We start from the raw sequence: 57671 nt of genomic DNA, 5'->3' as shown, positions 1-57671 counted from the left end.
TGCGCCCGCTATCAGGGGCCCGATCAGGCACCCGATGCCCCACAGTTGAGCGACATGCGCATTGGCGCGGACCAGTGAATCATCTCGGTAACGCTCGCCGATCAGGATCAGCGACAGGGTAAACAGCCCGCCAGCACTGGCGCCGAACACTGTCCAGAGCGGCCAGATCAGGGCGGTGTCGATCAGTAACGGCACCAGCAGACTGGACGCCAGCAACAAGGCAGCGCATCCGGTAAACATTGCGCGGCGCGAGATGCGATCAGCGAGCATGCCGATCGGCAGCTGCAGTAACGCGTCACCTATCACCACCACACTGACCATGATCAGGGCGATTTCCGGGGTGAACCCGTGGCGTATGCAGTAGAGCGGCAGCAGCGTGAGGATCAAGGCTTCGAATGCAGCGAACAGCGCCACTGCCCAGGCGATAGCGGGCATGCCGCGACAGAAGCCCGCCAGATCAGTGAAGGTCACGTTGCAGGATTCGGTCGATGGCGCCCCCGTGCGACCCAGCAGCAGGAACGGGGAGCCGACCAGTAGCAGCACACCAATCCAGAAGCCGTAGTCGGCCTGAGTGCCGATAACGCCCAGCAACAGCGGGCCAGCCAGTTGGCTGAAGGCGTAAGTGCTGCCATACAGCGCTACCAGCCGTCCGCGCAGACGCTCGATCACCAGTTGGTTGATCCAGCTTTCACCCAGCACGAAGACGATGGTCAGAATCACCCCTAGCGCCAGGCGCAAGACCAGCCAGACCCCGTAATACGGCAGCAGCGCCAGTGCGCCGACCGAAACGGCGCCGCCCCACAGGCACAGGCGCATCAGCTTGGCGGTACCGAAGCGCGCGGCGAGACGACTGGCCAGCGCCGCACCCACCAGCACACCCACCGCAGGCATCGCCGCCATGATGCCAATGGCAAACGAGCCGTAACCCCAGCCTGCCAGACGCAATGAAACCAGCGGCATGCTGACGCCCATTGCCAGCCCGACGCCCAACACGGACGCCAGCACGGCAAAATAAGTACCCCAACGCATTATCAAGCTCCTGCTGCCCTAACGGCGCAATCAAGACCGGACGCAGAGCGTCCAGAACGGCATGCGACGCGGAGCGTCGCACGATAGTTGAGGTTATCGCTCCTCACGCTCCAGCGTGGGAATGCCGTGCGTGACGCTCCGCGTCACAAATCTGCGCCACGCCGCAAACGCAAGCCAGGACGCGGAGCGTCGCACGATAGTTAAGGTTATCGTTCCTCACGCTCCAGCGTGGGAATGCCGTGCGTGACGCTCCGCGTCACAAATCTGCGCCACGCCGCAAACGCAAGCCAGGACGCGGAGCGTCGCACGATAGTTAAGGTTATCGTTCCTCACGCTCCAGCGTGGGAATGCCTTGCGTGACGCTCCGCGTCACAAATCTGCGCCGCGCCGCAGACGCAAGACCGGACGCGGAGCGTCCAGAACGGCGTACCGACGCTAGAGCGTCGGCACGATAGGTGTCGCGCTCCTGACTTACAGCTTGATCCAGATGGATTTCAGCTCGGTGTATTTGTCGAAGGCATGCAGCGATTTATCACGACCGTTGCCTGACTGCTTGAAGCCACCGAACGGGGCAGTCATATCGCCGCCGTCGTACTGATTGACCCATACGCTGCCTGCGCGCAGTGCCTTGGCGGTCAGGTGTGCTCTGGAGATATTTGCAGTCCACACGGCAGCAGCCAGGCCATAAGGCGTGTCGTTGGCTATCTGTATCGCTTCTTCGTCGCTGTCGAACGTCAGCAGTGAAAGTACCGGGCCGAAGATTTCTTCCTGAGCGATTTTCATCGCGTTGTTCACACCGTCGAAAATGGTCGGCTCAACGTAGGTGCCGCCGGTCTCCTGCAGAATGCGCTTGCCGCCCGCAACCAGTCTGGCACCCTCGGCGTGACCGGCTTCGATGTAAGACAGCACTGTGTTCATCTGCTGGGTGTCGACCAGCGCGCCCACATTGGTCGCAGGGTCCAGCGGATTGCCGGGCTTCCAGGTGGCCAATGCCTCAAGCACCATCGGCAGGAAGCGTTCCTTGATAGAGCGCTCGACCAGCAGCCGAGAACCGGCAGTGCAGACTTCGCCTTGATTGAAGGCAATTGCGCTGGCGGCTGCTTCGGCGGCGGCCTGCAAATCCGGCGCGTCGGCAAAGACGATATTCGGGCTTTTGCCACCGGCTTCCAGCCAGACGCGTTTCATGTTCGACTCGCCTGCGTAAATCATCAGTTGTTTGGCGATTTTGCTCGAACCGGTAAACACCACGGTATCCACGTCCATATGCAGCGCCAGCGCCTTGCCGACGGTATGACCGTAACCCGGCAATACGTTGAGCACGCCCGCAGGAATGCCTGCCTCGATGGCCAGCTGCGCAATACGAATGGCGGTCAGCGGAGACTTCTCCGACGGCTTCAGGATCACGGAATTGCCGGTGGACAGTGCAGGACCAAGCTTCCAGCAAGCCATCATCAACGGGAAGTTCCACGGCACGATGGCGGCGACGACACCCACCGGCTCGCGCGTTACCAGACCCAGTTGGTCATGAGGCGTTGCCGCGACCTCGTCATACAGCTTGTCGATGGCTTCGCCGCTCCAGCTCAGGGCTCTGGCAGCACCGGGGATGTCGACACCGAACGAGTCGCCAATCGGTTTGCCCATGTCCAGAGTCTCAAGCAGGGCCAGCTCTTCGGCATTTTGCTTGAGCAGCCCGGCGAAACGGATCATGGTTTCCTTGCGTTTGGCCGGAGCCAGTCGCGACCAGGCACCCGAGTTGAAGGCGCTGCGCGCACTGTCGACAGCGCGTTGCGCGTCAGCGGTGTCGCAACTGGCGACCTTGGCAAGCATCCGGCCATCGACCGGGCTGATGCAATCAAACGTCTCGCCGGAGGAGGCTGCGGTGTATTCACCTTGAATGAAGGCACGGCCTTCGATCTTCAAATGCTGGGCGCGTTGCTCCCAGTCAGCACGAGTCAGGGTGGTCATTTGCATGTCCTCCTCTTGTTGAATGTGGGTGTGTCATGGTTGATTAAAGACACAATCTGAAATTTTTCAGGAAGGCCGTTACCCTAAACCAGCGGCCCGACAAAACCAATATATTTGACATAAATAGCCGCTACGGTGCTTTTATGTTGATTTTATTAAACAGCTCCGCACGCGCGCCGAGGCACTAACGCACAGCACGCACGTCAAACCCTCAACGCATTCAGGACAAGGGGCCCATCATGAGCATCGAAAGCATCGTCGACTTCAGTGAAGCCAGCACCGCCGCCGAGCACTATCGCTCTGCACCGGAAAAGGTCTTTAAGGGCGATCCGGCACAAACCCTCTACAACCACTACAACAGCCCCTGCGGACAGATGAGCGCGGGGGTCTGGAATGGCGAGCCCGGGCAGTGGCAGGTGAATTATTCGGAACACGAGTATTGCGAGATTGTGCAGGGTGTTTCAGTCCTGCGCGACGAGCAGGGCAACGCGAAAACCCTGCGCGCAGGCGACCGTTTTGTGATTCCAGCCGGCTTCAAGGGCACTTGGGAGGTGCTGGAAACATACCGCAAGATTTATGTGGTGTTTGAAGCCGCTGCGGATAAATAAGTACTGCCCTTGCAGCTATGCCAGGAGCGCAGACACAAAAAAACCCGCCGAGGCGGGTTTTTTTGTAGCCGACAGAATCAATTACTTGATTTTGCCTTCTTTGTAGATCACGTGCTTGCGTACAACCGGATCGAATTTTTTGATTTCGATTTTATCCGGGGTAGTACGTTTGTTCTTGTCGGTGGTGTAGAAATGGCCTGTACCAGCGCTCGACACCAAACGGATCAATTCACGCATGATTCTCTCCCTTAAATTTTGCCGTCGCGACGCAGTTCAGCGAGCACAACTTCAATGCCACGCTTGTCGATGATACGCATGCCTTTAGCAGATACGCGCAGACGAACAAAACGCTTCTCGCCTTCAACCCAGAAGCGGTGATGCTGCAGGTTTGGCAGGAAACGACGACGGGTTTTGTTGTTTGCGTGGGAAATGTTATTCCCAGTCACCGGACCCTTACCGGTAACTTGACATACTCTCGACATGCCTCAGCCCTCTAAAACCACATGCCCAACCCGGCATGGGTTGGCCGCTTAATCTCTCAGTCATTTGGCGCCAGGCGCCGCGTTTCTTTAAGGGTCTTACCGGCTACACCTACAGTGAAGGAACCGGGCCCCTAGAAAAGAGCGCTGCTTTATACCAGAAACCCTTGGACGCAACAACAGGCAAAGCACTTTGACCCGAATGAATCCGCTCTGCGCGGCGGTATGCTCAAGCAATGCGGGGGCACAGGCAAATCGACCGCTCGTCGCACCGTGACGATTGTTCTACGCCAGTAGATGGTCTAGGGTTAGTCCCTCACCAGACTGCGCCGGCAGATGGGGCCCTTTCTGAACAGGAAATAACGCCATGCGCCTAGCTGCACTCCCTTTTTTGCTTGTTCCGTTGCTGCTTCCGATTGCCGCCCAGGCATCGAGCCTTGTGGTTTGTACCGAAGCCAGTCCCGAAGGCTTCGACGTTGTGCAGTACAACTCACTGACCACCACCAACGCATCGGCCGACGTGCTGATGAACCGTCTGGTGGACTTCGATGCCCAGAGAGGCAAGCTGGTACCGAGCCTGGCAGAAAGCTGGACCGTATCCAAAGACGGCCTGACTTACGACTTCAAGCTGCGCTCCGGAGTGAAATTTCATACCACAGACTATTTCAAGCCGAGCCGCGAGCTGAGCGCCGATGACGTGCTGTTCAGCTTCCAGCGCATGCTCGACCCGCAGAACCCGTGGCACAAGATTGCCCAGAGCGGCTTCCCGCATGCGCAATCCATGCAGTTGCCCGCGCTGATCAAGAGCATCGAAGCGCCTGACGCGCACTCCGTCCGCTTTACACTCAATCGGGCGGACTCGACCTTCCTGGCCACGCTGAGCATGGGTTTTGCGTCGATCTACTCGGCCGAATATACCGCGCAACTCCTGAAAGCCGGCACACCGGAAAAACTCAACAGCCAGCCGATCGGCACCGGGCCGTTCGTGTTCAAGCGCTTCCAGAAAGATGCAGTGGTGCGTTATGAGGCGTTCAAGGATTACTTCGCCGGCAAGTCTGATGTCGACACCTTGGTGTATGCCATCACAGCGGACGCCAATGTGCGCCTGCAGAAAGTCCGTCAGAACGAGTGCCAGATAGCGCTTTCGCCAAAGCCTCTGGATATTCAGGCGGCCAGCGAGGATAACTCGCTCAAGGTCGAGAAGACTGAAGCATTCATGACCGCGTTTGTCGCGATCAACAGTCAGCACCCGCCATTCGACAAGCCTGAAGTTCGTCAGGCCATCAACCTAGCGTTCGACAAGGCCAATTACCTGAAGGCCGTGTTCGAAGGCACCGCTGAAAAAGCCAATGGTCCTTACCCGCCCAACACCTGGAGCTACGCCAAAGACCTGCCCGGCTATCAGCACGATGTCGCCAAGGCCAAGACTTTACTGACCAAAGCCGGTCTGAAGGATGGTTTCAAGACCACTATCTGGACCCGGCCTTCCGGCAGCCTGCTTAACCCCAACCCAAGCCTGGGCGCTCAACTGCTGCAGTCTGACTTGAAACAGATCGGTATTGATGCCGAGATCAAGATCATTGAATGGGGCGAATTGATTCGCCGTGCCAAGGCTGGCGAGCATGACCTGCTGTTCATGGGCTGGGCGGGCGACAACGGCGACCCGGATAACTTCCTGACGCCGCAGTTTTCCTGCGCAGCCGTGCAGTCAGGCACCAACTTTGCCCGCTATTGCGACAAGACGCTGGACAAGCTCATCACCGATGGTAAGTCCGTCAGCGATCAGGGCGAACGCAGCAAGCTGTACCATCAGGCGCAGCAGCAGATCCAACAGCAGGCACTGTGGATACCCCTCGCCCACCCGACCGCAGCAGCCTTGGTACGCAAGGACGTCTCGGGTTATCAGGTCAGCCCGTTTGGCAGGCAGGATTTCTACAAGGTGCAGGTCAAGTAAATCGCCACACCTAGGCCTGTCTGCGTAACTGGCGTGCCAATGCCCTGCATTGGCACGCCCCACCTCAAGACCGGACGCAGAGCGTCCAGAACGGCATTACCACGCAGAGCGCGGGAACAATAACCCGAGTCTCGGCCTACCGCTCTGCGTGGGAGCTACATCAACCCGCGCTCTACCATTGACAGCGGCTCGCCGTCGCCCACGATCACGTGGTCCAGCACATGAACATCCACCAGCATCAGTGCTTCCTTGAGGCGCTTGGTCAGGTCAATGTCGGAACGGCTGGGCGTGGTGATACCGGAAGGATGGTTGTGGCAGAGGATCAGGCTGGCGGCGTTGTGAGCCATCGCTCGCTTCACCACCTGGCGCGGATGCACATAGGAGGCGTTGATCGTCCCGCGAAACAGTATCTCGAAGGTCATGACCCGGTGTTTGTTGTCCAGAAACAGGCAGGCGAAAACTTCATGCTGTTCATGTCTGAGCTGAGCCTTCAGGTAGTTGCGCACCTGAGTGGGGTTTTCCAGCGCTGAGTCACGGCGCAAGGACTCGGCCATGTGCCGGCGCGCCATCTCCATGACAGCCTGCAACTGAGCAAATTTGGCAGGCCCCAGCCCGAGCTGGGAGGTAAACGTGGACAGGTCAGCATCCAGTAACGATCTGAGCCCGTCGAATTGATTCAGAAGATGACGGGCAAGGTCTACGGCGCTTTTTCCGGCCACCCCGGTGCGTAAAAAGATAGCCAGCAACTCGGCGTCGGAAAGGCTCCCCGCCCCCAACTCCAACAAGCGTTCCCGCGGGCGTTCGGCCGCGGGCCAACTGCGAATACTCATAGCACCTCCATGTGATTGGGCACCGCTGTTGCGGTGCAGTCGCTGTGCTATCTTAGCCCATCTTTTTTGCGCGACGGCCTGGCCTGGGGAGGCGTCATGGGCGTCGCGTATTCACTCGACCAAAAAGGCAGGTCTATGCAGCGGCTGTATCGAAAACGCATCGTTCTTGGCGTCGGCGGCGGCATCGCGGCCTACAAGAGCGCCGAGCTGGTCCGCCGCCTGCGCGATCAGGGCGCTGAAGTGCGTGTCGTCATGACCAAAGGCGGAGCAGAGTTCATTACGCCGCTGACCATGCAGGCCCTGTCCGGGCACCCTGTGCACCTGGACCTTCTCGACCCGGCCGCAGAGGCCGCGATGGGCCATATCGAACTGGCCAAATGGGCCGACCTGATCCTGATCGCTCCGGCCACCGCCGACCTGATCGCGCGCCTGGCGCAAGGCATCGCCAACGACTTGCTGACCACCATCGTGCTGGCAACCGATGCCACCGTCGCCATCGCACCGGCGATGAATCAGGCAATGTGGCGTGACGCCTCAGTGCAAGCCAATACCCGGCAGCTTGAAGAGCGTGACTTTCGTGTGTTTGGGCCAGCGTCCGGCAGTCAGGCCTGCGGCGATGTCGGCTTCGGTCGCATGCTGGAGGCCGACGATCTGGCCCAGTGCGCAGCGGACTGTTTCCAGCGCCTGGGCCTGACCGGCAAGCATGTGCTGATCACCGCTGGCCCGACTCAGGAAAACATCGATCCGGTGCGCTACATCACCAACCACAGCTCCGGAAAAATGGGCTTTGCCCTGGCCGAAGCGGCTGTGGAAGCCGGTGCGCGCGTCACGCTGATCACCGGGCCAGTCAATCTGCCGACGCCGGATCGCGTCTCGCGCATCGATGTGGTCAGTGCCCGCGACATGCTGGCGGCGTGCGAGGCTGCCATCCCCTGTGACCTGTTCATCGCCTCGGCAGCGGTGGCTGACTACCGTCCGGAAGTTGTCGCCCCGCACAAATTGAAGAAAGATCCTTCAAACGGTGACGGCTTGCTGCTGCAGATGGTCCGCAATCCGGATATTCTGGCGACCATCGCAACCCGCCCGGATCGCCCTTTCAGCGTCGGCTTCGCCGCCGAGACCGAACACCTGCTCGACTATGCTGCCCGCAAGCTCAAGGACAAGAACCTGGACCTGATTGTCGCCAACGATGTCGCCAACCCCAGCATCGGCTTCAACAGTGAAGAGAACGCTTGCAGCGTGATTGACCGGGCGTTGCACGCAACGCTTTTTGCCCAGACCAGCAAGGCCAAGATTGCCCGCCAGCTGATCACTTTTATCGCCGACCGCATGAATCAGGTTTAACTACGAATGCACGCTCTACAAGCCAAGATCCTCGACCCTCGCATTGGCAACGAATTTCCACTCCCGGCCTACGCCACTGTTGGATCGGCAGGCCTGGACCTACGTGCCATGCTCAAGGAGGATACCGTCCTCGAGCCCGGCCAGACACTGCTGATCCCTACCGGCCTGTCGATTTACATCGGCGATCCGGGCCTTGCCGCGTTGATCCTGCCGCGCTCCGGCCTGGGTCACAAACATGGCATCGTGCTGGGTAACCTGGTGGGTCTGATCGACTCCGATTATCAGGGAGAATTGATGGTGTCGTGCTGGAACCGTGGCCAGACTGCATTCAACATCGCGGTGGGCGAGCGTATTGCGCAACTGGTGCTGGTGCCTGTGGTGCAGGCGCACTTCGAGCTGGTTGAAGCATTCGACGAAAGTCAGCGTGGCGCAGGCGGCTTCGGCCACTCCGGCAGCCATTAATCGTCATTCGGCATTCGGCAAATAATCCGGGTTTGGAAAAAGGCTCACGGAGAGGTCGGTGAAAGGCAGTCAGCACAGCGCTCCAAAACATGCTATTGCGGCCGATAACTCTCCCCCTGCAGCGAGCCTGAAAGGGCTTGCTCCAGGCCTTGTGCCTGCGACAATCGGCCTGATAATCGCCGCGGCGCTGGTCTGGGTTGCGCTGATATCCAGCCCCCAGCAGCAGGATCAGCTTGTTCGGGCATGGGGCGGCAGTCAGGCGGCAGCCATTGGTCTGGCGCTGCGGCAGATCAATGCCGACACTCAATCCGCCGCCTCCGGCGCAACACTTGTACAGACGCTTCAGAGCAATGATGCCTCCGCATTGCTGGCAGCACAGGATCGCTTCACTCGCTGGGACGGCCTGGCAGGCGCGCGGCTTTACCCCAAAGGCCTGGCTGACGTCGATACGCAGGGCGCGTTGCCGGTAAGTTTTGCCACGCTGGATATGCTCAACAAGGCTGCACAAGGCGAGGTCGTCGCCCCGGAGGCTCGCAAGGTGGGCGAGCGCTGGTTGATCTACAGTGCTGCGCCGGTACGTGCCGCGCCAACTCAGCCGGTGGTGGGCACATTACTGCTGGCCTTTGACCTGCAGCGCTTGCTCAATGCCTTGCAGGCACTGCCTGCCGAGGCCGGGCAGGTGGTGCTCAGCCAGCAGTTTGGCAACGGACCTGCACAGGTTTTCCTGCAGCGCGGTCAGGCCGACGGCGGCAAACAGCAGGTGTTCGATACCGGCTATTCAGGCTGGAAACTCGAATTCACGCCCGGCCCCGGCCTGAAAACTTCGCCTTCCGTCGTACTTTTGCTGCTGGCGCTGGTTATCGCTGCAGCGGGCGTGCTGCTTGGCTTGCATCGCAGCGAGAGAGCTCTGCAACGGCGTATTTGCGCCGACGCACGACAACTGGATCAGTTGCTCCAAGAACTCTCACGCGGAAAAGCCGTCAAACCCTTCGGTTTGAGCCTCCCGGCCCTGAGTGGTCTGGCCCAGGCCCTTGCTCGTGTCTCGCTTCGCAGTCAACCCCAGGCAGTGCCTACGTTGGTTGCCGGTGAGCAGCGCGATGAAGATATTGTCAAAGGCAGTGCTCCGTCCACAGTGGCTGCATCACGCACCGACTGGACCGATCCACTGTTTCAAGATACCGATATCCTTGATATCGACCTTCTCGATGAAAACCAGGACTTCCTGAGATCGGAGCATCCCCTCGCTATGAACAGCCCAGCATCCGTGGCACCCAACCTTCCCGAGACTATTTTCCGCGCCTACGACATCCGTGGCGTGGTCGGGGACACCCTCAACGCTGAAACGGCTTACTGGATCGGCCGCGCCATAGGCTCCGAAAGCCTGGCGCAGAACGAACCCAACGTCAGCGTCGGTCGCGATGGTCGCCTTTCCGGCCCGGAACTGGTGCAGCAACTGATTCAAGGCCTGCACGACAGCGGCTGCCATGTCAGCGATGTGGGCCTGGTGCCGACGCCTGCACTGTATTACGCCGCCAACGTGCTGGCAGGCAAGACCGGTGTGATGCTGACCGGCAGCCACAACCCCAAGGACTACAACGGTTTCAAGATCGTCATCGCGGGCGACACTCTCGCCAACGAGCAGATCCAGGCGCTGCACGAGCGTATCAAGACCAACAACCTGACTTCGCAGAAAGGCAGCATCACTAAAGTCGACATCCTCGATCGCTACTTCAAGCAGATCAAGGACGACATCGTCATGGCCCGCAAGCTGAAGGTCGTGGTCGACTGCGGCAACGGCGCGGCAGGCGTGATCGCCCCGCAGCTGATCGAAGCGCTGGGTTGTGAAGTGATCTCGCTGTTCGCGGAAGTGGACGGCAACTTCCCCAATCACCACCCGGACCCGGGCAAGCTGGAAAACCTGCAGGATCTGATCGCCAAGGTCAAGGAAACCGGTGCCGATCTGGGCCTGGCATTCGACGGTGACGGCGACCGTGTCGGTGTCGTGACCAACAAGGGTAATGTGGTTTACCCGGATCGCCTGTTGATGCTGTTCGCGCTGGACGTGCTCAAGCGCAACCCGGGTGCCGACATCATTTTCGACGTCAAATGCACACGTCGCCTGACTCCGCTGATCAGCGAACATGGCGGTCGTCCGGTGATGTGGAAAACCGGCCACTCGCTGATCAAGAAAGAAATGAAAAAGAGCGGCGCGCTGCTGGCAGGTGAAATGAGCGGCCACATCTTCTTCAAGGAGCGCTGGTTCGGTTTTGACGACGGCATCTACAGTGCGGCACGTCTGCTGGAGATCCTCAGCCAGGAGTCAGCCAATGCCGAAGACCTGTTCGAAACCTTCCCGAACGATATTTCGACGCCTGAAATCAACATCAAGGTGACGGATGTCACCAAGTTCAGCATCATCAAGGCCCTCGAAACCGACGCGCAGTGGGGCGACGCCAAACTGACCACCATCGACGGTGTCCGCGTGGACTATCCGAAGGGTTGGGGTCTGGTTCGTGCCTCCAATACCACGCCGGTACTGGTGCTGCGTTTCGAGGCCGAAACCGAGGCTGAGTTGCAGCGCATCAAGGACGTGTTCCACGCTGAGCTGAAAAAAGTTGCACCGGATCTCGACCTGCCATTTTGATTGTTTTTCCTTTTGACTGGAGCCCTGAATGACCCTCGAACGTGATGCCGCCTCTAATGTAGCCAAGGTCCTTTCCGAAGCGCTGCCTTACATTCGCCGCTTTGTCGGCAAGACGCTGGTTATCAAGTACGGCGGCAACGCCATGGAGAGCGAAGAGCTGAAAACCGGCTTTGCGCGCGACATCGTGTTGATGAAGGCGGTGGGCATCAACCCGGTGGTGGTTCACGGCGGCGGGCCGCAGATCGGTGATCTGCTCAAGCGCCTGTCCATCGAGAGCCACTTCATCGATGGCATGCGCGTGACCGATGCGCAGACTATGGATGTGGTGGAGATGGTGCTGGGTGGCCAGGTCAACAAGGACATCGTCAACCTGATCAACCGTCACGGCGGCAGCGCGATCGGCCTGACCGGCAAGGACGCTGAGCTGATTCGTGCGAAGAAACTCACCGTCACGCGCCAGACGCCGGAAATGACCAAGCCCGAAATCATCGACATCGGTCAGGTCGGTGAAGTGGTCGGGGTCAACACCGGGCTGCTCAACATGCTGGTCAAAGGGGATTTCATTCCGGTCATCGCGCCTATCGGCGTGGGCCCGGACGGCGAGTCGTACAACATCAACGCCGACCTGGTCGCAGGCAAGGTTGCCGAAGCCCTCAAGGCCGAGAAGCTGATTCTGCTGACCAACATCGCCGGCCTGATGAACAAGCAGGGCGAAGTCCTGACTGGGCTGACCACCGAGCAGGTCGACGGCCTGATCGCCGACGGCACGATCTACGGCGGCATGCTGCCGAAGATCCGTTGCGCGCTGGAAGCGGTTCAGGGTGGGGTCAATAGCTCGCACATCATCGATGGACGAGTGCCCAATGCGGTCCTGCTGGAAATCTTCACCGACAGCGGTGTAGGTACTCAGATCACCAACCGCAAGCGGCACTGATTCAGGCGTAACACCCAAAGGCCCCGTGAGCTGACGCTGACGGGGCCTTTTTGTTGGTTGATGATGATCGCTGATTATCGTTCCCAGGCTGGAGCGTGAGGAACGACAGGTGTCTGACTTCGACCCCTTTCGCGAACAAGTTCGCTCCTACGGCCTTCGGCCAGAATCAAAAACAGGCGTGGGCATGCACTTCTGGACGCTCTGCGTCCGGTCATTGAGTCAGGCGCTGGACGCGTGCACGATCGACGGCGAAATCTGCTTCAGCCTTTACCCGTGCGGCCTGATACCCGGCGATATCGGTTTGCAGCTTCTGCTGCTGATCGCGCAAGTCATTCAACTGATCGACCAGCCCCTGCTGAACAGGACGCCCCGCACGCTCCAGATCGGCTGCCTGGCCTTGCAGATTGCGCTGCTGAGCCGCCAGCCCCTGAATATTGCCCTGAGCAACGCCAATCAGCGCATTCAGCTCGGCCAGTTTACGGGCCTTGACGCGGTCCACCTCATCGACACTGCTGTAAAGGCTTAACAGCTGTGCATCCGCAGCGGCCTGGCGCTTGTCTGCTTCGGACTGACGAATCTGCTCGGCAGTCGGCGCGGGCGGTACGACCTGTATCACCCGGCCACGACCATTGAGCACTTCATAGCCTTTGGCAACGTAGTCGGGCGGCACGCCTTGCGTATCGATCACGGTCACGCCACGGCTGTCGACGTAGCGATAAAGTCGAGCTTCAGGCGCATCAGCCGCTTGAGCGAGCAAGGGCGCAAGCATGCCAAGAGCCAGCCAGAACCCCAAAACGCTCAGTACGCCTGAAACCGAAGCCCGCTCCGTGCCGCTGACTGCCATAGGCTCGTCCTCAGATTCCGTATTGCGTGCGATAGGCTTCGACGGCAGGCAGATGCTGCTTGAGCTGCGGATCGTCGGCCAGGAACTCAAGCACTTGATTCAGCGACACGATACTCACCACCGGAATTCCGAAGTCACGCTCGACTTCCTGAATCGCCGACAGCTCGCCATTGCCGCGCTCCTGGCGATTGAGGGCAATCAGGACACCTGCCGCAGTCGCGCTCTGGTCCTTGATGATCTGCATAACCTCGCGAATCGCCGTGCCCGCAGTAATGACGTCGTCGATAATCAGCACGTTGCCCGCCAGCGGGGAGCCCACCAGGCTGCCACCTTCGCCGTGCGCTTTGGCTTCCTTGCGGTTGAAACACCACGGCAGATCACGGTCATGATGCTCGGCCAGCGCCACGGCAGTTGCCGAGGCGAGCGGAATACCCTTGTAGGCCGGGCCGAACAGAACGTCGAAGGCAATACCGCTTTCAACCACGGCTGCTGCGTAGAAACGCCCCAGTTGTGCCAGTGCGGAACCGGTGTTGAACAGCCCCGCATTGAAGAAGTACGGGCTGGTGCGCCCGGACTTGAGAGTGAACTCACCGAAGCGCAGAACACCGCGATCGATGGCAAAACGAATGAAATCGCGCTGATACGCTTGCATGGAAAAAGCTCCGGATACCACGGATTTAGCTAATTAGGTAGAGCTCGGGTATCATACACGCACGTGATTTTTGGGGCCATTTATGCGGATCATCAGTGTGAACGTAAATGGCATTCAGGCTGCGGTCGAGCGTGGTTTGCTCAGCTGGCTGCAAGCTCAGAATGCCGACGTCATCTGCTTACAGGACACCCGCGCCTCCACCTTTGAACTGGATGACCCAGCCTTTCAGCTGGACGGTTACTTCCTCTATGCCTGCGAAGCCGAGGTTCCCGCTCAGGGTGGTGTGGCGCTTTATTCGCGGTTGCAACCGAAGGCGGTAATCAGCGGTCTCGGTTTCGAGACAGCCGACCGCTACGGGCGCTACCTGCAAGCAGATTTCGACAAGGTCAGCATCGCTACCCTGCTCTTTCCGTCAGGGATGAATGGCGATGAAGACCTGAATCAGAAATTCAAGCTCATGGACGATTTCGGCAAGTACATGGACAAGCAACGCCGCAAGCGTCGCGAATACATCTATTGCGGATCGCTCTATGTCGCGCAGCAGAAGCTCGACATCAAAAACTGGCGTGACAGCCAGCAGTCTCCTGGCTTCCTGGCGCCTGAACGCGCCTGGATGGACGAGATTGTCGGCACCATGGGCTATGTCGATGCCCTGCGTGAAGTCAGCCGCGAAGGTGATCAGTACAGCTGGTGGCCGGATAACGAACAGGCCGAGATGCTGAATCTGGGCTGGCGCTTCGATTATCAGATACTGACCCCAGGCTTGCGCCGCTTCGTACGCAGCGCTCGCTTGCCGCGTCAGCCGCGCTTCTCGCAGCACGCGCCATTGATCGTGGACTACGACTGGACCCTGACTATCTGATCGTCAGGCGAACAGTGCACACGAAAAAGCCGACTTCAAGTCGGCTTTTTGCGTTGCCCGAAGTGATGCTACTTGATCAGGCGCAAAGTGAACGGATAGCGATAATCGACGCCGTCATTGGCTTTTATCCCGGCAATGATCGCAAGCACTGCGGCTCCGATCCCCACCAGCGTCAGTAATGCAAAGCCGATAATCAGCAGCACCAGCAGCATGCTGACGGTGGCCGCAATGGCGACTGTGATCTGAAAGTTCAGCGCCTCCTTGCCTTGCGCGTCGATAAACGGATCGGAGTCTTTCTTCAACTGCCAGATAATCAGTGGGCCCAGTAGATTGCCGAACGGAAACATCAGTCCGGCAAACGCCGACAAGTGACAGAACATCGCCCACTGGCGAGCGCTTTGGGGCGGTTTGCTGAAAGGTTGCAAGCTGTCACTCATTATCGGACCCCTTCTGGATATCAGTCGGCCAACGCGGCGCGCTGCAATTCAAACAGCTCGGTCATGCCTTTCTGCGCCAGGGCGAGCATCGCGTTCAGCTCTTCAGGCTGGAACGGTGCGCCTTCGGCTGTGCCCTGTACTTCAATGAAGCCGCCTGCACTGGTCATGACCACGTTCAGGTCGGTCTCCGCAGCGGAATCTTCCAGGTAATCGAGGTCAAGCACCGGCTCGCCCTGATACATGCCGACCGAAACGGCTGCGATCATCTGCTTGAGCGGGTCACCGCCCTTCAGGCCGCCACGCTTCTTGATCACTTTCAAGGCATCTGCCAGAGCAACCATTGCGCCGGTAATGGACGCGGTGCGAGTGCCGCCGTCCGCTTGAATGACATCGCAATCGACGTACAGGGTCACGTCGCCCAGCTTGGACATGTCCAGCGCAGCGCGCAGCGAACGACCGATCAGGCGCTGGATTTCGAGTGTACGACCACCCTGCTTGCCGCGACTGGCTTCACGCTGGTTACGCTCGCCGGTAGCGCGCGGCAGCATGCCGTACTCGGCAGTCAGCCAACCCTGGCCCTGACCCTTGAGGAAGCGTGGTACGCCGTTTTCGACGCTGACGGTGCAGATCACCTTGGTATCACCAAACTCGACCAGTACAGAACCCTCGGCGTGTTTGGTGTAGTTGCGGGTGATGCGGATCGAGCGGAGCTGATCGGCGGCGCGACCACTTGGACGTTTCATCTGGGATACCTGTACTGAGACGGAAAACTGCTGGGCATTATAGAGGTCACAGCTGCCGCTGGGCATCTCTAAAAGCCGCCAATGCCGATTTGCTACGAACAGAAGGCTCTGGATCAATACTTTCGACGCTCTGGCGTGATCGCAAGGAATGCCTTGTGTCACTTGTAACACTGCCGGATTGGGAGCCTGCGTCGCACTGCGCTACAATCCTGCGCCTCTGCAGCCAGTCGGCTTTCACGACACCCATGAACGCCGATCCTGTGCACTCATGGGTTGAATCACGCTCCTGAATCGATAAGAGGTACTTCCCATGGTGCACAGCATGACTGCCTTTGCCCGCGTAGAGCGAGCCGGTGCCCAAGGCACACTGAGCTGGGAACTGCGCTCGGTCAATCACCGCTATCTGGAGCCGCACCTGCGCCTGCCTGAGTCATTCCGTGATCTGGAAGGTGCGATTCGCGAAGCGCTACGCCAGGGGCTGTCGCGTGGCAAAGTCGAATGCACACTGCGTTTTGTCGAGGAAACCGCCGGCAAACCGCTGCAAGTGGATCTTGAGCGTGCAGGCCAGTTGATCGCTGCAGCCGAATCGGTTGCCGGCCTGATCAAACAGCCTGCCGCGCTGAACCCCCTTGAAGTTCTGGCATGGCCCGGCGTACTGGTGGCCGACGCCAGCGATCCACAGGTGTTGAACACCGAGGCGCTGAAGCTGTTCAATGATGCGCTGACTGAATTGAAGAGCGGGCGCGGACGCGAAGGTGCAGACCTGGCCAGACTGCTTGATGACCGGTTGTCTTCCATCGTCGAGGAGGTTGCCACCCTGCGCACCCTGGTGCCGCAGATGCTGGCAACTCAGCGCCAGAAAGTACTGGATCGCTTTGCCGACATGAAAGCCGAACTGGATCCGCAGCGCCTTGAGCAGGAAATGGTTCTGTTGGCACAGAAAAGCGATGTTGCCGAAGAGCTGGACCGCCTCAGCACACACGTCACCGAAGTGCGTCGCGTACTCAAGGCTGGCGGTCAGGCAGGCCGGCGCCTTGATTTCCTGATGCAAGAGCTTAACCGCGAAGCGAATACACTGGGCTCCAAGGCCTTTGACCCACGCAGCACGCAGGCTGCCGTCAACCTTAAAGTGTTGATCGAGCAAATGCGCGAGCAAGTGCAGAATATTGAGTAAGGCTGAACCTCACATGACCCATATCACTGGCACCCTGTATATCATTTCCGCCCCGTCCGGCGCGGGCAAGACCAGTCTGGTCAAGGCCCTGATGGACGCCCAGCAAGAGCCTCAGCACGGCGCGCAGGCGAAGATTCGCGTCTCGGTCTCGCACACCACCCGGACCATGCGCCCCGGCGAAGTGAACGGCGTGAACTACAACTTCGTCGATCGTGCCGAGTTCGTGCGCATGATCGAGCACGGCGACTTTCTTGAGCAGGCCGAAGTCTTTGGCAATCTGTACGGCACCTCGCAGAGCCACCTGCAGCAGACCCTGGACGAAGGCCACGACCTGATTCTGGAAATCGACTGGCAGGGTGCCCGGCAGGTTCGTGCACAAATGCCGCAGGCCCGGTCGATCTTCATTCTGCCGCCTACCCAGCAGGCATTGCGTCAGCGTCTGACCAATCGTGGCCAGGACAGTGACGAGATCATTGAAGCGCGAATGCGTGAAGCGGTCAGCGAAATGAGCCACTACAACGAGTACGAATACGTTGTGGTCAATGACGATTTTGCCGGGGCACTGGAAGACCTCAAGGCAATATTCCGCGCCAATCGCCTGACTCAGCAGCATCAGCAAGAGCAATACAGCGAGCTTTTTCAGGAGTTGCTGGCTTGATCGAGTCGTTTCCAGACATCAGGCAACAGGTTAAAAGCATGCCGTTGGTGGCTTGCCGCTTGATGCCTGGTGCTGTCCGCTTGTAAACTATCGAGTCCGCTCGCCCATCCGGGCATCGCGCATCCGCATTTGCTACGAGGAATACCCATGGCCCGCGTAACCGTTGAAGACTGCCTAGAACACGTGGATAACCGCTTTGAGCTGGTCATGCTCTCTACCAAGCGTGCCCGTCAACTGGCAACCGGCGGCAAAGAACCAAAGCTGGCCTGGGAAAATGACAAGCCTACCGTTATGGCACTTCGTGAAATCGCGGCTGGCCTGATGGATTACGCTGTAATCGCAGAAGCCGAAATCGTTGAAGATGAACCATTGTTCGCAGCGTTCGAGGACGAGTCCAACGAGGCCGTCTAAGCCTATGCCAGGTCGACGTAGTACGGCGCAGGGTAAAAGCCATTGGCAAGGGGTAGCGCCTTGCCAAGCATAGACGCCCTCGCCGAAAGACTGTCGGCCTACCTCGGCAAGGACCAGGTCAACCTGGTGCGCCGAGCGTATTTCTATGCCGAACAAGCCCACGATGGCCAGCGCCGTCGCAGTGGTGAAGCCTACGTCACGCATCCTCTTGCGGTGGCGAACATTCTTGCCGACATGCACATGGACCATCAGAGCCTGATGGCTGCGATGCTGCATGACGTCATCGAAGACACCGGGATTGCCAAGGAAGCGCTCAGCGCGCAGTTTGGCGAGACTGTCGCGGAACTGGTCGACGGGGTCAGCAAACTGACCCAGATGAACTTCGAGACCAAGGCCGAAGCCCAGGCGGAGAACTTCCAGAAAATGGCCATGGCCATGGCGCGCGACATTCGCGTGATCCTGGTCAAACTCGCCGATCGCCTGCACAACATGCGCACGCTGGAAGTGCTTTCGGGCGAAAAGCGTCGGCGCATCGCCAAGGAAACCCTCGAAATCTATGCACCCATCGCCAATCGACTGGGTATGCACAGTGTGCGCATTGAATTCGAAGACCTCGGTTTCAAGGCGATGTACCCGATGCGCTCCTCGCGAATCAACCAGGCGGTCAAGCGCGCCAGGGGCAATCGCAAGGAACTGGTCAACAAGATCGAAGAGTCCCTTAGTCATTGCCTGGCCGTTGACGGCATCGAAGGCGACGTGAGCGGGCGGCAGAAGCATCTTTATGGCATCTACAAGAAGATGCGCGGCAAGCGTCGCGCCTTCAACGAGATCATGGATGTCTACGCATTCCGCATCATCGTCGACAAGGTCGATACCTGTTATCGCGTGCTGGGCGCTGTACATAATTTGTACAAGCCGCTGCCCGGCCGCTTCAAGGACTACATCGCGATCCCCAAGGCCAACGGCTACCAGTCCCTGCATACGACCTTGTTCGGTATGCATGGCGTGCCGATCGAAATCCAGATTCGCACCCGCGAAATGGAAGAGATGGCCAACAACGGCATCGCTGCACACTGGCTGTACAAATCCAGCGACGACGAGCAGCCAAAAGGCACTCATGCCCGTGCCCGGCAGTGGGTCAAGGGTGTGCTGGAAATGCAGCAGCGTGCGGGCAACTCTCTGGAGTTCATTGAAAGCGTCAAGATCGACCTGTTCCCGGACGAAGTCTACGTTTTCACCCCCAAAGGCCGGATCATGGAGCTGCCCAAAGGCTCCACGGCGGTGGATTTCGCCTATGCGGTACACACCGACGTCGGCAACAGCTGCATTGCCTGCCGGATCAACCGCCGCTTGGCACCGCTTTCCGAACCGCTGCAAAGTGGCTCGACGGTCGAGATTGTCAGTGCGCCCGGCGCACGTCCGAACCCGGCATGGCTGAACTTCGTAGTCACCGGCAAGGCGCGTACGCATATTCGTCACGCGCTCAAACTGCAACGCCGCTCCGAGTCGATCAACCTCGGCGAGCGCCTGCTGAACAAGGTGCTCAACGGCTTTGAATGCAGTCTCGACAAGATCACTCAGGAACGCATTCAGCTGGTGCTCAACGAGTACCGGGTCGAAGTGCTGGAAGACCTGCTCGAAGACATCGGGCTGGGCAATCGCATGGCCTATGTCGTTGCGCGCCGTCTGCTGGGCGAGGGTGAGCAGTTGCCAAGCCCTGAAGGTCCGCTGGCGATTCGCGGTACCGAAGGCCTGGTGCTCAGCTACGCCAAATGCTGCACGCCAATCCCCGGCGACCCTATTGTCGGCCACCTGTCTGCAGGCAAGGGCATGGTTGTGCATCTGGATAACTGTCGCAACATCAGTGAAATCCGTCACAACCCGGAAAAATGCATCCAGTTGTCCTGGGCCAAGGATGTCACCGGCGAATTCAACGTCGAATTGCGTGTCGAACTCGAACATCAGCGCGGCCTGATCGCCCTGCTGGCCAGCAGCGTCAACGCGGCCGACGGCAATATCGAAAAAATCAGTATGGACGAACGCGATGGTCGCATCAGCGTGGTCCAACTGGTGGTCAGCGTGCACGACCGTGTGCATCTGGCTCGTGTGATCAAGAAACTGCGCGCCCTGACCGGTGTCACACGCATCACCCGGATGCGCGCGTAGGCCATCCCATCATCAGGAGTTCTCATGACCAAGACTGTCATCACCAGCGATAAAGCCCCTGCGGCCATCGGCCCATACTCTCAGGCCGTTAAAGCTGGCAATACCGTCTACATGTCCGGACAGATCCCGCTGGACCCGAGCAGCATGGAGCTGGTCGAAGGCATCGAAGCACAGATTACCCAGGTCTTCGAAAACCTGAAGTCTGTTGCCGAAGCGGCGGGCGGTTCCTTCAAGGACATCGTCAAACTGAACATCTTTCTGACCGATCTGGGCCACTTCGCCAAGGTCAACGAGATCATGGGCACCTATTTCACCCAGCCTTATCCGGCTCGCGCAGCCATCGGCGTTGCGGCACTGCCACGCGGCGCCCAAGTTGAAATGGACGCGATTCTCGTCATCGAATAATCCCCCGACGGAGCGTGCCTTGCGCTCCGTTCTCCCTGAAGGAAGGAATCCGTTATGCGCTCCGCGCTCGCCATCTCGCTGCTCGCCGTCATTCTGGGCGGCTGCGCCAGCCACGCCGACCGCAATCCGGACGGCACCTGGATCAACCAGACCGCCATCGACGCCGCCGTCAAACAAGGCAACCTGCGTCAGGCACTGCTCGCCAACGGCCCCAATCTGGAGTGGAAAATCAACTCCAAAGCCAATCAGGCCATCTATTCCAACGGTTTCGAGCTGGGTGAAGGCAAGATTGTCAGCGCCGCTGAAGGCAAGCTGCACATCGACTTCTACGGCAACTTCTTCGAAGACCTGAGCGTGAAAGGTGATGAGCTGGTTCAAGCTGCCAGCGAGTCAGGTCCTGAGCAGCACTTCCAGAAGCCCGAGAACCCGGCACCGGAAGGCGCTCAGCCTGGCACCAGTTTCGAGAAAGCCTTGTATGGTGCCTACATGGGCGGCAAATGGACCATCGTAGAAGGCGACGGCCAAGGCAGCACCGTGCAATTCATGCCTGACGGCAGTGTGCAGGGGCTTCCCGAAAACGATCGCTACGCACTATGCCTGGCGGGCGATTGCGCAGCCATGAGCGGTGAATACGACAGCATGTGGCTGGAGAAAGCCGAAAAAGGCAACCCGTGGATCTTTGCTCGCAAAGGCAAGCAGCTGGAGATATTCCAGGCTATGAACAATGCCGGTGCTGACCAGATGCCCGAGCTGCGTCCAGGCCCACGTCGCTGGTTGCTCGAACAGCAGTAAGCAACTCAAGCCTCGGGAGCGCCCTTCAAGGCGCTCCTGACTGCGACGTTTCTACCCCAACAAAGCCGCATAGCCAGCCCGATAATCCGGGTACATTGGCGTCCATCCCAGTGCGCGCGCCCTGGCATTGCTGCAACGCTTGCTGCCCACGCGCTGCACACTGACCTCCTCCGACCATTCGCTCACCCCCAGATATTCACGTATCCACGCCACCACATCGGCCAGCGCGGCCGGATCGTCGTCAACGCCCAGATAGCAGCTCTCCAGTGCCACACCTCGTTGATCCGCCTGCAGCAGATGCTCCAGCAAGCTGGCAGCATCGTCGGCATGAATGCGATTGGCATAGACCGGCGGATCAATTCTGACACTGTGCCCCTGACGCACACGGTTCGACAGGTCACTGCGTCCGGGTCCGTAGATACCGGTCAGCCTCACCGCCGTGGCTGGCAGTCCGCTGTTCAGCGCGAGCTGCTCGGCTTCCAGCATCACAGTACCGGTGTAGTTGGCCGGTTCGGTGACGGAGTCTTCATCAACCCACTCCCCGTTCTGCTGACCGTACACACCGCTGCTTGAGACAAAGATCAACCGCTTTGGACGCTGCCCGGTCTGCTCAAGCCAACTCAATACATTGCGCAAGCCCTCGACATAGGCCATCCGGTAACCCGCCTCGTCACGTTGCGAGGGAGTTGCGCAATACACCACATAGTCCAGTGCCGCAGCGGGCCACAGGGCAGGCTTGCGGGTATCGAACAAATCGCCCGCCACACCGTGAACACCGGCAGGCAGCTCGGAAACAGTGCGCCGTAGCCCATGCACGGTCCAGCCGTGAGGCAGCAGGCGGGTAGCGAGTCGCGAACCGATGTCGCCACAGCCGGCGATTAGAAGCGAAGGGGCAGTCATTCGGTATCTCCATAACAGGTGGCGTCAGCGCCGTACAAAATGATCATCGACAGGCGAAAATTCGGGCGAATATGTAAAAAAGATACTGTATTACTTTTGTTAACAAGAACGATTTGCAATAATGGCAGCCCATTTGTTCCCTGTGAGCGTCGAGAGCACTGAACGACGCACTGGAACCATCCCCTATTTTTCTCTCAGGTCCGGCCAGCATGACACGCATTCAATCAATCGCTTCGCCTACCCGGATGCCTCGCCTGCCTCGTGCATGGCGCGGTGTCGCAGCCCTCGTCTTGAGCCTGATGTTCGTACCTATGGCCCTTGCAGATCAATCGGCACCGACTGCGGCCCCTGCAACCTCTGCCGCACCTGCGGCGACAGCTCCTGTCGCGCCTGATGCCGCTGCCCCGGTGCAGGCCATGGAGCCTGCAGCCGAAGACAACAGCCTGGGCATGGCCCATGACCTGTCGCCATGGGGCATGTACCAGAACGCCGATGTCGTGGTCAAAGCGGTCATGATCGGTCTGGCCATCGCATCGATCATTACGTGGACCATCTGGATCTCCAAGGGTTTCGAACTGCTGGGTGCCAAACGCCGGTTGCGTGGTGAAATCGTCAACCTGAAAAAAGCCCGCTCCCTGAACGAAGCGAGCTCGACCGCCAGCAAGGAAGGCACTCTCGCCCACCTGCTGGTGCATGACGCTCTTGAAGAGATGCGCCTGTCGGCCAACAGCCGTGAGCGCGAAGGGATCAAGGAACGTGTCAGCTTCCGCCTCGAGCGCCTGGTCGCAGCCTGCGGCCGCAACATGAGCATGGGCACCGGCGTACTGGCGACCATCGGCTCTACCGCACCGTTCGTGGGTTTGTTCGGTACGGTATGGGGCATCATGAACAGCTTCATCGGCATCGCCAAGACCCAAACCACCAACCTCGCTGTCGTGGCACCGGGTATTGCCGAGGCCCTGCTGGCCACGGCACTGGGTCTGGTTGCCGCAATTCCTGCGGTAGTGATCTACAACGTGTTCGCCCGCTCCATCGCCGGTTACAAGGCTCAGGTTTCTGATGCTTCGGCGCACGTTCTGCTGCTGGTCAGCCGCGACCTGGATCATCTGCCAGAACCGACCGAGCGCAATCAACAACAACCGCACATGGTCAAGGTGGGCTAACACGTGGGCCTGCATCTTAACGAAGGCGGCGATGACCTCGCCGAGAACCATGAAATCAACGTGACGCCGTTCATCGACGTCATGCTGGTGCTGCTGATCATCTTCATGGTGGCTGCACCGTTGGCGACCGTGGACATCAAGGTCGACCTGCCGGCATCCACTGCCACGCCACAGCCCAGGCCCGAGAAGCCGATCTTCCTCAGCGTCAAGACCGACAAGAGCCTGTATCTGGGTGAAGAGAAGGTTGCCCGCGAGCAGATCGGTCAGGTGCTGGACGCCCGGACCAAGGGCAAGAAGGACACCACGATCTTCTTCCAGGCCGACAAGGGCGTGGATTACGGCGATCTGATGGAAGTCATGAACACGCTTCGGGGTGCGGGTTACCTCAAGGTTGGTCTGGTGGGTCTTGAGACGGCTGGTAAGAAATGATCAGTACGCGCCAAAAACTGACGCGCTATAGCGGTAGTCTGTTGTTGGTGCTGGCCGTGCACGCTATCGCGATCATCATCGCCGTTCGCTGGCCCGCCTCTCAGGCGATCGAGCTACCGCCAGCGGCCATGATGGTCGAGCTTGCGCCTCTGCCTGAGCCCGCACCGCCGCCACCACCAAAAGTCGTTCAGCCACCTCCGCCGCCAGCCCCTGAAGAACCAGAGCCCATGCCGGAAGTCGCGCAAGCGCCGAAGCCGGAAATCGTGGTGCCCAAAAAGGTTGAAAAGCCCAAGCCAAAACCGCAGCCGCCAAAGCCGCAGAAGAAGCCTGAGCCACCTCAGGAAAAACCTGCTGACGAAAAACCGGTCGACACGCCGCCTACGACTGCCAAACCGGAAAAAGCAGCTGCTCCGAAGCCCGCTCCTGCGCCTGCGCCGCCCAGCAATGCGCTGCCAAGCTGGCAGGGTGACCTGTTAAGTCATCTGGGCAAGTACAAGAAGTATCCCGAGGATGCGCGTCGTCGTGGCATGCAGGGTGTTGCACGCCTGCGCTTCGTTGTCGATGCTGACGGCAACGTGCTGTCTTACTCGATTGCCAACAGTTCAGGCAGCCCGGCGCTGGATCGAGCGACCATGGAAATGATCCGTCGCGCTCAGCCACTGCCCAAGCCGCCCAAGGAAATCCTCAACAACGGCACCATTGAAATCCTCGCACCGTTCGTTTATTCACTGGATAAACGCTGAATTGTACTTTTGTTACTTGTGAGTGCTTCTGATAACGTGCGTCTATCGATCGCACCCGCTATGCTGGGGTCGCAACTTCATGGACGCACGTTATGACTCTTACAGAATTACGCTACATCGTCACGCTTGCCCAGGAGCAGCACTTTGGCCATGCGGCTGAGCGCTGCCACGTCAGCCAGCCAACGCTGTCGGTGGGCGTCAAGAAACTAGAAGACGAACTCGGTGTGCTCATTTTCGAGCGCAGCAAGAGCGCCGTGCGCCTGACACCTGTCGGTGAAGGCATCGTTGCGCAAGCGCAGAAAGTGCTGGAGCAGGCTCAAGGTATTCGTGAGCTGGCCCAGGCAGGCAAGAATCAGCTGACCGCGCCGCTGAAAGTCGGCGCTATTTATACCGTCGGCCCTTACCTGTTCCCTCACCTGATTCCACAACTGCACCGGGTTGCGCCGCAGATGCCGTTGTACATCGAAGAAAACTTCACGCATGTGCTGCGCGACAAGCTGCGCAACGGTGAGCTGGATGCCGTCATCATTGCCTTGCCGTTCAATGAAGCTGACGTGCTGACCCTGCCGCTTTACGACGAGCCGTTCTCCGTCCTGATGCCAGCCGATCACCCCTGGACTCAGAAAGAGACCATCGACGCCTCGGCACTCAACGACAAGAGCCTGTTATTGCTGGGCGAAGGTCACTGCTTCCGTGATCAGGTTCTGGAAGCCTGCCCTACCCTGGGCAAAGGCAATGAAGGCGCCAAGCACACGACAGTCGAGTCCAGCTCGCTGGAAACCATTCGGCACATGGTCGCTTCCGGGCTGGGTATTTCGATCCTGCCGCTTTCGGCCGTTGACAGCCACCATTACGCGCCCGGCGTGATCGAAGTCCGCCCGCTGACGCCGCCTGTGCCTTTCCGCACGGTCGCCATCGCCTGGCGCGCAAGCTTCCCGAGACCCAAAGCCATCGAAATTCTCGCTGACTCTGCTCGCCTGTGCTCGGTGGCACGTCCGAAAACAGTCGCAAGTTAGGCAGAAAAGAAATGAGCGAGCTTTCCAGGGTCTCGGTCACGGCGCTCAAGGGCGTCGGTGAAGCGATGGCAGAAAAGCTGGCCAGGGTCGGGCTGGAAACCCTGCAGGACGTGCTGTTCCATCTGCCGTTGCGTTACCAGGACCGGACCCGCGTCGTACCGATTGGCGCATTGCGCCCTGGCCAGGATGCCGTGATCGAAGGCGTGGTCAGCGGCGCCGATGTGGTAATGGGCAAACGCCGCAGCTTGCTGGTACGGCTTGGCGACGGCACAGGTGTCGTCAGCCTGCGCTTCTACCACTTCAGCAACGCGCAGAAAGAAAGCATGAAGCGTGGCACGCACCTGCGCTGCTTCGGCGAAGCGCGTCCCGGTGCTTCCGGCCTGGAAATCTATCACCCGGAATATCGGGCAATTACCGGTGATGAGCCCGCGCCCGTTGAACAGACCCTCACGCCGATCTATCCCACGACCGAAGGCCTCACCCAGCAGCGCCTGCGTCAGTTGTGTCAGCAAAGTCTGGCGATGCTCGGCCCCAAAAGCCTGCCGGACTGGCTGCCGGATGAGCTGGCCCGCGACTATCAGCTGGCCCCGCTGGATGATGCGATCCGCTATCTGCATCACCCGCCCGCCGATGCCGATGTGGAGGAGCTGGCCCTCGGGCATCACTGGGCGCAACACCGGCTGGCTTTCGAAGAATTGCTTACCCACCAGCTTTCCCAGCAGCGCCTGCGCGAAAGTCTGCGCTCACAGCGCGCACCGGCGTTGCCTGTTGCGAAAAAACTGCCGAAACAATTTCTCGCCAACCTCGGCTTCGCGCCCACGGGTGCCCAGCAGCGGGTCGGCAAGGAAGTTGCCTACGACCTGAGCCAGCCTGAGCCGATGCTGCGGTTGATCCAGGGTGACGTTGGTTCGGGCAAGACCGTGGTCGCCGCGCTGGCTGCCTTGCAGGCGCTGGAAGCAGGTTATCAAGTGGCGCTGATGGCCCCCACCGAGATTCTAGCCGAGCAGCACTACATCAACTTCCAGCGCTGGTTAGAGCCGCTGGGCGTTGGCGTGGCCTGGCTGGCGGGTAAGCTCAAGGGCAAGGCGCGCGCGACGTCCCTGGAGCAGATCGCCAGTGGCACCCCTATGGTAGTGGGCACCCATGCGCTGTTTCAGGACGAAGTGCAGTTCAAGAACCTCGCGCTGGTGATCATCGACGAGCAGCACCGGTTCGGTGTTCAGCAACGTTTGGCGCTGCGTAAAAAGGGCGTCGGCGGCCTGATGTGTCCGCATCAATTGATCATGACCGCCACACCGATTCCACGCACGCTGGCGATGAGCGCCTACGCCGATCTGGACACGTCGATTCTGGACGAACTGCCGCCCGGAAGGACACCGGTCAATACCGTGCTGGTTGCCGACAGCCGCCGCCTGGAAGTCGTGGAGCGTGTGCGCGCAGCTTGCGCAGAAGGTCGCCAGGCCTATTGGGTGTGCACGCTGATCGAAGAATCCGAAGAGCTGACCTGCAAAGCGGCTGAAACCACCTACGAAGAACTGAGCAGTGCCCTGGGTGAGGTTCGCGTCGGGTTGATACACGGGCGCATGAAGCCCGCAGAAAAGGCCGCGATCATGGCCGAATTCAAGCAGGGTGCGCTGCAATTGCTGGTGGCAACTACAGTGATCGAAGTTGGGGTCGACGTGCCGAACTCCAGCCTGATGATCATCGAAAACCCCGAGCGCCTCGGTCTGGCTCAATTGCACCAGTTGCGCGGGCGCGTCGGGCGCGGCAGTGCGGTCAGCCATTGTGTGCTGCTCTACCACCCGCCGCTTTCACAGATCGGACGGCAGCGGCTGGGCATCATGCGCGAAACCAACGACGGCTTTGTCATCGCCGAAAAGGACCTTGAACTGCGTGGTCCCGGTGAAATGCTGGGAACCCGACAAACGGGCCTTCTGCAATTCAAGGTCGCCGACCTTATGCGTGACGCAGACCTGCTACCGGCCGTACGCGACGCGGCTCAGGCCCTGTTGGAGCGTTGGCCCCAACATGTCAGCCCACTGCTCGACAGATGGCTGCGTCATGGCCAGCAGTATGGCCAGGTGTGATGCAGGCTACGCTTTGAACACCACGTGCGACCGAAAACGAATAACGTGGTTATACTTCAAAAAATGTAGGAATTTGGACATAGCTCATGACAGAAGTCGCCCACGTCAATGATCCGCAGCATGCGCCGTCGGTAATCCGGCAGTTGCTTGAAAAATTGGCTATCAGCTACAACGAAGTCATGGACAACAAAAGCTTGCCCCCGTCGCGCAAGGTTCAGGCTGTGCTGGTCGAGGACGCTGTCGGTGCGCTGCTTATCCTGTTCCCGCAGAGCCAGTTGCTCGACCTCAGCCGAATCACCGAGCTGACCGGGCGCCAGTTGACCGCTGTGCCGCATGATCGCTTGCAACGCATGCTCACCAAGCACAACCTGCAAGTGCTGCCGGGGCTCCCGGCACTGACCAGCTCACCGTGCCTTTACGATGATCGCCTGCTGCAAGAGCCGACACTGCTGGTGGGCTCGGGCGAAAAGGGCCTGTTGCTGGAAATCAGCAGTGACGACTTCAAAGGCATGCTGAGCAAGGCCAGCGCCGCGCACTTCGGCCAGTCGGTCGCAGCCATTCGTCCGAACCTGGATCGTCCTGACGACGATCCGGCAGAAATCACCCAGGCCATGCATGTTTTCACGGCGCGTCGCATCCAGCAGCGTCTGGAAGCGACCCTGGAAATACCACCACTGGCCGGAACTGCACAGAAAATCATCAAGCTGCGGGTCGACCCCGATGCGACCATCGATGACATCACCGGCGTAGTCGAAACCGACCCTGCGCTGGCGGCACAGGTCGTGAGCTGGGCGGCATCGCCCTATTACGCGTCGACCGGCAAGATCCGCTCGGTAGAAGATGCAATAGTCCGCGTGCTGGGCTTTGATCTGGTGATCAACCTGGCACTGGGCCTCGCTCTGGGCAAAACCCTGAGTCTGCCCAAGGACCAGCCGCAACAGACCACGCCGTATTGGCAGCAATCCATCTATACAGCTGCGGTCATCGAAGGTCTGACCCGCGCCATTCCCCGCGCCAGTCGCCCGGAAGCTGGCCTGAGCTACCTAGCCGGTTTGCTGCACAACTTCGGCTACCTGCTGCTGGCCCATGTGTTTCCGCCACACTTCACCCTGATTTGCCGCCAGCTGGAAGTTAACCCGCACCTGCACCACAGTTTTATTGAACAGCATTTGCTGGGTATCAGCCGCGAGCAGATCGGGGCCTGGCTGATGCGCTATTGGGACATGCCGGATGAACTCGCCATCGCGCTGCGCTTCCAGCACGCCCCCCACTACAAAGGCGAACATCACGTCTACGCCAACCTGGTTTATCTGGCCGTACGTCTGTTGCGGGTGAACGGCATCGGTGCCGGGCCAGAGCAGGAGATTCCTGACGAGTTGTTCGAACGCTTGGGCCTGTCCCGCGAAAAAGCCAACGAGTCAGTGAAAAAAGTGCTTGAGGCCGAGGTACTTCTGCGCGAACTGGCTTCGCAGTTCAGCAAGTAATGCGCTGATGTAATGTGCGAACAGTGCCTAAGGCTCTGGCTCAGGCACTATTTATCTCCTCAAACCTCAGAAAGGCTCGCCCTCTACCCCTGGCAGGTGCTCATCCAGGCGTAGCCAGGGAAGCCGGTTCTCTATCCAGATGTGTCGTGAGGGCGTTGCCAGCTCCGGTTGGTCAAGTGTCGCAATGGTGACGTCGATCTCGTCCGGGCTGTTGCGCGTGAACAACGCCAGGTGAGCGCCGCACTTGCCGCAGAAATAGCGTACGCAGCTGGGTGAGGAGTCATACGCACAGGGGCTGCCTGTCAGCCACGTGAACGAAGCCAGCGGCACACTTATCCAGGTTACAACCGTTGCACCCGAGGTGCGTCGACAGATGGAGCAATGACAGTGAGCGATGTCCCGCAACGGCGCATCGAACTGGTAACGCAGCCCGCCGCAATGGCAGCCACCCGAGTGTATCTCGCTCATCCATACTTCTCCTTCATGACCATAATCCGTGTGACAATAAAATTTCTACAATAGCTGATTGAAAGGTCGGTGAAAGCTTGGCCAATTAGCATCGCCTCACTTCCGGCAAAAAGACCGGCTAGCCAGGAACGGATTCCAACGTGTTTCAGGCCCAATTAACAACAATAATGGTGATTCCGATGCTTGCTGACTTCTCGTTCCACACCCTCCTTGCGCCTCCACTCCACGTACCGATCTGCTGAGCTGACTCGTTCATTTCACGTTCTGTAGCCGTATTACGTCTGGAGTATTCCCATGCTGACTTTCCTTGGCTTTGCCATGGTTATTGCGTTCATGTACCTGATCATGAGCAAGCGCCTGACTGCGCTGATCGCCCTGATTCTGGTTCCAATCATCTTCGCCCTGTTCGGTGGCTTCGCGGCCCAGATCGGCCCGATGATGCTGGCAGGTATCACCAAGCTGGCGCCAACCGGCGTGATGCTGATGTTCGCCATCCTTTATTTTGCGCTGATGATCGACTCCGGCCTGTTCGACCCGGCCGTGCGCAAGATCCTGAAAATGGTCAAGGGCGACCCGATGCGCATTTCGGTCGGCACCGCCGTGCTGGCGCTGGTGGTGTCCCTCGACGGTGACGGCGCGACCACCTACATGATCTGCGTCGCCGCCATGCTGCCGCTGTACAGCCGCGTCGGCATGAGCCCGCGCATCATGGCCGGCCTGATCATTCTGGCGGGTGGCGTGATGAACATGACCCCGTGGGGTGGCCCAACCGCTCGTGCGGCCAGTGCCCTGCATGTCGATGCATCCGACATTTTCGTACCGATGATCCCGGCAATGCTGGCTGGCGTGGTTGCGATCCTCGCAATTGCCTACTTCTACGGCAAACGCGAACGCGCTCGTCTGGGTGAACTGCACCTTAAGGGTGATGAAGTCGATCACAGCGAAATCAGCGTCTCGCAATTCCCGGATGCACGTCGTCCAAAGCTGATCTGGTTCAACGGCGCGCTGACCTTCGCACTGATGGTTGCCCTGATCATGGGCCTGCTGCCGCTGCCGGTACTGTTCATGATCGCGTTCAGTATCGCGATGATCATCAACTACCCGAACCTGCAGGACCAGAAGGACCGCGTATCAGCCCACGCCGGTAGCGTTCTGGCAGTGGTCGGCCTGATCTTCGCCGCAGGTATCTTCACCGGTATTCTGTCCGGCACCGGCATGGTCGACGCCATGTCGAAAAGCCTGCTGGCAGTGATCCCGGATGCGCTCGGCCCGTACCTCGCCGTCATCACCGCGCTGGTGAGCATGCCGTTCACCTTCTTCATGTCCAACGACGCGTTCTACTACGGCGTACTGCCGGTGCTGTCCGAAGCCGCTGCCCACTACGGCATCAGCCCGGTTGAAATGGCCCGCGCCTCGATCGTCGGTCAGCCGGTCCACTTGCTCAGCCCTCTGGTGCCATCGACCTACCTGCTGGTTGCCCTGGCCGGTATCGAGTTCGGCGACCATCAGCGCTTCACCCTGAAATGGGCGATTCTGGTGTGCCTGTGCATTCTGGTTGCCGCGCTGCTGATGGGGATCTTCCCGTTCTATAGCAGCATGTAAGCTTCTTTAGCTGTCCCAAGACTCGCCGTCGACTTGATCGTTGACGGCGAGTTTTTGCGTTTGGACGGTCAATTGGTTGAAGGCCGGTACTGCAACGCCTCGGCCAGATGGCTACGAGTGATCGCATCCACCTGCTCCAGATCAGCCAGCGTTCGCGCCACTTTCAGCAGGCGATGCGCCGAACGTAATGAGAGAGTCAGGCGCTCGCAGGCCGTCTCCAGCCAGCGTTCATCGACACTGGACAGCGCGCAGTGCTCGCGCAGCCCCGGTAGGTCGAGAAACGCATTGGCACAGCCCTGACGACGTTGCTGCCGTTCTCTGGCCTGCGCAACCACCGCTGCCGCGCTTGCAGTGTTCTCACTGGTGGTCGGGTCAGGGTTGAGGGCGGTGGCTTCGCGGGCGACGGTCAGGTGCAGATCAATCCGGTCCAGCAGCGGGCCGGACAACTTGTTGCGATAGCGCTGCACCTGCTCGGTGGAACAACGGCAGCGCCCGGTCGGCTCACCCAGATATCCACAGGGGCATGGGTTCATCGCCGCCACCAACTGGAAACGCGCCGGAAAGCGCACGCGATCCCGCGCACGGGAAATCACGATATGCCCGGACTCCAGCGGCTCACGCAAAACCTCCAGCACACGGCGATCGAACTCCGGCAGTTCATCAAGAAACAGCACGCCGTGATGTGCCAACGTGATTTCGCCAGGTTGCGGACGACTGCCACCGCCCACCAATGCAGGCCCGGACGCCGAGTGATGCGGCTGCCGAAACGGCCGCTGCGGCCAACTGGTCAGCGGCACCTGGCTGGCAACCGACTGAATCGCCGCCACTTCAAGCGCTTCGTGCTCATCCAGCGGCGGCAACAAACCCGGCAGGCGGCTGGCGAGCAATGTCTTGCCGGTGCCGGGTGGCCCACTGAACAGCAGGTTGTGCGCACCCGCAGCGGCAATCACCAACGCACGCTTCGCGGCGGTTTGGCCCTGCACTTCGCTAAGGTCCGGATACGGCTTGGGCTGATGCAGCAGGCCGCTGGACTGATACGGCGCAATCACCGTGCGACCGTTGAAATGCGCGACCAGCTCCAGCAAGTGACTCACCGCAATCACCCGCAGCCCCGAGGCCAGACAAGCTTCCTCCGCATTCACCGCCGGAATGATCAGCGTCCGCTCCGCCGCACGTGCCGCCAGCGCAGCAGGCAGCACCCCCTGAATCGGCCGAATCGCCCCCGACAGCGCCAGCTCGCCCAGGCATTCGACATCCTGCAACGCAACCAGCGGCACCTGCCCGCTGGCCGCCAGCAAACCCAGCGCAATCGCCAGATCGAACCGCCCGCCATCCTTGGGCAAATCAGCCGGCGCAAGGTTGAGCGTGATACGCCGCGCCGGAAAATCCAGCCCGGAATTGAGAATGGCACTGCGCACCCGGTCCTTGTTCTCCTTGACCGCCCCCTCCGGCAACCCCACCAGCGTCAGGGCCGGCAGGCCGTTGGCCAGATGCGCTTCAACAGTAACCGCCGGGGCTTCCACCCCGACCTGGGCACGACTATGGACGATAGCCAGCGACATGGATCATTCCTTGATATGAGCGATGGGCGGGTATCGTGCTTTATTTGCGGGATGGGGGTGAGGGGGGAATGGATACAGGGTGTGAGTGGGGCAAGAAAGACGGCTCTATATTTTGGATGTGTAGAAATGCCATAAACATTGCTTTAAATGCTGAAACACACCGAGCAGGAGCATTGATATGAGCATCCGCCTTGCCCTTCCCGAGGACTCGTTGCAGATAGCGACGATTCATCTGGAGTCATGGAGAAGTGCCTATGAGGGCATCATTCCCTCTGCCTATATCAATCGGATAACGCTTGAGGCAAGGCTGTCCCACTGGACCAAGGTGATCGCTTCGGGCGAATCTGGCCTGTACGTCAAAGTCGACAGGTTAGATCGGGTCTTGGGCTGGGTGGCCACGGGGATTGACAGGGAACATCCCGAAGACCGCAGCGTCGCAGAAATACAGGCCATCTATATCAGCCCAATGCACACACGCCAGGGTATTGGGCGAGAGCTGCTCGACCATGTGATGCCTCTCTTTCAATCCGCTGGCCGCACCAGAGTTGTCGTCTGGGTGCTGGAGAGCAATGCCCCCGCCATCGATTTCTACCATCAGCGAGGGTTCGCAAAAGAGCCGATCAAAACCAAGACGATCGAACGAGACAATGCCAGGTTGGTCGAGATCAAACTTGAACAGCCCATCACGACACCGTCCTCAACGGTGCCCTGCTCACCTTAGTCAGGCCTGCCCCTCAAGAAGTACTCAGGGTGTGAGTGGGGAATTGCCTCTGACAAGCGATCCCCTCTGATTGGCACAGAAAAAATGACTTTAATGAAGCTCCTTACATCTCCATCACACACAATTGCAGGTGGCCATACTTCATGGTCAATCCTTGGCTAAAACCTTTTATAGCTAACCATACTCAAAACCACGGAGCTCTAATGACCATGGCTGATCAAGCCCCCCCTGACGCATCTCCGCATGCTGCTAGCTCACCGCGCAGTAAGCTTTACGATGGCACTCTAGCCGTCACCATCGCCATTGCTATTATATTTGCTGCTTCCAGCATCGTCCCCCACGCCTTTGAGAAACCTATACCTGCCTGGTGGTTTGGCATTGGCGGGATAGCGTTGTTCTTTATCATCTACGCCCGGTTGCGCTCAACCAAAATGGTGACCGCATTTGAATCCTGGGAAATCCTCGCTCTGGTCGCCAATAGCAAACCGGCTCAATTTTTGATCACTGCGTTCAGCATTGTTCCTATGATTGTCTCCATCGCCAAAACCGCTGGTGTACAACAGCAAATCCCGTTCACGGTTTATTTATACTGGGCCAGCGGTCTGGCACTGTTTATATTCCTGCTACTGTTCAAAGTGACCGCTCCGCTTGTGTACCGATATAAGTCATATCAGGAGGTGCTTGACCAGAGTGGCGGGCTTGAAGTCTTTCGTGAGGAACTGCTTGAGTTGCAAGTCATGGCGTCTAGTAGGACAGCACCCTTCGATAAGGCTAATGATCATATCTTCCTGGCTGACGATATCGCCACGATTCAATGGTTGCGCATCAGCGACAAAGCAGAAGCTCCAGAACTGTACTTCCTGATTCGCAAGTATTCCACGGGGCTTAAAGTAGGCTGGCGCCGAGCGTTGACACCCTTGCTTTTCATACCGGCGTTTGTCTTGGTAACTACGACGTTGGGTAATACATTAAAAGGCGGGGTTGAGGCTGCCGCTCAAGCTCACTGTTCCGGTGGGCTGATCAAAAGCATCTACGGTGGCATACTGTCGATTGATCCTGATTAAAAAAAAACGCCAAGCCGCCTGAAGGATGCGAGAGGTTCGATGCCCGGTAAAAATAGGCTCTGTAAGCGAATGGGGAATACTTCTTGTGCACATCAAGCGATGTCCAATGGTAAGGCAGTCGACACAATGCTCAGCTCTTTGAATACCTGTGATGCGCAGACTTTTGCGCATCCAAAGCCCCGGTGAAACAGGCAGCGCTTTATATTCAAAGCGCTGCAGCACACATGAACGAATTCGCACGTATGCGCAGAAGCTTGCGCGCTTTTTAGCGGTTTCTTGGTTGAAAATTGATCAACTACTTCGCGAAAAATCTTTATCTATCTGTTTTTATTAGATAAAAATCTTCTCGGCATGCATCTTGGAATGTACTTCTGCATACAACGGGCGAAATTGCCCGTTTCTGCGCAGAGAGTTTCCCGCATGACCGATAAACACGGCACACACCAGCAACGACGCGCCGCACTGTTCTCCAAGACTCCGGCGACGGCCACCAGCCTTTGTCCTTTCAGAGGACCGAACGTCGCCATCGTGCCGGTGCGCTACGCGCTGGATCGCTCCCGCTACGACGCCGCGCCGGAGCAGCTGAAACCATTGCCGAAACAGGGCAAATGGACGCTGATGCCGATACTGAAAACACGCAGCTACACTTTGCGCCAGCTGTACGACGGCTACGTCTATGTATTCGACGAAACGGCCGGGACGCTGCATGAATATGTCGCCTCAGCAAACAACGGCCATCTGAGCCGCATTGTCTGGACGGACGCGCAGATCGGCAGTGACCAGCGAAGCGGCGCCAGCGATGGCAAGCCCTTCCTGCTCTACCCGCGACGTCACCAACTGCACATCGCCTTTGCCCCGCAGCAATGGACGTGGCGAATTTGCGAGCACATGCGCTCCAGCGCCCCAAGCCGCGCGCTGTGGATGAAAGCGCTCGACCTGGCCAGCTACTGCATCACCATGGCCGAGCCGGACACCCTGCCATTGAACCGTATCGCCGAGGCGGTGGCGGACATCGACAAGGGCTATGTCACTGACGACGGCCGTTTCGCTGACTCGGCGATCCCCACTGCTCGCCCGCTGTCGGAAGACGACGAAAAAAATCCGTTATGGGCACCGCTGGGTGCTGACGTTTTGTGGCAAGGCAGCGTCGACAATCAGGACAGTTCCCTGCTCATCGCCCTTGATGACCCACTGGCCGTTTTCAACGATCTGGGCATGCAACTGGCCGCCGATCAGGCGGCTTTTCGCGGCTGGCAAGCCGAGCACGAACACAAGATCCAGATCGCCCAGACTGTCTCCGGACTGTGCGGTGCCGAGAGCGACCCGCTAAAACTGCCAGCGTCGGTGCGCGGCAATGCGGCTCGCACGCACCAGTACCTGAGCGAGGTCGAAGCGTACTTCGAGCAATGCATCCTTGAAGAAGCACAGATCAGCAGCAGCAACGTTCCCGGAGATTTTCTGCTGCTGCCGGACATGTTCAAGAGCCTGGACATGCGCAAATCGATCGAAGCGCGTTACGGCAGCGTCCCTACCGAAAAGGCCGCGCAGGCCTGGAAAGATTGCCACAAATGGCGGCGCGAAGTCGATCTGGCCAGCGCGCGTCAGTATCTTCAACAGCATCTGCCAAGCGGAGACGCACTGCTGCAGCAGGTGCGTGACACACAAAGTGATTTTCAGCTCTGGGCGACACATATCGGCACAGACCCGCTCAAGCTGTTTATCGATACCACCCGCCCAACACAACTGCTGTACCTGCAAACGATCATGCTCAACCTGCAGATCATTTACGCCCAGGACAGCGCGGCCACCACCTGGCTGGCCGAGCAGGAAGCCAACGCCACCACGCTGTTTGGCAGCTTGCGCTACGGCTTCTCACCCGCGCTCAAACAAGCACTGCACCAGGAGGCCGACGCGCTGCTGAACGGCCTTGGCGACGTAACCAACCTGGCTACACGTATTGGCGAACTCAATGGCGCCCTCAATCACCAGGGCTTTGCCGACAAGCCGTGGATGAAGGCGCTGAAGCAACCTGTTCAAGGTACCTTCAAGGCTCTCGGCGAACTGGCCAGAGGCGCAGGCAAGGCAACGCTCGAGAGTATCCTGCTGGCCTGGGTACCCATCGACAGCCGCATGGCCCTGGGCAAACAGCAGAACATCGTCGCATTGCTTCGCACCCTGTTGATCGGCCAGATTTTGCTTGATTCGAAGGCGCGTATTGCAGTCGATCAACAGGTATTCACCAAGCTCAAACAGTGGATACGCGAGTGGCAGGTCCTCAACAAGCAGATCAGCGATATCCGTCGCAGCTGGCTTTATCCAACCGCTTACAACACCCGCAAAAGCAACGCCAGCCACCTTCGCGTCCTCGAGGAAAAACTTCGTCTGCATGAATTGAGCATCCCCGCCCTGCTCGACTATCAGAACAACCAATACGCAAAGCAGTTGCAGGACGAGATTCGCCTGCACTTCCAGTCCGGCAAAACCATGGCGAAAGACTGGCAGACCACCGCCAAGCGCTGGATCGATGGGCTGGGAGGAATAGCCGGGGCAATCACTTGGGGCGTGATCATGCTCAACTTCATCAATACCGCGCTCACTTACCGGGACCTTACTCGGGATGGAGACTTCAGTGCCAAGGATATTGGCAAGGTTACCTATGGACTGGGGTATAGCTTCAACCTGTTGATGGCGGTGTTTGTTGAAGCACCGTGGGCGGTTATCAGTACGGCGAAGCCTGTGCTTATTGGTACGTACACAGTGGGTATTCTTGATCAATCGGCGGCTTATTGGAAAGCACGGGGTAATGCGGTTTGGGGGGATGCGATATTTGGGTTCAGGGTTTCGATGGTGGCGATGGGTGGGTTTGGGATTGTAGCGGCTGCGCTTGAACTATTTGATATCACAGATGATTTTTACACAGCGAAAACCTTAGAAGAAGAGTATGGGCTTCGTATAAAGTGGTCTTCTGTATTAATGATGGGATTTGGTTCTGCAGCCCAGTTATTCGCGGGGATTTTTCCCGCTAGTGCTTTTACGATTATCGCGATGAATCCATGGTTCAGCGTAGCTCTGTTCGCAACAGGCTTTATTTATCTCCTTGCTACGATGGCCCTGAATTATTTCAAGCAAGACAGTGTCGGCTGGTGGCTACGCAAGTGCTGTTGGTCAAAAACCATAGACTATCGCTACGCAGAGACAGCAAACGGTGAAAATGAAGAAATACAGGCATTACTGGAAATCCAGCTATCTCCTAAAATCCATGTAAAAAGCACCGTACATTATGAAGACCGTTACCTTGGCAAAGGTGATTACTACAGCGTAGCGGTACAAAATGGCGCAGGGATACAAGTGTGCTTGCCCAATCTGGTACGTGGTCAATCCGTACATTTCAACATTGTCAGTAGCAAGCGACCATGGGGAGTGCTGCCCGTAGAAAAAATAGACGGCACTCTGCATGAAGCTTTTCTAAACCGCGGGCAGTTCAGGAAAGCTGAACAGTTCGGGACGCTTGCCAACAAGCCTGCTGGCAAGGCAAGTGACGACTTCACCTACCCGTTGATGCCGCCCGAAAACGAAGACCTCATCTGGGAAACCTGGGTACCGCTCGACAAGGACGCAACGTACCTTGAGCTGCAAATCTGGTATCCGAACAATCTGATCAATCCTGGTCAAGACGATAGGGGCTATCTATTTCAGATGGAGCTGGGCACAAGAGGCGATACTGACATTGATGGTTTGGCTGCTGTGGAACTTGAAGTAAAAGCATCAAGCAGGACCGGAACGCTGACCCTGGAAGTTGCAGAGGGTACACCTGTATGACTCAGCAAGAAAAAGCCCCGGGGCTCCCAAAAGGCAAGGATGTTCTGAACTGGAAAATTAAAACCCTCGCAAGGTCACCTAAAGAGATCATGATCACGCAGCTTGGATTTACGGCCTTCTATTTAATGGCAAGCTCAGTTTTTATTTGGGTAGGCTGGGTAATGTTTTCAGACAGCCCGACTTCTCTGGTGTGCGTGATATTTGTACTTGGGGGCCACCTTGCCTATTTCGTAGGCCTGCTCATCCGCCAAAAAACCATCTATAACTACACCCTGAAAACCGACGGTGCCACAGTCGAGTTCTACCTCCACTATCCCGACTTCGCCTCCGCACTTTTCAAAGGCATCGCTATTTTCGTCATACTGGCATTCGTCCTCGTCGCCCTAATCACTGGGTCATTGCTGTTCCTGGTCGGTCCGGTGGCAATGGCTTTTGTCGCAGCCATCAAACTGCTGAACTGGGAAAACCCCGTCCACCATCGACAAACCGCCCCGTGGCATTTGCACGAATTTGTCACGGTTGATCACAAACGTCTGATGGTCATTATCCATTGCGACGATACAACCACCGGGTTCGCCGCGCGTTTTCCCAGCAAGGTGCTTATGGACAAGTATCTCGCGTTCCTGCGCAAGGCACTTCCAGCGAACGCTCAATACATCGAAAAAGCCACTAACTGGCATCAGGGTTGATGCCACTCTGCGCGGTCAATCTGTGCATTTCAACGTCATCAGCAACAAACGATCGTGGTGGGCTGCCGGTAGAAAAAATCGAGCGTCCAGTACATGAAGACTTTCTGGAAAGGGGACAATTCAGGAAGGCCGAACAGTTCGGAACGCTTACCAACAAGCCAGCTGGGAAGGCGAGTGAAGACTTCACCTACCCGTTGATGCCGCCCGAAAACGAAGACCTCATCTGGGAAACCTGGGTACCGCTCGACAAAGATGCAACCTATCTTGAGCTGCAAATCTGGTACCCCAGCAATCTGATACATCCTGGCGAGGAAGATCAAGGCTATCTGTTTCAGATGGAGCTTGGCACAAGAGGCGATACAGCTATCGATGGTTTGGCTGCTGTGGAGCTTGAAGTAAAGACATCAAGCAGTGTCGGCACGCTGACCCTAGAAGTAGCAGAGGGTACACCTGTATGAACCAGCAAGAAAAAGCCTTGTACCTGCCAAAAAACAAAGACGTTCTGAACTGGAAGATCAAAACACTTGCGAGATCGCCTAGGGAAACTCTGAAAAAGACTTCCTAATTTGGCAAAATCTCCGGACACCAGTCGCCGAGCTTTTCGATGATGAAACAGATGACCTTCGCCGACGCCGAGTATGCCGGCAAGCGCAAGCAGACCCGTAAGGAATTGTTCCTGATCGAGATGGATCAGGTGGTGCCCTGGAAAGGTTTGATTGCCCTGATTGAGCCCTATTATCCAAAAGGAGAAGGTGGCCGGCCCGCCTACCCACTGATGGCGATGCTGCGTGTTCATCTGATGCAGAACTGGTTCGGCTACAGCGATCCGGCGATGGAAGAAGCGCTGTATGAGACGACCATCCTGCGTCAGTTTTCAGGCCTGAGCCTGGAGCGAATTCCAGACGAAACCACCATTCTCAACTTCCGTCGTCTGCTGGAAAAGCACGAGTTGGCGACCGGGATTCTCGGCGTAATTAATGGTTATCTGGGCGACCGTGGCTTGTCGTTGCGTCAAGGCACCATCGTCGATGCCACGCTGATTCACGCGCCCAGTTCGACCAAGAACAAGGATGGCAAACGCGATCCTGAGATGCATCAAACCAAGAAAGGTAACCAGTACTATTTCGGCGCCAAGGCTCACATCGGCGCCGACGACGAGTCAGGCCTGGTGCACAGCGTGGTAGTAACAGCGGCCAATGTGGCAGACGTCACGCAGGTTGCCAAACTGCTGCACGGCGAGGAAAACGTAGTCTGCGCCGACGCAGGTTACACCGGGGTCGAGAAGCGCGAAGAACACGCTGGGCGCAAGGTCATTTGGCAGATTGCCGCCCGCCGCAGCACTTACAAAAAGCACGGAAAACGCAGTATTTTGTACAAGGCGATCCGCAAAATCGAGAAGGCCAAGGCCCAGGTTCGCGCCAAGGTCGAGCATCCGTTTCGGGTCATCAAACGCCAGTTTGGCTATGAAAAAGTGCGCTTTCGGGGCTTGGCCAAGAACACCGCGCAGATGGTGACGTTGTTCGCCCTGTCAAACCTGTGGATGGTCCGCCGACATTTGTTGGCGAGCGCAGGAGAGGTGCGCGTGTAATGCAGGAAATGGTTACCGCAAAAGGCTTTGCAGCGGCCGAAAGAGCTAAAAAGCGAAGATAATTGAGCAAATTTCGACATGCATCGTTTTTTGAAAAGTGCTGAGGACTCGGTAGCCGGAAAACATCCGGCTACTTCAGACCTTCCCTAGAGAAATGATGATAACTCAGTCCATATTCATTGCCGTCTACGTGATAGGAAGCACACTTTACATGTGGGGAGGCTGGATAATGTTCTCAGACAGTCTTTACTCATTAGTGGGCACCATACTCGCGTTTGCTGGAATTCTTGCGTATTTCATATGCCTGCTCATCCGTCAAAAAACCATCTACAACTACACCATAAAAACCAACTGCGCCCACCTGGAGTACTACCTCCATTACCCCGACTTCGCCTCGTCCTTCTTCAAGGGCATTGCCATAGCTGTCATCCTGATGTTCGTCTTCATGGCCGCACTCACCGGCTCACTGCTCTTCCTGATCGGTCCGGCAGCCATCGCCTGTGTCGCAGCCGTTAAGCTACTAAGCTGGGAAAACCCCATTCACCATGAACAAAGCCTGCCCTGGGTCGAGTACAACTTTGTCACGATTGACCGCAAACGCCTCATGATCATCACGCACCGCTCCGACATCACGCTCGGCTTCGAGGCCCGTTTTCAGAACGAGGTATTGTTCAACAAGTACCTGAACTTCCTACACACCGTACTACCCCCAACTGCGGAATTCACCGAAAAAGCCTGGAGGTGGTAGCCGCCTTTGCACCCCTCTTAACCGGGAGTGGGCCAAGTTCGCCAACGTGTCTGGTGATGCCTGCAATCAGCGTCCGGGCGCGGCCAAACGCGCATATTGGTCCTGACTGATCCATCCAGTGAACGAACGATCATCCGCATTGATGAACTCGACCTGAGCCGCGCCATCCTTGAATGCCAGAACCCCGACTACGTCATCCTTGACGATATAAGCGCCTCGGGTGGCTTTGGCATTCGGTGTTTTTTGCAGCCAGGCCTTGTCCGCGGTGACGGTCACCAGACCTACCCACTGCTTGCTGGCGGTCCGGGTCAGATCCATGCCGGTGGCGATGTCCGGTACCAACACGTTCATGCAGCCAGGGTGCTGCCGGCCTTGCTCTATCGTTAGAACCACGCCATCAGCCGAGGCCTTCAGTGTTCCTGGGTAGACGTCATCAAGCCAGGACGACACCGCTGCGCCCTTCCCGGCCTCGACCTTGCCTTGCAGATAGAATGCACAGCTGAATGCCTCGCCGCGCGTCTCCGAGTAATAACCCTCGACTTGATGATCAGGCGTCACGGCCAGCATCAACTGCTCGTATTTGCCGGAATGCAGTGCCGAGTCCTGAGCGAACGCCGAAGTGCCAACACACAGCAATAGAGTTGCGGCCAGGGACCAGCGAGTAAGGGGACGTTTGTCAGTCATGCTTCCATCCATAGAACGTTCGAATAGCCGGGAAGAGTGGCCAGTCCATGACTGGCGCGCCTAGTCGTTAGCGTATTTCGGCGCGCAACTGTATCACTGAAATCAGGGGCGATTCATGGCTGCGACGCGAACGCCAGTACACGTTTGAGCATCTCGTCACAGGCGTCAAGTTGCTCGACGCTGATGAACTCGTCCGGCTTGTGCCCCTGCTCCATGCTGCCCGGCCCGCAGACCACTGCCGGGATGCCTGACTGGTCGAACAACCCGCCTTCGGTTCCGAAGGCAACCGTGCCGAACGCCCGGGAGCCGCAAAAACCGGCAATCAATTCCGCCGCCTGGCTGTACAGGGGAATATCCAGCCCCGGATAGCTCGACAGTTCAGTGAACCGGATCTCGCTCCGGGCACTGACGGCCTGCATGGCCGGCAATAGTTTTTGCTCGGCGTATACGTGCATGGCAGTGACGATCTGCTGCGGGTCCAGGGTGGGGAGCGCACGCACTTCGAAATCGAAACGGCACTGTTCGGGCACGATGTTCAACGCCGTGCCGCCGCTGATCACGCCGGTCTGAATGGTCGAAAATGGCGGATCAAAGCGCTCGTCAAGGGCATCAGCTGCCCGTAACGCCTCGCCCAGGCGACCCAGCTCGCCGATCAACTGCGCCGCATATTCAATGGCGTTGACGCCACTGGGCGCGTGGGCCGAGTGGCAGGCAGCACCCTGTACATCGCAGCGCATCGCGACCTTGCCTTTGTGGCCCAGCACCGGCTGCAACTCCGTCGGCTCGCCGATCACACACAGCATCGGTTTCACCGGCCGCGACTGAAGCGATGCCAGTAACGAGCGTACGCCCAGGCAACCCACTTCCTCGTCGTAGGACAGCGCGATATGCACCGGCATGTGCAGCGATGCCTGGGTCAACGCCGGAACCAGCGCCAGCACGCAGGCAATGTAGCCTTTCATGTCCGCAGTGCCACGGCCGTAGAGTTTGCCATCCGCTTCGCTCAGTTCGATGGAGGAATTTTAGTCGCATTAATTTCGAAAACCTACAAAAAGAGCCGCAACTGAAGACCGGCGATCTGTAGGAGCGACGTGGCATCAAGCACCTGCGGGTGCATGGCAAAGGCAGCAAGACCCGCTTTCTGCACCTTTATCCATTGGCAGCTGAGCGCATTTATGCGTACCTGGAAAGGATGTTGAACGTGCTGCCGTGCCAGGTCCGCTTTTTCGCTCGATGCGTGGCACAACCACCGGCACCGGTGCCACTGCGAATGGTCTTTACACCATTGTTGCGCAGTGGGCACGCGTGGCAGGCATCGAGGTCGAGCGGTTGGGTGTGCATGGTCTGCGAGCAACGGCGGCGACCAATGCTCTGGAGCATGACACCGATATCGAAGGTGCAGATGTGGCTGGGGTACGCGAACATCAGTACCACCCGCCTCTACGACCGGCGCGGCCAGCGGCCTGAGGATTCAACGACCGTCAAAGCAAAAGACTGACTCACTGCCTGTATAAATTAACAGATTTAATTGGCGGGCTTGACCGATACCAGCTCCACGTACCTGTATTTCTTGCGTGCAATCTTCATTGCATCTACTTCAGCCTGAAGGCGGCTGAGCGTATCGGCTTCGTGTGTGATCAACTCCGTCGTGCCTTCATACTCGTTACCTACACGTAACATTACCACGAGCTTTGGTACGAAATTCCTGGCCATCTTTCGCTTGGCGGCGGCTTTCGCAGATTGGTTGTTGCCTGTATTTGGATGAGCTTGTGGAGCGGCTAAGCGCACTGTTGGCCCGCCCGAGCCAAACAATGCTTGACGCATTTCTTCTTCGGTCATGGTCATTCTTTTCCTGGCGGCAGTTGGTGTCGGTCATTTAGCCATAGGTCGTGGACGTAAAGTTCGTCTGTTTAGGCATCTGGTAGACCTTCTGAGGCTGCTGGATGGTTTGTTAAGCATTTAGCTCCTCCCGCGTGGACTCATTTTCCACCAAAAAACGATGCTGTGATCACTGCGCCGATTAAGGTTGCAGGTACGACAATGAAGAGTCCAATGATGCCAAGGCCAAAGTCATCTGCCAGCTTAGGGAAACTCTGAAAAAGACTTCCTAATTTGGCAAAATCTCCGGACACCAGTCGCCGAGCTTTTCGATGATGAAACAGATGACCTTCGCCGACGCCGAGTATGCCGGCAAGCGCAAGCAGACCCGTAAGGAATTGTTCCTGATCGAGATGGATCAGGTGGTGCCCTGGAAAGGTTTGATTGCCCTGATTGAGCCCTATTATCCAAAAGGAGAAGGTGGCCGGCCCGCCTACCCACTGATGGCGATGCTGCGTGTTCATCTGATGCAGAACTGGTTCGGCTACAGCGATCCGGCGATGGAAGAAGCGCTGTATGAGACGACCATCCTGCGTCAGTTTTCAGGCCTGAGCCTGGAGCGAATTCCAGACGAAACCACCATTCTCAACTTCCGTCGTCTGCTGGAAAAGCACGAGTTGGCGACCGGGATTCTCGGCGTAATTAATGGTTATCTGGGCGACCGTGGCTTGTCGTTGCGTCAAGGCACCATCGTCGATGCCACGCTGATTCACGCGCCCAGTTCGACCAAGAACAAGGATGGCAAACGCGATCCTGAGATGCATCAAACCAAGAAAGGTAACCAGTACTATTTCGGCGCCAAGGCTCACATCGGCGCCGACGACGAGTCAGGCCTGGTGCACAGCGTGGTAGTAACAGCGGCCAATGTGGCAGACGTCACGCAGGTTGCCAAACTGCTGCACGGCGAGGAAAACGTAGTCTGCGCCGACGCAGGTTACACCGGGGTCGAGAAGCGCGAAGAACACGCTGGGCGCAAGGTCATTTGGCAGATTGCCGCCCGCCGCAGCACTTACAAAAAGCACGGAAAACGCAGTATTTTGTACAAGGCGATCCGCAAAATCGAGAAGGCCAAGGCCCAGGTTCGCGCCAAGGTCGAGCATCCGTTTCGGGTCATCAAACGCCAGTTTGGCTATGAAAAAGTGCGCTTTCGGGGCTTGGCCAAGAACACCGCGCAGATGGTGACGTTGTTCGCCCTGTCAAACCTGTGGATGGCCCGTCGACATTTGTTGGCGAGCGCAGGAGAGGTGCGCGTGTAATGCAGGAAATGGTTACCGCAAAAGGCTTTGCAGCGGCCGAAAGAGCTAAAAAGCGAAGATAATTGAGCAAATTTCGACATGCATCGTTTTTTGAAAAGTGCTGAGGACTCGGTAGCCGGAAAACATCCGGCTACTTCAGACCTTCCTTAGCTCTTGATTTCGCTCCCATGCTTGCCATTTTAAACATCACTGCCGCTTCGCCGAGCAACCAGTAGATTGGATGGGAGTGCGATGAAAAAGACCAACGTTTTAATCGCAGCGCGCTTAATTATTCCTCTTTTCCTACCTATTGTCGGTCACACCAGATGCGACCAGTAAGTTCGCGTCCGTGGTACCGCGTGGTAACTGAAGTAACCGCTTACCGTACTTTTGAGCCATTGCCCTTGAACCCGGATAACCCCGCATGTATCGAGCGACCCAGCAAGCCTCCACCGTGATATAGACTGCATACCGCCAGTGTTTCTTGGACATCGAGATGCAACTCACTCAGCGACACCTGATTGAAGATTTTACTCGTTGCAATGGAACTGAAAAAGAGCGGCGAACCATCTACTCTTCTATAGGTAAACTTAATAACCCGTATCAACGGACTGTCCTGCTCTGCTTTATCTACGTTTTGAGGCACTATGAATATCAATAACTTTACCAAGGTAATTAAATCGTTGGCCGAAGACCTGCGGTTACCCGCTCCGCCCCAGACAGGTACTCAGTTTTAGTTAATCACGGACTCGGGATTAAACTTGGTACTTGATTTGGTTGTTCCTGACACGCTACTGATCTCTTTCTCGCAAAACTGTTTGCAAAAAGGCACTACGGAATTTTTATGGAATATCCTGCAAGGAAATTTAATCGACGACCAACATCGTGCAATAATTAATTCAGACTCATATACGAATAATTTAATTATTTCTTGGATGGCAATTGGACTGTCAGATAACGATCGCCACGCTGTCTTGTCCCATGCAGAGAGATTTGTTGGCTACGTCGAGTATCTGTATCGTTGGGTAAGAAACTTCATAAGTAATCCAGTAGTCAGTACTCGTGAAGACCTCGTTAAGATAATTGCATCTGAAGGGGTGTCTCGTATAACTAAGATGGTGTAGACAAAATAAATTAAGCTTTCACTCTCTTGCCTGAATAGCCTTCAAGTCATGCCTAAGGAAACTCTGAAAAAGACTTCCTAATTTGGCAAAATCTCCGGACACCAGTCGCCGAGCTTTTCGATGATGAAACAGATGACCTTCGCCGACGCCGAGTATGCCGGCAAGCGCAAGCAGACCCGTAAGGAATTGTTCCTGATCGAGATGGATCAGGTGGTGCCCTGGAAAGGTTTGATTGCCCTGATTGAGCCCTATTATCCAAAAGGAGAAGGTGGCCGGCCCGCCTACCCACTGATGGCGATGCTGCGTGTTCATCTGATGCAGAACTGGTTCGGCTACAGCGATCCGGCGATGGAAGAAGCGCTGTATGAGACGACCATCCTGCGTCAGTTTTCAGGCCTGAGCCTGGAGCGAATTCCAGACGAAACCACCATTCTCAACTTCCGTCGTCTGCTGGAAAAGCACGAGTTGGCGACCGGGATTCTCGGCGTAATTAATGGTTATCTGGGCGACCGTGGCTTGTCGTTGCGTCAAGGCACCATCGTCGATGCCACGCTGATTCACGCGCCCAGTTCGACCAAGAACAAGGATGGCAAACGCGATCCTGAGATGCATCAAACCAAGAAAGGTAACCAGTACTATTTCGGCGCCAAGGCTCACATCGGCGCCGACGACGAGTCAGGCCTGGTGCACAGCGTGGTAGTAACAGCGGCCAATGTGGCAGACGTCACGCAGGTTGCCAAACTGCTGCACGGCGAGGAAAACGTAGTCTGCGCCGACGCAGGTTACACCGGGGTCGAGAAGCGCGAAGAACACGCTGGGCGCAAGGTCATTTGGCAGATTGCCGCCCGCCGCAGCACTTACAAAAAGCATGGAAAACGCAGTATTTTGTACAAGGCGATCCGCAAAATCGAGAAGGCCAAGGCCCAGGTTCGCGCCAAGGTCGAGCATCCGTTTCGGGTCATCAAACGCCAGTTTGGCTATGAAAAAGTGCGCTTTCGGGGCTTGGCCAAGAACACCGCGCAGATGGTGACGTTGTTCGCCCTGTCAAACCTGTGGATGGCCCGCCGACATTTGTTGGCGAGCGCAGGAGAGGTGCGCGTGTAATGCAGGAAATTGTTACCGCAAAAGGCTTTGCAGCGGCCGAAAGAGCTAAAAAGCGAAGATAATTGAGCAAATTTCGACATGCATCGTTTTTTGAAAAGTGCTGAGGACTCGGTAGCCGGAAAACATCCGGCTACTTCAGACCTTCCCTAAAGGCCATCGCTATGGGCACTGCTTGCCTAACACTGTCCATAGTGGTGATGACCACGCTGGTGTGTTCGTACAGCTTGGACAGCAGGTGAAATAGCAGTGCGCCACCGCTTTGGCATAAAGGCAAATACCCCAGTTCATCAAGTATCACCAGATATGTGCGAAGCAGTCCCTGGGCGATTCGCCCTGCCTTGCCAAAGAGAACACGCCGGAGTGGTGGTCAGGCCGGACTCGTTTGCGACATTTTGATGACGGTCGTGGGAACCGATCTGGCTGCACAGCCACTCAGTTACTGTCGTTTATTACCGCAACGAAGAAGGCTCTAATCGGTAGAGCCCATAGTATTCCAGTCACAAGCTTGTAATGGAGATGTAGACCACCTCCTATTCGGCATGATGCCGTTGGTTCTTCGTGGGTAATAAACAGGACATATATTTTATATACAGGAGTTTAATAATAACGATGGTAAAGGTTACCTCTTCCGGATTTACTGCCAACCCTCTCCCTCATCATGCAGACAGTGTCTCGCCTGCTAACAGCCCGCCTCAGCTACCTGAACCATTGCCCTTGGTTGATGAAAGCCCGTCGTCTCACAAGGGCGGCATGCGAAATCGGGCTCATGCAAGTTTGAATAGTCAGGTGCTCGGACTGCAAGCGGTGCCGTCGCAACGCGGAAGGCATGTTCGTATCAGAAGTCATACAGATGGGGTGAGCGTCATTAATGACTGGCTGGCAAAGCGACCGTCGGTTCAAAGCGAAACCAGCCTTGATAACAATGGCAAGCTAGTGCGCTATACCGCCATGCATCACGAGCCGCTAGCGCCGCGTAATGAGGCGTTTTTCACATCCGTACCAGGCATGTTGATGGCCGTTTTGACGGTCCACCCTGACATTGAATACGGCATCAGCGGAGAAATAACTGCCGATGCTGTGGCTGCCCGGCTTGCCGAACCGCCGATAGGATTATTAACAGGAGTCTGGCAGTCCTCCCATGATCGAGCATACATAGAGCGCGGCGGTGTGGTTCATACCGCAAATATGAAAGAGCGCTGGACGTCATTGACGCTGCCTGGCGCGGCCCCCCGAGAGCCCCTGCGGATGATTGGTTTGCAGGCTGATGGCGATGTCTATCTACACAACGGCAGGCAACTCTGGCGCGCAACCGACACGTCTGCCGAGTCCGTGCCGACCGAACGGCTTCCCGAAGGCGCGGCGGTGCGCATTGGCGCCGGTCGCGAGGTGCAATGGCTGCATGAGGGCGCGGTTCATTCAAATGGCATTTCCCGTCCTGTCGAGCTTTTGCGGCCAGAAGCCAGCGGCCTGGGGGTCGAGCAGAGTCCGGCCCGCCCCGTTGATTTACTGCCATTGCCGCGCGGCAACGCTGCGCTGATCCTCGATGATAAAGGACGTATTTATCAGGCCGATCTGAAAGGCACCGGGCCTGTTGAAGCCCACCGGCTGAAATTACCTGGCGATTTTGCGCAGGGCAAAGGTTGGGCCGTGACCACCATGGGGTTGTCCAGGGACAACACTGTTCATCTCATGTTGCAGGATCAAAACGGGCGGCGCATGAGCTTGCAGCGAGCGCAGAACGAGGTGCTGTTTCGGCCGGCGTATCTGCTGGATCGCCCGTTGCTGCTGCTCTACACCGAGGGGCTGCATGTTCCGTCGGAGACCGCTGTGCAGTCGCACGTTCAGCTTGATGGTCATGCTCAGGTGGGGCATATCGACGGCGTGCTGCATTATCAACCGGCTCCTGACCAGCCATGGGAGCGGTTAAGACAGACGGGCGGCGAACAGCTGACGGGTGTGACCGCTCTCTATTCCTCTGCGTTGGGATTTATCGACAGGAAACCGGTTTTTGCTTTATTGGGGGATGCACGGCAGGTCGTCGAACTGAAACTGGAGGGCCGTACCTCTTGGTTGCCGACTGATGCCGAACTGCCGCGTCATCCTGCGGGGGGACCTTTGGCGGTTATCCCGGATACAGTGGAGTTACGCTCCAGGCTTATCGCGCAGTTTGACGAGCCAGTGCAGGCGCTGGCGGTTCACAGCAATCGCCAGAGCGTCGCGCTGATGGAATCAGGTCTGCTGATCGCCGCCGACGCGGATGGCAAAGCCCGCCGACTTCCCCTGATGCAGCGCCCCATCGCCCTCGCCATAGGGCTCAACGATCAGTTGCTCGTGTTGCATCATCCTCATAACCAGCGACCTCAGTTGAAACGTTTGAGCGCGAAAGATGACTGGGAGCCGGTGCCGATAATTCTGCCGGGGATTGATCACCCTTCGAATCTTCGCGCCACTCGAACTGGGCAAATACAATTGCAGCTGGGTGATAACTGGCACACGTTGCTGCCTGCGATGACGTCGCACGACAATCGTCCCTTGCCAGCACGCGTAAAGCCCGAACCGGAGGCAGACGAACTGCCGTCGGAGAACTTTCTTGCAGGCACCAACGCCCGCGTCAACCAGCAGCAAGCCAGTCGTATCAGCACACCGCATCATGATGCATCTGCGGTTACGACGCTGATGGGGACAGCAGCGAACAACCCGTTGACGATGACGTCGAGCGTACAGGCAGTGGTTGATACGACGCGCGCTCAGGTTGGCGCATTGGCGAGAGATGTGTTGGGCGGAGTGACGAAAAACACGATGCGGGCAATGGCGCACAAGCTTGGCGTCGTACTGCCGCCGACAACCCAGGAGAGGCGTCTGGCCAGTTTCCATTATGAGGCGAAGCAGGCGTATACGTCAGGTAAAACGCTGTTCGAACAGTTGCCGACGCTCGCGCAAGTACGCGTCGCTTCAGCCGTAGGACCGTCCGACGGAGAAAAGTTCGGGCTGTCACATCAGCAAACGCAACGCTTGTTGAACCTGCGGGAAGAGAAGCTGGAAGCGCTGTTACGCGACTTGCGCAAGATAGGCTTCCATGAAGGCGTGATCATGGGCGATATGGGGGACGGCGAGAGTGCTGGCGATCTGACGTCTACCACCTCTACGCCAACGTTCCGGCTGGCCGAGCTATGGCGGCGGCAGCATTCGCAAGTGAATAAAGCGCTGTCTTCGGTCGGCTTGTCCAGATCAGAAGATATTTTGCCGAACCTGAACCAGAGTATTAAAGCCTTGGCGGGTGGCGCGGCGCTGCACGCTGATCGTATGGGCGAACGTGAGGCTGAGCTGTTGAGCGTCTTGTGCGAGGTCAGCGAAAAAATGATGCGTGCTGGCGTACGCTTGCCGGCGGATGATGGAAGCGCTGACAGTGCCAGCAGCCATGCGCCACACGGCTTGCGAACATCAGGGTTGATGGCGGGTTTGGTGGACTATGATGCGCTGTTGACCAGCACCGATACGCAGGCGCTGGAAATGGCGGAGAGGCTTCAGCAAGATGCCAGGCTTCCGGGGTTGTGCAAACTCGGTCTGTCTTCTTGGGTTCAATTAGCGGCCTTCGATGATGTGGTGACGACGTTTCGCGAACAGATATCGTTGCCGGGCTCGGCACGCCGCACCCAGTTGCTCAAAAATCTTGGCTTGCCGCCCGATGCCGCGCCGGACGAAATGGCCGCGCGTATGTCCGATTTACTCCTAGATCTGTTCAACAGGAGTACCTTTTTCTCGACGCAGTCGCGCGGTCTGGAAATTCGCGGGTCGTTGGGGGGCGCCGACTGGAAACATCTTAATGCGTTTAGCGTCGGCATAACTGGCGAGGCGCTTCAGGTACTCGGCGTGGAGCGCATCGGTGACGGCAAGGACGGCGATGCCGGGTTGGTCGCGTTTTTTGTGCGCCACGCCAAGGCCTCCGTATCAGCGACGTCAGGGGTCGGAATCGACTTCAAGCCAGGCCTTGGCACTGGTGGCCGTGTTCTTGATTCGCGGCCGGGTCGCTCGATGAACTCAACGTGGGGAGGCTCCGCCAACCTGGGTATTTCCGGGACATACCAGCATGGTCAAGGCGCCGCCGTGATTATCGCGCCTTCGACGATCTCTGATTTCGTGCGGCTGTTATTCGACGTCAATCACCCCGATAGTACTCAGATCCTGCGCACTGGCGTGAACGGTGGTTCGATTGGTCTGGATCTGTTCGAAACCAATTTGAATGGCTCGGTGGGGGCAAACGTCAGCGTATCGCCGTTTAGCCTGAGCCAGAAATATGGACCACAGAAACCGTCGGCAGATGCTGCTGCATCCGGCGCCGACAACCGACGCAGTACCGCGTCGGGGGCGCTGTCGGTAGGCGCGACGGTGCAGGCTGGCGCGCACTGGGGACAAATGGAGTTGCACCTGGATCACGCCTGGGCAGAGATTATCGGCCTGGAATTTCAAGGGCGCACGGATTTCAATCTGGAGTTCAACAGCAACTTGAATCTGGGAGGCGCGCTCTCTTCAGCGCTCGGCGATCGCCCTCAAAAGTTGATAAATGCGTCTACTGGAAATGGTAACCTGCAGCTCGCCGGTATCCGCGTTGCGTCAAGCGATGTGCAACTGCCGACCGATAGCGTGGTGGACGATAAGCGCCGCGGCCCCTTCCTGTCGACGGCCAGCTATAAACGCACCTTCGATACGCAAGTCGCCAAGCCCATTACGGCCAACGAGTGGAGCCAGATGCGTCAGCGTCTGGCCAGCGCCTTTCCTGACAATATCGGGGAGTTGGGTGCGCTCGCTTATTCGACCAGCCCCAGCGAGCGTATCGCGACAATCAATCAGATGATTGACCGTATACAAAGTTCGAAGGCGCGTAACGTTGAAGCCGGTGGTGCCCTGGATGGAAATGCATTGCGCCGTCAGCGCCTTGATGCGGCCCGAGAGATGTCGAACGCAGGCAACAGTGTGTGGCAGGCGAGCTCCGAAATTGATCGCGCCTCGGTAGTGGAGATGCTGCATCAATTGCGTCAGCAGGAACAAAGCGCCGTCCAGCATCATGCCCGCGCAATTCCCGGAGCGCGGGTGGAGTTCAACCTGTTCGGGCGTGAATCGCTAGAAACCGTAGTCTTTCACGCCATCGGCCATATAGGGCTTGGCAGCAAACTGAACGACATGGCGGAACTGCGTCGCAAAACACCTGGCTTTGATCAGGTCATGCGCTGTTTCCAGTCGTTGCCCAACATCAATCAGGTGCGATACGTGTTCGAGATGCGTCCGCAGGCGAGGTTCGCCATCAATGACGCGCTACTGGCGCGCGAGCAGCAGGCGTCGGCACGTGCGCTGGGTTTGCCGGGCTCCTCAGCAAGCGAACTGAATTGGCGCGGCGTTCTGGACAAGATCAAAAACACACCTGACCTGTACCGGCTGGCGGCGATCGCCGTACATAACACCGATGAAAACCCCGTGACTTCAAGAATAGGGCTGCCGCTGCTGAACGTTTCGGCCACTGGCGCGACATCGCATCAGTTGTTCGAAGCGGAAATCCAGTTCCGATACGGTCTTTATGACGGTTTGCAAGGTATTGAGGTGCTGGAAGCCGGAAGCAGAGCGCTGCAGTCGCCGTTACGGGTATTACAGCAATCCGGTATTCAGGCTCTGGGGCAGAGAACCCAGGCCGGGGATGTTCCGTATGGCCCTCCGTCGCCGCGTAAAGAGGCGACGATGCGCACCGCAGGGGAGGCTGCTGCCCTGACAACGAATGACGTATGGCGACAACTTGACGGCAAAATTCAGCGTATGAATTCGGCGCATGAACGTGAGGCGAATGCTATCGGTTCGTTTCAGCATGCTTATGGAACGGCGTCCGCGCATGTAGACAGACTGCTTTTGCGCATTCCTGAATTGCCAGCGCCTGAAATTGATGACCGCAACGCCGATGGAGAAAGTGTGCGGGGTGCATTTGCGTCGCTCAAACGAAATCATCAGGCCCTGGATGAAGATGTAAAGGCCATGCTCCAGGCTAGCGAAATGGTGTACTCGATATCCGGCGAGCGGACCAGGCAGACGGAAACTTCGGCTTTGGCCCATGTGCTCAGTGTTGAAAAAAGTCGGCGTTCGCTCGGACATGCCATGGAAATATTGGCTGGCAAAGGGGTGGAAGCTGGCACGGCAACAGGACTTGAACTTAACAGGGTCTCATCGCAAGTGAACGCCCTGGTCGTTCGCCGCGACGAGTTGCTGACGCAACTTGAACGAGGTGCTCAGGAGGGCGGTTCGAACAGCGAAGAGATGGCGATGGAGCTTCAACAGACAACATCATTACTGCAGCGGCTGCGCGCCGACTTGCTCGGCGAGCGGCAAGCGATGGACGCTACTGCCAAGCGCCTGGATCAGGCAAACCGTGTTGCCCTCGAAGGTGAGCGCAGCTTCAGCGATGCCGTTCGTGATATGACGTGGGGTGAACTCGATAAGATGCCGCAGTAATTCCGTTACTCACTGAAACAACAAAGGAAGCGACCTGAGGGGCGCTTTTTTTGTTGTGGTTCGTCGTTCGTCTGGTTGAATCTCAACGACCGCTATACAAGCAGTAAGTGCTCAGCGTTGATGCGTGATCTATCCCTTGCAAGTCGCTCATAACGATTCCCTGACCACCAGCGGACAATCCACTGGCTGGACTCGGCTGGGCTCCCGAGACTTCGAGGCTTTCTATCAAGTGCCGGGCAGCATTACGACCGATCTCGTAGTACGGCAACTGCACCGTGGTCAGGCACTGCTTCGCACAGACTTGGTGATACTGGATGAATTCAGATATTTGCCCTTCAGTCAAAGCGGTGGCACCTCCGCCCTTTTCGGTCGTGGGTTTGGAATATCGCGGTGGTGAGCGTTTCTTGTCAGTCGCCCCGCCTGGCAGCACTCAACTGAGCCCACTGAACCTCATACGCCCCGGCGATATGGTCGCAGCAACTGGCAGCTCAACAGCCTGGATGACTCCCGCGCACTGTTCAGTATCAACGGCTCCACCCGCATTCTGCCCCTGCGTCCTTAGAGGTTCATATGTCCATCTACAACCTGAGAATGCTCACACTGGTGGGGATATCAGGGGGTCGATGCGTGCGTAATGACTACCTGTAACGGGTCGCAATCAGCACGCTTTTTGGCTCAGATTATCTACGACTGAAGGATCACTCGGGCTCACAGTAACTGTAGCAGGCTTGTCTTCGGCGTTATCGTCCAACACCCTATAGTTTGTTGGACGATAAACGTGCTTTCAATAGGCTACCAGCTGCGATGCAGTTAATGTCATTAGCGCTTAGCCCAATTACAAAATCACTGGATCAAATACGGACCCAGTTAAGATCTACATCAACCTCAATGCCGTCGATGCGACCTTTATTACTGTGCTGCCAAATTGACCAGCTTTTACCTGCTGCCTTCCATGTAGCGGGAATCCTAGGTTCACTAACATTCCAATTAGCGATCCACAGAGGGTATTCACTAAAGGCATACTTATCCCCTGAAATATGATTTGCCCAGAAATTATTATCGCAATATATAAAGGGTCTTTTTCCTTGTAAAATTTTTTCACTCTCCAATAAAGTTAGCAGCTTATGAAGATTATCAGCCATTTCGTCCGGCGTGGCTTTTTCGTTGCCTTCGAGCTCCGCATCAATGGCAAAAAACTCAGTTGATGCATCGAAGCCAGCAGCAGTAAGTGTACTAACGATGTTATCTCGTTGTGCTTCCGGCGAGCTACTGAGTGCTCGAAAGTAATGATATGCCCCCGTTTTTATTCCAACGACTCTAGCGTCCGTACGATACGTGGTATATTTTGCATCCTGTACGGTAGCGCCTTCTGTTGCTTTGATAAAAGCGTACTCAATGCCAGCCTCAGAAACTTTTTTAAAGTCAACATCACCTTGAAAATGCGATAGATCAATACCTTTCTTATTTGTACTCACGAACCTCTCCTGTTTTTCGTATCGGGAAATTTTAGAACTAGTATCAGCAGCCCTTTAAGCAAACTGCCAGCGGTATGAGTGGCTGCTTTTCTACTTTTTGTTCCACTCATCCACTGCGCATTAGGATTTTCGACCCGACAAGTGTTGCCCAGGTATCCTTCTGATTCTCCATTGAGAATTTCCTGCAAGGTGCTTCCGGACACCGCTCGGCCCCAGGCGGCCGATAGCCGTCTGCGTGGTGGTGCATTGGAATGGTTTGAAAATGCGGGAGTATCAGGAGAGATGCGGGTGCAATGCCTACTTGCTGGTGTTCTTGTCCTCGCCTTGATACTCGAACTGGCGCAGCTCGCGGTTGTTGGCAAAGCGGGCATCACCGTGCAGCGAGGTCTTGGGCTTCAAGCGCATGAAAATGGCCATCAGCGTGATGCCGACTGGCAGGAACGTCAGGGCGGCCGTCACACACCACGACCAAGGCACGTACAGCATCCGCCGGTCGTTCCAGGGTAGTTTGCGGGCCTCCCACAGTGTGTCCCAGGACAAGCCGGCGAAGTGACCTTGAGTCAGGTGCAGAAACAGCGCACCCCCTGCGTACAGCCCGATCACAAAACACACGATCATCATGACCACTATCGATAACGACTTTCCACCACATGGCGTTCTCCTAGGCAGCTCGTTGACGCTGGCCATTGAGCAAGGCAAGCTTGTGTTCGGGTTCGTAATGCACTTCCTCGATGTAGGTGTTTTCCATGTACACCACCACGTCGAATGTGGTCCGTACCAGGCGCTCGATGTAGCTATAGTCCAGGCCGATGCCGATCGGTGACTGCTTGATCAAGCCGCACACCCGAGCGAATCCTGCTTCGGCATCGTTGGCGTGCGCCGTACATACGGTGCCTCCGGTACCGGTGTTTTGCATTTCAATGTAGTGCCACGCCTCATCGCCCGTCAGCTCTGCCAGAAACAGGTGGTCGGGCTTCATCCGCAGCGAACTGGCCACCAGCGCTTTAGGTGCAACCACATGGCCGTAGAGCAAATGCACATGGTTGGGATGAAGGGGCAGGGTGTCCTCCAGTCTTTCCTAGCTACCCAATTTTTCGATTAGTCATAGCACTTTCATAGGAAATTCCTTTTTCTGAAGCGCCCTCAATAAAAGCGCTGTCTCGTACCGTTTATCCGGGTCAATTGCGCAACTGCGGTCGAACTCGTGTTGAACTCCGGCCAAACTCTACCTACTCCGAAACTGCCCCTTTCCAGCCTTTCCGGAGGGGGGTAAAAAGGTTCCACGATATGCGATTTGCGCCTCAGGGCAGCCGCCGGACACGGGCTTTTAAACAGCGCCAACCAGTAAATTGCGATCCCCCAAACCCCGCCCAGGCGGGGTTTTTTATTGGGCGAAGCACAAGGAGACCAATGCAAATTTTGAAAGACTACCGATGCGGGCAGTGCAAGAAGCTGCTGGCTCGCATCGGTGACTACACCGAACTCCAGATCAAGTGCTCCCGCTGCGGGACGTTGAATCATGTGAAGGCCGTGAGCCTTGAGTCATCGCCTTTGAGCGACAGAGGTACAGCAGCGTCGCTGCTGCCTCTCAAAGCTATTTAAAGGTATCAATTATGTCCAATAGCAGCTCTGCTGTAAGCCAGCTCAAAAATAGTCCTCTAGTAGGTAACATCAACTACGCACCCACTGTCTGGTCCCGCGCCGACGCGCTGAAGGTCAATGAAAATGACCCGACCACCACGCAGCCACTGGTCAGTCCAGACTTTCCGGTCATGAGTGATACGGTATTCATCTGGGACACCATGCCGCTGCGCGAGCTGGATGGCACGGTGGTTTCGGTCAACGGCTGGTCGGTCATCCTGACCCTGACGGCTGACCGTCATCCCGATGATCCGCAATATCTCGACGCCAATGGCCGTTATGACATCAAGCGTGACTGGGAAGATCGTCATGGCCGCGCACGCATGTGCTACTGGTACTCGCGTACCGGCAAGGACTGGATCTTTGGTGGCCGTGTAATGGCCGAGGGGGTATCGCCCACGACGCGAGAGTGGGCGGGCACACCCATACTGTTGAATGACAAAGGCGATATTGATCTTTATTACACCTGCGTCACACCCGGCGCAGCGATCGCCAAAGTACGTGGCCGTATTGTGACGTCCGATCAGGGCGTGGAGTTGAAAGACTTTACCCAGGTCAAAAAACT

The 57671-nt window shown here is 57.4% G+C and carries 47 protein-coding genes and 8 pseudogenes (2 of these 55 cut by a window edge); 35 read left to right on the top strand and 20 right to left on the bottom strand.

All coding sequences use genetic code 11. From position 1 onward, the window contains the following. Positions 1-1029 carry the 5' portion of an MFS transporter gene (locus LJU29_RS00810; protein ID WP_257111536.1) on the bottom strand. 120 nt of this gene lie to the left of the window's left edge, so 1029 of the gene's 1149 nt are visible here — the first part of the coding sequence; it begins with the start codon at positions 1027-1029; the stop codon falls past the left edge of the window. Positions 1030-1500: 471 nt separating this feature from the next. Further along, the gene (locus LJU29_RS00805) at positions 1501-2994 is read right to left on the bottom strand and encodes an aldehyde dehydrogenase (protein WP_257111535.1); all 1494 of its coding nucleotides are present in this window, start codon (positions 2992-2994) and stop codon (positions 1501-1503) included. Positions 2995-3233: 239 nt separating this feature from the next. On the opposite strand from LJU29_RS00805, the gene LJU29_RS00800 reads away from it, so the two are divergent. Beyond that, positions 3234-3602: a cupin domain-containing protein gene (locus LJU29_RS00800; RefSeq protein ID WP_257111534.1), complete on the top strand. Its 369-nt coding sequence runs from the start codon at positions 3234-3236 to the stop codon at positions 3600-3602. Positions 3603-3683: 81 nt separating this feature from the next. Here the strand turns inward: LJU29_RS00800 and rpmG are convergent, their stop codons facing one another. Together rpmG and rpmB are read right to left on the bottom strand one after the other, a co-directional pair. After that, positions 3684-3839 (bottom strand): 50S ribosomal protein L33, encoded by a 156-nt coding sequence (gene rpmG / locus LJU29_RS00795; protein WP_002551515.1) that lies wholly within the window; start codon positions 3837-3839, stop codon positions 3684-3686. Positions 3840-3850: 11 nt separating this feature from the next. Continuing rightward, a complete protein-coding gene (rpmB, locus tag LJU29_RS00790; protein WP_002551514.1) occupies positions 3851-4084 on the bottom strand; it encodes a 50S ribosomal protein L28 in 234 nt (77 codons plus the stop codon). 364 nt (positions 4085-4448) lie between these two features. On the opposite strand from rpmB, the gene LJU29_RS00785 reads away from it, so the two are divergent. Next, positions 4449-6035: an ABC transporter substrate-binding protein gene (locus LJU29_RS00785; protein WP_257111533.1), complete on the top strand. Its 1587-nt coding sequence runs from the start codon at positions 4449-4451 to the stop codon at positions 6033-6035. A 155-nt stretch (positions 6036-6190) separates the two neighbouring features. On the opposite strand, the gene radC is transcribed toward LJU29_RS00785, so the two are convergent. Next, the gene (gene radC, locus LJU29_RS00780; protein WP_002551512.1) at positions 6191-6865 is read right to left on the bottom strand and encodes a RadC family protein; all 675 of its coding nucleotides are present in this window, start codon (positions 6863-6865) and stop codon (positions 6191-6193) included. Positions 6866-7000: 135 nt separating this feature from the next. On the opposite strand from radC, the gene coaBC reads away from it, so the two are divergent. The 4 genes from coaBC to argB are packed head-to-tail and all read left to right on the top strand — an operon-like array spanning position 7001 to position 12249. Then, on the top strand, positions 7001-8209 hold the full coding sequence (coaBC, locus tag LJU29_RS00775) for a bifunctional phosphopantothenoylcysteine decarboxylase/phosphopantothenate--cysteine ligase CoaBC (RefSeq protein ID WP_257112917.1): 1209 nt from the start codon (positions 7001-7003) through the stop codon (positions 8207-8209). Between the two features lie 6 nt (positions 8210-8215). Beyond that, positions 8216-8671, top strand: a complete 456-nt coding sequence (gene dut, locus LJU29_RS00770; protein ID WP_005731629.1) for a dUTP diphosphatase — start codon at positions 8216-8218, stop codon at positions 8669-8671. Between the two features lie 58 nt (positions 8672-8729). Continuing rightward, positions 8730-11315, top strand: a complete 2586-nt coding sequence (locus tag LJU29_RS29260) for a phosphomannomutase/phosphoglucomutase (protein WP_306459387.1) — start codon at positions 8730-8732, stop codon at positions 11313-11315. A gap of 28 nt (positions 11316-11343) precedes the next feature. Continuing rightward, positions 11344-12249 carry an acetylglutamate kinase gene (gene argB / locus LJU29_RS00760; RefSeq protein WP_002551508.1) on the top strand — a complete coding sequence of 302 codons (906 nt, stop codon included), beginning with the start codon at positions 11344-11346 and terminating at the stop codon, positions 12247-12249. A 211-nt stretch (positions 12250-12460) separates the two neighbouring features. On the opposite strand, the gene LJU29_RS00755 is transcribed toward argB, so the two are convergent. Both LJU29_RS00755 and pyrE read right to left on the bottom strand, forming a co-directional pair. Further along, complete coding sequence (locus LJU29_RS00755) at positions 12461-13093, bottom strand: hypothetical protein (RefSeq protein ID WP_005757539.1); 633 nt, start codon at positions 13091-13093, stop codon at positions 12461-12463. Positions 13094-13103: 10 nt separating this feature from the next. Beyond that, positions 13104-13745: an orotate phosphoribosyltransferase gene (gene pyrE, locus LJU29_RS00750; protein ID WP_004655359.1), complete on the bottom strand. Its 642-nt coding sequence runs from the start codon at positions 13743-13745 to the stop codon at positions 13104-13106. Between the two features lie 82 nt (positions 13746-13827). Here pyrE and crc point away from each other — a divergent pair, with 82 nt between their 5' ends. After that, a complete protein-coding gene (crc, locus tag LJU29_RS00745; protein WP_002551505.1) occupies positions 13828-14607 on the top strand; it encodes a catabolite repression control protein Crc in 780 nt (259 codons plus the stop codon). Between the two features lie 68 nt (positions 14608-14675). Here the strand turns inward: crc and LJU29_RS00740 are convergent, their stop codons facing one another. Together LJU29_RS00740 and rph are read right to left on the bottom strand one after the other, a co-directional pair. Further along, positions 14676-15044, bottom strand: coding sequence for a DUF4870 domain-containing protein (locus tag LJU29_RS00740; protein ID WP_003313990.1), 369 nt, complete (start codon positions 15042-15044; stop codon positions 14676-14678). A 20-nt stretch (positions 15045-15064) separates the two neighbouring features. Then, positions 15065-15787 (bottom strand): ribonuclease PH, encoded by a 723-nt coding sequence (rph, locus tag LJU29_RS00735; protein ID WP_003313989.1) that lies wholly within the window; start codon positions 15785-15787, stop codon positions 15065-15067. A gap of 310 nt (positions 15788-16097) precedes the next feature. Here rph and LJU29_RS00730 point away from each other — a divergent pair, with 310 nt between their 5' ends. The 6 genes from LJU29_RS00730 (at position 16098) to LJU29_RS00705 (ending at position 21393) form a co-directional block, all read left to right on the top strand. Further along, positions 16098-16961 (top strand): YicC/YloC family endoribonuclease, encoded by an 864-nt coding sequence (locus tag LJU29_RS00730; protein WP_002551502.1) that lies wholly within the window; start codon positions 16098-16100, stop codon positions 16959-16961. Positions 16962-16974: 13 nt separating this feature from the next. Next, positions 16975-17619 (top strand): guanylate kinase, encoded by a 645-nt coding sequence (gene gmk, locus LJU29_RS00725; RefSeq protein WP_005757536.1) that lies wholly within the window; start codon positions 16975-16977, stop codon positions 17617-17619. Positions 17620-17766: 147 nt separating this feature from the next. Beyond that, positions 17767-18030, top strand: a complete 264-nt coding sequence (gene rpoZ, locus LJU29_RS00720; protein ID WP_002551500.1) for a DNA-directed RNA polymerase subunit omega — start codon at positions 17767-17769, stop codon at positions 18028-18030. A gap of 60 nt (positions 18031-18090) precedes the next feature. Then, positions 18091-20196 (top strand): bifunctional GTP diphosphokinase/guanosine-3',5'-bis pyrophosphate 3'-pyrophosphohydrolase, encoded by a 2106-nt coding sequence (spoT, locus tag LJU29_RS00715; protein WP_004655368.1) that lies wholly within the window; start codon positions 18091-18093, stop codon positions 20194-20196. A 24-nt stretch (positions 20197-20220) separates the two neighbouring features. Continuing rightward, positions 20221-20601, top strand: coding sequence for a deaminase RidA (gene ridA / locus LJU29_RS00710; RefSeq protein WP_005757531.1), 381 nt, complete (start codon positions 20221-20223; stop codon positions 20599-20601). Between the two features lie 54 nt (positions 20602-20655). Beyond that, positions 20656-21393: a hypothetical protein gene (locus LJU29_RS00705; protein ID WP_004655373.1), complete on the top strand. Its 738-nt coding sequence runs from the start codon at positions 20656-20658 to the stop codon at positions 21391-21393. Between the two features lie 51 nt (positions 21394-21444). Here LJU29_RS00705 and LJU29_RS00700 read toward each other — a convergent pair whose 3' ends face one another. Beyond that, on the bottom strand, positions 21445-22293 hold the full coding sequence (locus LJU29_RS00700; protein ID WP_005757528.1) for an SDR family oxidoreductase: 849 nt from the start codon (positions 22291-22293) through the stop codon (positions 21445-21447). A 209-nt stretch (positions 22294-22502) separates the two neighbouring features. On the opposite strand from LJU29_RS00700, the gene exbB reads away from it, so the two are divergent. The 6 genes from exbB to LJU29_RS00670 all read left to right on the top strand — a co-directional run bounded on the left by exbB (position 22503) and on the right by LJU29_RS00670 (position 29215). Beyond that, positions 22503-23456 (top strand): tonB-system energizer ExbB, encoded by a 954-nt coding sequence (gene exbB, locus LJU29_RS00695; RefSeq protein WP_010192284.1) that lies wholly within the window; start codon positions 22503-22505, stop codon positions 23454-23456. A gap of 3 nt (positions 23457-23459) precedes the next feature. Continuing rightward, complete coding sequence (gene exbD, locus LJU29_RS00690) at positions 23460-23885, top strand: TonB system transport protein ExbD (protein ID WP_002551495.1); 426 nt, start codon at positions 23460-23462, stop codon at positions 23883-23885. After that, the gene (locus LJU29_RS00685) at positions 23882-24628 is read left to right on the top strand and encodes an energy transducer TonB (RefSeq protein WP_005731616.1); all 747 of its coding nucleotides are present in this window, start codon (positions 23882-23884) and stop codon (positions 24626-24628) included. Before exbD ends, LJU29_RS00685 begins: the two co-directional genes overlap by 4 nt. Before the next feature lie 92 nt (positions 24629-24720). Then, complete coding sequence (locus LJU29_RS00680) at positions 24721-25644, top strand: hydrogen peroxide-inducible genes activator (protein ID WP_002551493.1); 924 nt, start codon at positions 24721-24723, stop codon at positions 25642-25644. 11 nt (positions 25645-25655) lie between these two features. Further along, positions 25656-27731, top strand: coding sequence for an ATP-dependent DNA helicase RecG (gene recG, locus LJU29_RS00675; protein WP_005757521.1), 2076 nt, complete (start codon positions 25656-25658; stop codon positions 27729-27731). An 86-nt stretch (positions 27732-27817) separates the two neighbouring features. After that, positions 27818-29215: an aminoacyl-tRNA deacylase and HDOD domain-containing protein gene (locus LJU29_RS00670; protein WP_257111532.1), complete on the top strand. Its 1398-nt coding sequence runs from the start codon at positions 27818-27820 to the stop codon at positions 29213-29215. 66 nt (positions 29216-29281) lie between these two features. Here the strand turns inward: LJU29_RS00670 and LJU29_RS00665 are convergent, their stop codons facing one another. Beyond that, entirely contained in the window at positions 29282-29683 is a 402-nt protein-coding gene (locus LJU29_RS00665; protein ID WP_004655387.1) for a GFA family protein, read from the bottom strand. A gap of 294 nt (positions 29684-29977) precedes the next feature. Here LJU29_RS00665 and LJU29_RS00660 point away from each other — a divergent pair, with 294 nt between their 5' ends. After that, the gene (locus tag LJU29_RS00660; RefSeq protein ID WP_002551489.1) at positions 29978-31285 is read left to right on the top strand and encodes a CitMHS family transporter; all 1308 of its coding nucleotides are present in this window, start codon (positions 29978-29980) and stop codon (positions 31283-31285) included. 68 nt (positions 31286-31353) lie between these two features. Here the strand turns inward: LJU29_RS00660 and LJU29_RS00655 are convergent, their stop codons facing one another. Continuing rightward, positions 31354-32847: a YifB family Mg chelatase-like AAA ATPase gene (locus LJU29_RS00655; RefSeq protein ID WP_257111531.1), complete on the bottom strand. Its 1494-nt coding sequence runs from the start codon at positions 32845-32847 to the stop codon at positions 31354-31356. 178 nt (positions 32848-33025) lie between these two features. Between LJU29_RS00655 and LJU29_RS00650 the strand changes: the two genes are divergently transcribed. The 8 genes and pseudogenes from LJU29_RS00650 (at position 33026) to LJU29_RS00610 (ending at position 41476) form a co-directional block, all read left to right on the top strand. After that, a complete protein-coding gene (locus LJU29_RS00650; RefSeq protein ID WP_005757516.1) occupies positions 33026-33568 on the top strand; it encodes a GNAT family N-acetyltransferase in 543 nt (180 codons plus the stop codon). 209 nt (positions 33569-33777) lie between these two features. After that, on the top strand, positions 33778-34632 hold the full coding sequence (locus LJU29_RS00645; protein WP_257111530.1) for a hypothetical protein: 855 nt from the start codon (positions 33778-33780) through the stop codon (positions 34630-34632). A 420-nt stretch (positions 34633-35052) separates the two neighbouring features. After that, positions 35053-38451 carry a toxin VasX gene (locus tag LJU29_RS00635; protein WP_306459386.1) on the top strand — a complete coding sequence of 1133 codons (3399 nt, stop codon included), beginning with the start codon at positions 35053-35055 and terminating at the stop codon, positions 38449-38451. After that, positions 38448-39140, top strand: a complete 693-nt coding sequence (locus LJU29_RS00630; RefSeq protein WP_005760386.1) for a hypothetical protein — start codon at positions 38448-38450, stop codon at positions 39138-39140. Before LJU29_RS00635 ends, LJU29_RS00630 begins: the two co-directional genes overlap by 4 nt. A gap of 1 nt (position 39141) precedes the next feature. Beyond that, a pseudogene (locus tag LJU29_RS00625) lies at positions 39142-39598 on the top strand (hypothetical protein); the annotation flags it as partial. After that, positions 39595-39690, top strand: a pseudogene (locus LJU29_RS00620) (permease); the annotation flags it as partial. The pseudogenes LJU29_RS00625 and LJU29_RS00620, both read left to right, overlap by 4 nt. 57 nt (positions 39691-39747) lie before the next feature. Beyond that, the gene (locus LJU29_RS00615) at positions 39748-40728 is read left to right on the top strand and encodes an IS5-like element ISPsy2 family transposase (protein ID WP_257112697.1); all 981 of its coding nucleotides are present in this window, start codon (positions 39748-39750) and stop codon (positions 40726-40728) included. Positions 40729-40852: 124 nt separating this feature from the next. After that, a complete protein-coding gene (locus LJU29_RS00610) occupies positions 40853-41476 on the top strand; it encodes a permease (protein ID WP_371321926.1) in 624 nt (207 codons plus the stop codon). Positions 41477-41542: 66 nt separating this feature from the next. Here the strand turns inward: LJU29_RS00610 and LJU29_RS00605 are convergent, their stop codons facing one another. Together LJU29_RS00605 and LJU29_RS00600 are read right to left on the bottom strand one after the other, a co-directional pair. Then, the gene (locus tag LJU29_RS00605) at positions 41543-42160 is read right to left on the bottom strand and encodes a hypothetical protein (RefSeq protein ID WP_005760380.1); all 618 of its coding nucleotides are present in this window, start codon (positions 42158-42160) and stop codon (positions 41543-41545) included. Positions 42161-42273: 113 nt separating this feature from the next. Then, positions 42274-43167, bottom strand: a pseudogene (locus LJU29_RS00600) (acetylornithine deacetylase); the annotation flags it as partial. A gap of 56 nt (positions 43168-43223) precedes the next feature. Here LJU29_RS00600 and LJU29_RS00595 point away from each other — a divergent pair. Then, positions 43224-43658: pseudogene (locus LJU29_RS00595) on the top strand (tyrosine-type recombinase/integrase); the annotation flags it as partial. A 26-nt stretch (positions 43659-43684) separates the two neighbouring features. Here the strand turns inward: LJU29_RS00595 and LJU29_RS00590 are convergent. Then, positions 43685-44005: a hypothetical protein gene (locus tag LJU29_RS00590; RefSeq protein WP_004662327.1), complete on the bottom strand. Its 321-nt coding sequence runs from the start codon at positions 44003-44005 to the stop codon at positions 43685-43687. Between the two features lie 308 nt (positions 44006-44313). Here LJU29_RS00590 and LJU29_RS00585 point away from each other — a divergent pair, with 308 nt between their 5' ends. Further along, positions 44314-45294 (top strand): IS5-like element ISPsy2 family transposase, encoded by a 981-nt coding sequence (locus LJU29_RS00585; RefSeq protein ID WP_054078085.1) that lies wholly within the window; start codon positions 44314-44316, stop codon positions 45292-45294. A 1226-nt stretch (positions 45295-46520) separates the two neighbouring features. Next, entirely contained in the window at positions 46521-47501 is a 981-nt protein-coding gene (locus LJU29_RS00580) for an IS5-like element ISPsy2 family transposase (RefSeq protein ID WP_054078085.1), read from the top strand. A gap of 190 nt (positions 47502-47691) precedes the next feature. Here LJU29_RS00580 and LJU29_RS00575 read toward each other — a convergent pair. Continuing rightward, positions 47692-47844, bottom strand: a pseudogene (locus LJU29_RS00575) (ATP-binding protein); the annotation flags it as partial. Between the two features lie 407 nt (positions 47845-48251). On the opposite strand from LJU29_RS00575, the gene LJU29_RS00570 reads away from it, so the two are divergent. Continuing rightward, positions 48252-53990 carry a type III effector gene (locus LJU29_RS00570; RefSeq protein ID WP_257112909.1) on the top strand — a complete coding sequence of 1913 codons (5739 nt, stop codon included), beginning with the start codon at positions 48252-48254 and terminating at the stop codon, positions 53988-53990. Positions 53991-54137: 147 nt separating this feature from the next. Here LJU29_RS00570 and LJU29_RS00565 read toward each other — a convergent pair. Next, positions 54138-54273, bottom strand: a pseudogene (locus tag LJU29_RS00565) (LacI family DNA-binding transcriptional regulator); the annotation flags it as partial. A 61-nt stretch (positions 54274-54334) separates the two neighbouring features. Between LJU29_RS00565 and LJU29_RS00555 the strand changes: the two are divergent. Continuing rightward, positions 54335-54552, top strand: a pseudogene (locus LJU29_RS00555) (hypothetical protein); the annotation flags it as partial. Positions 54553-54841: 289 nt separating this feature from the next. On the opposite strand, the gene LJU29_RS00550 reads toward LJU29_RS00555, so the two are convergent. From LJU29_RS00550 to LJU29_RS00540, 3 genes and pseudogenes are all read right to left on the bottom strand, one after another. Then, a complete protein-coding gene (locus LJU29_RS00550) occupies positions 54842-55465 on the bottom strand; it encodes a glycoside hydrolase family 25 protein (RefSeq protein ID WP_054995932.1) in 624 nt (207 codons plus the stop codon). A gap of 297 nt (positions 55466-55762) precedes the next feature. Further along, on the bottom strand, positions 55763-56086 hold the full coding sequence (locus LJU29_RS00545; RefSeq protein ID WP_005760372.1) for a hypothetical protein: 324 nt from the start codon (positions 56084-56086) through the stop codon (positions 55763-55765). A 40-nt stretch (positions 56087-56126) separates the two neighbouring features. Then, positions 56127-56543, bottom strand: a pseudogene (locus LJU29_RS00540) (P-loop NTPase family protein); the annotation flags it as partial. Between the two features lie 332 nt (positions 56544-56875). Here LJU29_RS00540 and LJU29_RS00535 point away from each other — a divergent pair. Together LJU29_RS00535 and LJU29_RS00530 are read left to right on the top strand one after the other, a co-directional pair. Continuing rightward, positions 56876-57067 carry a Com family DNA-binding transcriptional regulator gene (locus LJU29_RS00535; RefSeq protein WP_054078654.1) on the top strand — a complete coding sequence of 64 codons (192 nt, stop codon included), beginning with the start codon at positions 56876-56878 and terminating at the stop codon, positions 57065-57067. 11 nt (positions 57068-57078) lie between these two features. Further along, a protein-coding gene (locus LJU29_RS00530; RefSeq protein WP_057443805.1) for a glycoside hydrolase family 68 protein crosses the window boundary here: on the top strand, positions 57079-57671 show its beginning. 703 nt of this gene lie beyond the right edge of the window; only the first 593 of its 1296 coding nucleotides appear in the window; its start codon is at positions 57079-57081; its stop codon lies beyond the right edge, outside the window.

This window comes from Pseudomonas ficuserectae, from assembly GCF_024584585.1.
Classification (GTDB): Bacteria; Pseudomonadota; Gammaproteobacteria; order Pseudomonadales; family Pseudomonadaceae; genus Aquipseudomonas; species Aquipseudomonas amygdali.
The sequence above is the reverse complement of the archived record's forward strand: the minus strand, read 5'-3'. Positions and strand labels throughout refer to the sequence as shown.

Excerpts from the sequence above, each read along its gene's own strand:
- LJU29_RS00805 (WP_257111535.1), bottom strand. The coding sequence starts at position 2,994 with ATGACCACCCTGACTCGTGCTGACTGGGAGCAACGCGCCCAGCATTTG.
- LJU29_RS00800 (WP_257111534.1), top strand. The coding sequence starts at position 3,234 with ATGAGCATCGAAAGCATCGTCGACTTCAGTGAAGCCAGCACCGCCGCC.
- rpmG (WP_002551515.1), bottom strand. The coding sequence starts at position 3,839 with ATGCGTGAATTGATCCGTTTGGTGTCGAGCGCTGGTACAGGCCATTTC.
- rpmB (WP_002551514.1), bottom strand. The coding sequence starts at position 4,084 with ATGTCGAGAGTATGTCAAGTTACCGGTAAGGGTCCGGTGACTGGGAAT.
- LJU29_RS00785 (WP_257111533.1), top strand. The coding sequence starts at position 4,449 with ATGCGCCTAGCTGCACTCCCTTTTTTGCTTGTTCCGTTGCTGCTTCCG.
- radC (WP_002551512.1), bottom strand. The coding sequence starts at position 6,865 with ATGAGTATTCGCAGTTGGCCCGCGGCCGAACGCCCGCGGGAACGCTTG.
- coaBC (WP_257112917.1), top strand. The coding sequence starts at position 7,001 with ATGCAGCGGCTGTATCGAAAACGCATCGTTCTTGGCGTCGGCGGCGGC.
- dut (WP_005731629.1), top strand. The coding sequence starts at position 8,216 with ATGCACGCTCTACAAGCCAAGATCCTCGACCCTCGCATTGGCAACGAA.
- argB (WP_002551508.1), top strand. The coding sequence starts at position 11,344 with ATGACCCTCGAACGTGATGCCGCCTCTAATGTAGCCAAGGTCCTTTCC.
- LJU29_RS00755 (WP_005757539.1), bottom strand. The coding sequence starts at position 13,093 with ATGGCAGTCAGCGGCACGGAGCGGGCTTCGGTTTCAGGCGTACTGAGC.
- pyrE (WP_004655359.1), bottom strand. The coding sequence starts at position 13,745 with ATGCAAGCGTATCAGCGCGATTTCATTCGTTTTGCCATCGATCGCGGT.
- crc (WP_002551505.1), top strand. The coding sequence starts at position 13,828 with ATGCGGATCATCAGTGTGAACGTAAATGGCATTCAGGCTGCGGTCGAG.
- LJU29_RS00740 (WP_003313990.1), bottom strand. The coding sequence starts at position 15,044 with ATGAGTGACAGCTTGCAACCTTTCAGCAAACCGCCCCAAAGCGCTCGC.
- rph (WP_003313989.1), bottom strand. The coding sequence starts at position 15,787 with ATGAAACGTCCAAGTGGTCGCGCCGCCGATCAGCTCCGCTCGATCCGC.
- LJU29_RS00730 (WP_002551502.1), top strand. The coding sequence starts at position 16,098 with ATGGTGCACAGCATGACTGCCTTTGCCCGCGTAGAGCGAGCCGGTGCC.
- gmk (WP_005757536.1), top strand. The coding sequence starts at position 16,975 with ATGACCCATATCACTGGCACCCTGTATATCATTTCCGCCCCGTCCGGC.
- rpoZ (WP_002551500.1), top strand. The coding sequence starts at position 17,767 with ATGGCCCGCGTAACCGTTGAAGACTGCCTAGAACACGTGGATAACCGC.
- ridA (WP_005757531.1), top strand. The coding sequence starts at position 20,221 with ATGACCAAGACTGTCATCACCAGCGATAAAGCCCCTGCGGCCATCGGC.
- LJU29_RS00705 (WP_004655373.1), top strand. The coding sequence starts at position 20,656 with ATGCGCTCCGCGCTCGCCATCTCGCTGCTCGCCGTCATTCTGGGCGGC.
- LJU29_RS00700 (WP_005757528.1), bottom strand. The coding sequence starts at position 22,293 with ATGACTGCCCCTTCGCTTCTAATCGCCGGCTGTGGCGACATCGGTTCG.
- exbB (WP_010192284.1), top strand. The coding sequence starts at position 22,503 with ATGACACGCATTCAATCAATCGCTTCGCCTACCCGGATGCCTCGCCTG.
- LJU29_RS00685 (WP_005731616.1), top strand. The coding sequence starts at position 23,882 with ATGATCAGTACGCGCCAAAAACTGACGCGCTATAGCGGTAGTCTGTTG.
- LJU29_RS00680 (WP_002551493.1), top strand. The coding sequence starts at position 24,721 with ATGACTCTTACAGAATTACGCTACATCGTCACGCTTGCCCAGGAGCAG.
- recG (WP_005757521.1), top strand. The coding sequence starts at position 25,656 with ATGAGCGAGCTTTCCAGGGTCTCGGTCACGGCGCTCAAGGGCGTCGGT.
- LJU29_RS00670 (WP_257111532.1), top strand. The coding sequence starts at position 27,818 with ATGACAGAAGTCGCCCACGTCAATGATCCGCAGCATGCGCCGTCGGTA.
- LJU29_RS00665 (WP_004655387.1), bottom strand. The coding sequence starts at position 29,683 with ATGAGCGAGATACACTCGGGTGGCTGCCATTGCGGCGGGCTGCGTTAC.
- LJU29_RS00660 (WP_002551489.1), top strand. The coding sequence starts at position 29,978 with ATGCTGACTTTCCTTGGCTTTGCCATGGTTATTGCGTTCATGTACCTG.
- LJU29_RS00655 (WP_257111531.1), bottom strand. The coding sequence starts at position 32,847 with ATGTCGCTGGCTATCGTCCATAGTCGTGCCCAGGTCGGGGTGGAAGCC.
- LJU29_RS00650 (WP_005757516.1), top strand. The coding sequence starts at position 33,026 with ATGAGCATCCGCCTTGCCCTTCCCGAGGACTCGTTGCAGATAGCGACG.
- LJU29_RS00645 (WP_257111530.1), top strand. The coding sequence starts at position 33,778 with ATGGCTGATCAAGCCCCCCCTGACGCATCTCCGCATGCTGCTAGCTCA.
- LJU29_RS00635 (WP_306459386.1), top strand. The coding sequence starts at position 35,053 with ATGACCGATAAACACGGCACACACCAGCAACGACGCGCCGCACTGTTC.
- LJU29_RS00630 (WP_005760386.1), top strand. The coding sequence starts at position 38,448 with ATGACTCAGCAAGAAAAAGCCCCGGGGCTCCCAAAAGGCAAGGATGTT.
- LJU29_RS00615 (WP_257112697.1), top strand. The coding sequence starts at position 39,748 with ATGAAACAGATGACCTTCGCCGACGCCGAGTATGCCGGCAAGCGCAAG.
- LJU29_RS00605 (WP_005760380.1), bottom strand. The coding sequence starts at position 42,160 with ATGACTGACAAACGTCCCCTTACTCGCTGGTCCCTGGCCGCAACTCTA.
- LJU29_RS00590 (WP_004662327.1), bottom strand. The coding sequence starts at position 44,005 with ATGACCATGACCGAAGAAGAAATGCGTCAAGCATTGTTTGGCTCGGGC.
- LJU29_RS00585 (WP_054078085.1), top strand. The coding sequence starts at position 44,314 with ATGAAACAGATGACCTTCGCCGACGCCGAGTATGCCGGCAAGCGCAAG.
- LJU29_RS00580 (WP_054078085.1), top strand. The coding sequence starts at position 46,521 with ATGAAACAGATGACCTTCGCCGACGCCGAGTATGCCGGCAAGCGCAAG.
- LJU29_RS00570 (WP_257112909.1), top strand. The coding sequence starts at position 48,252 with ATGCGAAATCGGGCTCATGCAAGTTTGAATAGTCAGGTGCTCGGACTG.
- LJU29_RS00545 (WP_005760372.1), bottom strand. The coding sequence starts at position 56,086 with ATGATGATCGTGTGTTTTGTGATCGGGCTGTACGCAGGGGGTGCGCTG.
- LJU29_RS00535 (WP_054078654.1), top strand. The coding sequence starts at position 56,876 with ATGCAAATTTTGAAAGACTACCGATGCGGGCAGTGCAAGAAGCTGCTG.